The following is a 57,671-nucleotide window of genomic DNA, read 5'->3' as shown; positions in this document are numbered from 1 at the left end:
AACAGGGTCTGCCACCACGACCAGTTTTGCGTTCGGGCTCGCGGCGACGTTGCCGGCGTGAATGCGACCAATGCGGCCGGCACCGAGTACGGCGATTCGAATCATGTGAGTCTCCAGAAATACGTTGTCGGTTAAGGTCGAAAGCTTCAGGCAGAAGTCGCGGTTTTTGCCGAGAACTGCGCGATGGTGGTGTCGTAAGCGCGCTTTGCCATCTCGTCGAGCGGAAATTTCCGGTGCACCTCAGAGATGAGTTCCACGCCGTAGTACGGCAGCGTGCAACCTGCTTGCTCAAGGGCGTCGACGAAGGCCGGGCAGTCACCTGCACCTTCGCCACAAAGCTGGCGATTAAAGGTCGAGTCGTCGAACAACGATCCCTTGACCTGCGCGCCGACGTCATCCATCTCCACGCCCTTGATGAAGCGCGCGGGAATCTGGGCGACTTCGCTATAAGGGCTGCCACCGCGCGCTACGTGCCAGTGGTCAACCATCAGGCCACCATTGGGCTGGTTGGCGCCTTCAGCAACCTTCAGCGCCTCTGCGATGTTCCGTATGGGAGAGAAAGGCATGAACTCGATTGCAACCGTCGCGTCAACCGTCGCCACATCCTGGCAAAGGCTCGCGAATTCGTCGGTCATGCGGGCGAAGTCGGCCGGATTCCTGTCGAAGGGGCTCGCGCCAATTTTCAGATTGCGCATGCCCAGTTCGCCCCCCAGTTCAATGAAACGGCGACGGCAATCGTCCGACTTGGCACGTGCCTCTCCATCGAGGTACCAGTCCATGAGGATTTCGAGCTCGAAGTACTTCATGCCCGTGTCGTCCAGAATCTTCTTGACGCCGGACACCCCGTACTTCCCGATGCTGAACTCGAGGTCATCGAGAATGAGGCCGATGCCGCTCCAGCCGGCACGCGAAGCTGCTTCGCAGCGGTCGCGCAGCGGGAACGGACTGATTTCGTTCGCTGCACACGGATAGACGTCACCAGCGAGCGTCCAGTACGCAGCCAGCAGTTCTTTCTTCGCGCTCATATGTACTACTCCTCTATCTCTCAATGTCATCAGCTTTCGTTTGGCGCGCTTGCGCGCGCCAAACGATTACGGGATTGCCCGCGTGGGCTTCGCGGACGTCGCGAGGGTGAAGTCCCACGACACGGACCAGAACGGGGATGAGAACCCGACGCGCTTACCGGCTTCCGCATCGTCAATCTTGTTGAATTCGGCGATCAGTTCACGCTTGACGCCGAAGACCGCGTCTTCGGGAAGGTACGGACAGTCGGGCGTAAAAATGTGAGTGATGATCGGATCGAAGCCAGGCGCGGTCACGATGAAGTGCAGATGAGCAGCCCGGTTAGGGTGTCGGCCTATTGCGGCGAGGAGCTTGCCGACCGGACCGTCCGAAGGAATCGGATAGTGACGCGGCTTGACGGACTTGAACCAGTAGCGACCTTCAGCATCCGACGTAAAAATGCCGCGAAGATTTGAGTCAGGCTGAATGCCTTTCTGCTGCACGTCGTAGAAGCCGTCGTCGTTGGTCTGCCACACCTCGAGCTTCGCGTCAGGAATCGGGTTTCCCTCGATATCGGCTACCCGACCTTCGACAACCATGGGCTCGCCCTTTCCATCCAGGCAGATGTTCGCGCCGTTCGGATACTCGGGTGCGTTGGCAACGTAGAAGGGACCCAGAATCGTGTTCGGTGTAGCACCGCTCGGACGACGATGATTGATTGCATCAACGAGCATCGAGACGCCCAGGACGTCCGAGAGCAGGATGTATTCTTGCCGCCAGTCCGTGCACATTTGACCCGTCTCGGTCAGGAGGCGAATGGCGGTGAACCACTCTTCATGCGTCGGCTCAATTTCCTTGACCGCAGCATGAAGATGCTTGACCAGAACCGACATCACCTGACGCAGGCGAGCGTCGGCATCTTCGCTCATACGCGCATTAACGACTTCGGCCGAGCGCGCTTCATCGAAATACGGCGACTGGGATGGCGAAACAGAGGGTGCGGCATGTTGCACGGAGCGTCTCCTTCAATATTTTCGTACAGCTTTAAGCGAGTCTATATTCCTTAAAGTCGGCAAAACAGAGCTAAAGAGGGAATCTCTTTCGCGAAAAATGGGAAAGCGGGAGAGGCATGCGGGATTGCCCCGCCCGCAGCGCCGTCACGCGGTCCAGTGCCGCTCGTACTCGTTCTGCTGAAACCGCTCGACGAGTGCATCGATGAACAGGCGAACCTTTGCCGGCATATGGGCCCGGGTCTGGAATGCAATGTTCATCGTAAGCCGGGGCAGATCCCAGTCATCCAGCACCGGAACAAGGCGGCCGGCCTTGAGGTCGTCGTATACGATGTACTTGGGCTGCACGAGAATGCCCATGCCTTCAAGCGCAGCGACCCTGAGTATCTGGCCGTCGTTCGATTCAAGAAGGGGCTTGACCTTGACGAGAACCGACTCACCCGTGCGATGAAAGGCAAGCTCGCGCGGATTGTCTGCGAGCGCGTAGTTCAACACCTTATGCTTGACCAGTTCTGCCGGAAAGCGCGGCAAACCGTTTGCTTCGATATACGAATGAGCTGCGGAGAGTATTCGCCGGGTCGCGGCCAGCCTCCTTACCGTTATGTTGCTGTCCGCCTCAAGGACCTTGGTACGGATTGCGACGTCAATGCCATTCTCGATGATGTCGTGGTAACGATTGCACGCCACAACATCCACCGTGATGTCCGGATAACGCGCCGTAAATTCCGGAAGCATAGGTGCAATGTGCAGCATGCAGAACGAAAGCGATGCAGTGACGCGAAGTACGCCACTCGGTCGCACCGTCGCATCCTTGATGACCGACTCAGCTTCGCTGAGGTCCGCAAGGATGGACTTGCATCGTCGATGGAACTCTGCCCCAGCCTGGGTAAGATAGAGATTGCGCGTCGTCCTGCGCACGAGCTGGACGGCAAGCCGGGTCTCCAGCGAGATCAGGTAGCGGCTTGCCGCGGATATGGAAAGGTCTACAGCCTCCGCAGCCCGGCTGATACTGCCCGTCTCGGCAACCTCAACGAATAACTGTAGTTCCTTGAACTGGTCCATCTTCCTGTACCACCGTACTTTTCCCCCAGGTTCCGTCGCACAGCAGCACAGGTGCGCGATTTTCGGGAACTTCGCCGGCCGCCTGTTTGTCATGGGCTGGTAATAATACGGCACCCGGTCTATCGCTGATGGACAAAAACAAATCAAAAAACCATCAATTTGAACGTCCACCCGGATCCGGTGCGAATTTACGTCATGCGGCTTCGCGAGGCCTGATCGTTCAACGCCTGTATGAATCTGGCGGGCTCCCAATCCTCGTCGAGTGCGCGTTGCATGAGTTCCTGCTGGCTTTCTGGCGCCAATCCGCCGACCGGCGGGTTGCGGTCGAGGTCGGTAGGAAACGGGTATCCCTCAGCACAGGACGCAATTGCCGCGGCGGCTTCGGCGTCACTTATTCGCCCCATTGCCCGGCGCTCGCGCAATACCGGATAAACCGCCTCGCACATTCTTCTACGGTCGAGCACTTCCATCGCCCGGCCATATGCCGACGAGATCTGCAGGAGATTCGCCATGCGCTGAACGTCAGTGGTGCGATTGGCACCCGCCGCATGAAACAACGCGGGATTAAAGAACACGACATCGCCCTTTGAGAGCGGCAACTGGACGAAGTGCTCCTCGAAGTATTCCCGGAAATCTGCACGCCGCCATGCCACGTATCCCTCGGCATACCGCTGTGAATACGGCAGGAGTTTTGTTGGTCCGCTTTCGACCGGCATATCGGTGTGCGCCACCGCCCCTTGCAGGGTAAGAAAGGCGGACATCCTGTGCACGTGCACCGGGTAGCGTTCAGCTTCGCCGACCGTCTGGAAACCGAGGTGGTAGTCGCGATGTACCTTTTGTGCATCGCCGCCGGGGCGAACCACATTGACCTGCGATGTCATCTGGTAACACGGGCCAAGCCAGGCCTCCGACACTGCCCGAAGCATCAGATTCGAGAAATACTCCGCGAATACGGCCGGCGCTCGAAGGCAAAGCTTTTCCTGGGCATTCCAGATGCGATCGTTTGTGTCCGCCGCTGCAAAATGGTCCGCTCCGCTTGAGCCTTGTTCCCGCTCGCTGCGAATGATAGCGGCGAAGACAGCTGTGGCGTCATCGATAGGTCGTATATCAGCGAATGCCTGCTGGAGCAGCAGCACTCCGGCACCATCCCGAAGGACGCACGCCCATTCCGCCTGCAACTGCGCGCGACCGGATGCATCGCGTGCGACGTCATCGAGCTGTTGACAGTCGTACACGGGAATTCCCTGCCTGATCTCCGCCGCATAACGCGTGGGACAGTCGTCGCCCGCGTTCAGCTGAGCCACGAATTCATTCAAGGAGCAATCACGTTCGCTATACCACTGCTGCCCCCTTTTCGCGAGGCATCCTTGACTCTGTTTCATAGGCCCTCCCTTGTGAATCAAGCATAGGCCCCAGAACTGATATGCGGGTATCATAAAAACATCAAAAATACATCAAGGAGATGCAGGCATGGCACACCGCTTTCTTATCAAGGAGATAGCGCTTCAGGCCGGGCTCGGAGTGGCAACGGTCGACCGTGTGCTCAACGAACGCGCCCACGTTCGTGAGCACACGCGCAAGCGCGTCGAGCAAGCCATCAAGGAACTCGAAAAGCAGGAACTGCAGTTGGCGACCATAGGGCGAAAGCTCATGGTCGACGTGGTCGTAGAAGCCCCCGCACGCTTTGCCGACGAGATCAAGGACGCGCTTGAAACAGAACTTCCGGGGATGCACCCGGTAGTCATTCGTCCGCGCTTCCTGATGCGGGAAACGATGACAACGGCCCAGGTAATCGAGACTCTTCAGTCGATTGGACGTCGAGGAAGCCACGGGATTTTCCTGAAGGCGCGCGATGTTCCCGAGATTGCCGAAGCAATAGGCGACCTGCAGCGTCGCGGCATTCCGGTCATCACGATCTTCACCGATATCCCATTGTCGGGACGCGTTGCATACGCGGGGCTGGACAATCGGGTCGCCGGCGCCACCGCCGCATATCTTGTTGCGCAGTGGCTAGGTCCAGGTCCTGGCAACATCCTGATAACGATGAGCGATGAACGGTTCAGGGGCGAGGAGGAACGCGAAATAAGCTTTCGACGCGCGTTGAGAACCCGCTATCCCCAGCTTACGTTGATTGATGCCAGTGGCGGCCACGGCCTTGACACGCCTACCGAAAAGCGAGTCCTCAATGTTCTCGCCACAGATACCAGAATCGCCGCGGTCTACTCGATGGGAGGCGGGAATATCGCCATTCTTCGAGCGCTCGAAGCGCAACAACGGTCTCCGGTGTGTTTTATCGGACACGACCTGGACAGGGACAACGTGCGCCTACTGCGCGAGGGTAAGGTTCAGGCGATTCTGCATCACGAACTACGTCAGGACATGCGCTCAGCATGTCAACACGTCATGCACTTTCATAAGCTCCTGCCAGCGTCCGCCGTATCGCCGTCTTCATCGGTAGTCGTCGTGACACCCGAGAACATTCCGGAGCACATAGCGAGCCGGTTTCGTTGATAGCGATGTTGACGGATCCAGTGTCCGAAACGAGCCGGGATCGGGTTGCGACTGGCCGCCTCTTGTTGGCTCCACAGTCTCGCGGTTGAACCTCACTTGCAAATCGTCTGGCGCGAAGTCAGCCTTGGTCGGGCGGGCACGGTTAGATGAACTGGAAAAAGTGCGCCCGCGCCAAACGTTCGAGATACAAACTGTCCCGAACCCTTCCGCTCCTCCTAGAACTGATGGGCGATACCCGCGATTACGCCAAACTGGCTCTTGCCGTAGTTCGGATTTGTGCTGGACGCGGCGCTGCTTATCGGGTCGTTATTAGTGTTTGCGCCATACAGCCCGCTGTCTAGCCCGAGATTGGATGTCGAACTATTCCGGACGTAACCGAGCTCGGTATACAGGAGCGTTCGCTTCGACAGTGAATAGTTCGTGCCCAGTGTGTATAGCGTCGCGTTGCCATTGCCGTGATTGGCGTTTGCGTGATAGACCGCACCGGTGATCGAAAGCGCTGGCGTGGTCTGCCAGATGGCGCCAATCCATTCGTGATTTACTGCCGTCGGCAGCGATGTGCCTGACGGCAACGTTGTCGGAGTGGCCGTACCAAAGTATCCTGCGTTGGACGCGTTGGGTGCGCTGAGGTGCTGATAGCCAATATACGCAATCACGGGACCGAACGCGTAGGTCGCACCCGTAAGGATGGAGCGCGAGGCCAGGTACACATTGCTGAACTGGCCGTTGGGGTCGCGGACCTCATCATATGTCGCCTGCCAGTAAAGACCGCCGGTCTGATACGACAGCTTGATGCCGTCCGACCTCCCCTGAGCACTACCCAGACCGCTCGATGAGCCCAACTGGCCCGGCGCGCTTCCTGGATTTCCAGAGTTCCATTTCGTCGAATTCGTCAGGTCGTATTGCCCCTGCAGCGTAAATCCGCCGATCATCGGTGACAGATACTCTACTCCGTTGCCGGCCTGCGAGAAGATCCGGCCGCGCACCAGCGTGCCAATCGCATACTTCTTCGTCTGCTGCGGGTCGACGTCGCCCGAATATTGGCTGATTTCGGCCGAGCCCATGTTGCCAAACTTCAGTTGACCCCATGTGTCGTTGTGCAAGCCTACAGTCGCCTGCCCCTCGAAGAAGCTGCCGTTGGCTAGGCTACCGTTCTGTGTGTTGAGTCGAGACTCAAGATGGAAAATAGCCTGTGTACCGCCGCCGATATCTTCGGCGCCTTTGAGACCGAATCGCGACTGGGCCCATCCTCCGCTCTGTGCGCCGAACACGTGCCCCTTCGGCATGCCAGTCTCATATTGAAGCCCGTTGTCTACGATGCCATACAACGTGACGTTGCTTTGCGCACTTGCAGACGCCGTCGCCGTCATTGCGAACAGCCCAAACAGAACCTTCCTCATCACATCTCCTCTATTTATATAGTACTACTATATTAATCACCAAACTGGCGAAGATCCGATAGTGTCGACTTGATATTTACGGCAGCGCGTGATGTTCTGTAATGCAAAAAACTAGGCCGGTGCCTGTCATCGATCGCGCGGAAATCGCGTTTTCTACATCTGTTTAAGAAGGGTCCGTATCGTTGCCGCGTTCATCGCATCCGGAGCTTGGTTCGGAATGCGGAGCGTAAATCACTTGCAGGGAGACGACGCGCTCTTGCGGACTCGGTCAGAGCACCTCGGGCATGCCGACTGCCCGGCGCCTTCGAGTCTGCTTGCTTGTTGCAGGCGCTCGTAGTCCGACGATAGCTGACCAAAACGGCTGCTCACTGCATCCTCTGAGTGCGTTTCATCGAAATACGATGGGATCTCGAAGCAGGGGTTGCTTGCGGCATGACGCGTCTCCGTCGTTGTTCTCGTGTAACTTTGGCCCGAGTGTATATTCGTCAACGATGGAGACACAGAGCCGAATGGGGAATCTCTTTCGCGGAAATCGGGAAAATCGAAGCGCTGCCAAGCGATACAGGTATCTAACCGCAAGTCACGGTCCCTAACGTCGCCAGCCGGCGACCCGGAGACAGGATCAAAATCAGGTGCTGCCCACGCGTATCTCTGCTGCCCGATTCTTCATCGAACGGCTGTCAACAAAGACTTCTTTTTACGCCCGATCCCCGCTGGTCATCTGCAGCGAGATCAAAGGGTTGCCCGCTTGCCTAACGCTCCGAGAAAGCTTCTTTATACGCGCGCGATGGTTGGCAGTGTTAGGGCACCGCAGTGACCACTGGTCACCATAGCGCGTCGAGCGGCATACGCATAGCCGAATTAGGTCCGCGCGAATTACGCCGCAATGCGCAACCAACCTGCGAGGCGGGAAGTCATGTACTGAGAACGGCATCCTGCACAAGCTCAGCGCGTATCCGCGGCAGAACTGCCTCTCTGCCGGCCTGCGCGAACTCGGTCGCATCGAGCGCTGTTCAAGCTGAAGTGGCTTCAGGATCCGGCGTTGCGCCGCCACACGTCTGCCGGACTTAACAAGGGCAAGGCCTGCAACTCGCTGGCGCGAGCGGTCTTAGATTGCCGCTTGACGACAACTGTGGAAGATCGACAAAGCCTGATCCCGCACGTCGCGCCGCCGGCGGCTGGAATCATATCGACCTGATGGGAGACAACGTGTGGCACGCGAACAAACGTGTCGCCAAGCGGCGATTTCCGGCGGTTGCGCACCGCCATCGACAAAGGTGAGACCTTGGCGAAAAAGTCCGTTTATTGACGGCACCCCCGCTCGGGCCCTATCGGGATTGTCGAGATGGACTACCGCGTGGGCGCGATTACTCCACTCTTAGCCGACAGGTCGCGAAGCGGGAGAACCTCGGTCTGGTTGACTGCCGGAAAAGTGCTGCAGACCGCCGAGTCCGCAAGGCTGTCGTTACCGACCCGGGCAAAGCGATGACTGCTCATATCGATGAGGCGCGCGAGGGGATCGGACGTTCGATTTTCGCTGAATGGGACGAACAGGACGTTGAGAACCTGGCGCGGCTCACGCAAGTTTGCTGACGACCTTACAGGTGACGCTTCGAGTGATCCCGCAAAAGTCCAGTGACCGGTCGGCTCAAAATCACCAGGCCTCTGCGCCCGCAAGTTATTTGCGTATCGGCAGGACACCGCGCGAGCGCTATGAGGGTTGCCGGTTACCGCGGCACCGCTCGAGAGCCACGGTCGAACCTCCAATACCGCGTCTTAGCAAGACATGCAGAGCAGGATTAGAATCGGCTTTCTGGCGTATCCCCTATCGGCGCGAGCACATCAACGGGCTTGGCGACTACCTGCAGGATCCGCAGCACTCATTCCCTCGCTGGATCCAGTCATAGATTTCTTTGTTAAATCAGTGACGTAGTTCGAGATGTGGCGGATTTTCCACGAATCCCGGCCATGTCTCTTATTGCCGCCACGCTGTCGAGCGACGCTTTCCGCTTCTCTTCAGCGTTCGCGATGAAGTGGGACAGTTCGCGCTCCGTGCCTGAATCCTTGGCGCCCGGCTTCCATGTCGCGACTCCCTGCCGCCGACGCATGGTCCGAGCAAGTGCGGTAAGACGGCGACAACGCGCTGACCCCGGTCCAATAAGCGCCGGTGGCGCCGACCACGGTTGCCAAGACTCACACATCTGCACCGGGAGATTGAGGCTTCGTCCATAGTGGTGGGATATTCGCCGGCCCTGCGAAACAGCTACCGAAGGCCGCACCGTGTCTCGCATAACCTCGGCGCTGCCGTTCTTCGCGAGTTCGGTTTTCCACGCATGGACTATCCGATAAACTGCGCATCCTGCGCACGGCTCGCCAGATAGACACTGGTTTCCCCGATCCGATGACGGAATCAGTAAAGAAAGTACCATCAAATCTAAGTTTTATACATGGACCCATCGCCTTCCGCACAATTAACCTTGCCGAGCAATGTTCGATACATTTTTCGCCAGTGTCGATATCGAGCACGCAGTAAATACAATCAATCAAAGGGAGCCAGACTGAACAGCGAAACTACTCTAGGCCGTCAGCTTGCCTTGCTGGGACCCGCCTTCGATCCGACAGACAATAACCCGACGGCCCGCCCCGAGCCGACTCTCTCGCCGTAAGATCGCGGCAGATCCGGGCGTATCGGCGCGCTTTCTCATGCCACTTCATGGCATTTCCGTTAGTTGTACGTAGGTCGTATGTTTCTATAAAAGCACCTAAATTCTGGTGCGAATATAAACGGAGATTCCGCATGAAAAGGTTTGTCAGTCTCGCATCCGGTGCAGTCTTGTCCTGCGCGTCCATCGCCCCCGTGTTCGCGCAGTCGTCGGTCACACTCTACGGCGTGCTCGACAATGGCTTCGTCTAGGATCGCACGCAGTGCCACCGAAAACGCAGGCAAATCCTGTACTAGAGGCAATGTACCAGCGCCAGGTCGACGGCCCTAGCCTAATGATGATCTCCACATTACGGCGTGACCCAGTTCAACGAGAACGTCGCCCCTCTTCAGGCCATACTTCTTCGCGGCAATCTCCGGCCGGCGCGGAAAGCTCATCGACACTTTTCATTAGGCCGGCACGAATGTCTCCTGTTTGCGCAACAGCCCTGCGCGTCAGGTTGAACAACAACAATTGAATTGCGACCAAAGCAATGGCGGCGTAGCCAATCGCATTGAAGCCGATGAACTTGACCAGCGTTCCGGCAAGGAATGGAGCGATGGCGGCACCCACCATGAGCATGGCCGGAGTTGCCGCTACTGCCCGCCCGGTAGCATCTAGTCGCGCAAGCAGGCCAAAAGCATAGGTGTGCGTGAACAAAATAGTGAATGCCATCAGCGCACCTGAGGCGGCAAACATCGGATAACTCCAGGTATGCGTCACGATCATGGCGCACACAGCCTGCATGATTGGCCCGATTGAAATAACTGTTGTTGCCTTGATGCGCTTTTCAAGCAAACCAGCCAACGGCGCCGGCACTAGAGCGACGATGCCATAAATTACGAGCGCCAACGTTACCATCTCCCGGCCAAAGCCTCGCGCCATACCGATTCGCTCGTAAAAACTGAGTGTCATCGCTTGGGTCATCGCGAGCAACGCGATTCCGACGATCGAATACCAGACCGCCCAGGAAAGCGGCTGCACTCGCACGGAAGATCGGTGGCGATCCTCCGCGATCTCACGGCTTGGACGCGGGAAAAACAACAGTCCCATCACAGCCGCAAGCCCCATGGTTCCGGCGAAGACAATAAATAAAGTCGCCCCTCCAAACTTAGTTAGAACCTCTGGAGTAGCGCCAAAAAAAACGATGCCGAATATGCCAATAGCCAGTCCCGCCCATGCGAACACCCGATGAGGATTGAGCGCACGCCCGATCGTACCGTGCGTCGAACTCAACGCGGCTCCCACGGCCAAGCCGCCGGCGAAGTGCAACGGTGCCAGCGCGGCCATGGTCGACTGTCCGAAGCACAGCGCGAAGGCCAACGCCGCTGCAGCAAAGCCAATCACCGCAGTCCACTTTGCGTTCACACGGTTAAAGTGGGCCGCAAAAAACATGCTGGACAACGATGCACCAATCAGAAACAGTGTCGGCAGCGTTCCTGCCTGTTGGGGATTGAAGCGATAGTGCGCGACCAGTGTGCCTACCCATAACGGCAACGCAACCAGATCCAACATGCCTGCGCAGTGCGACACCATCAGGGTCACCATTCCGCGAGCACTCTCGATTCTTGGTAAGTCCTGTACCTTCTGCATGGTCATCTCCGGTCAGAACGCATGAATCCAGCGCAGGTTCACGTGAGTGCCGGAGTACGTATTGCGCTCCACCACCGGGAAATAAAGGTTCGCAAACACGAAGTTCTTGCGATCGATCGTCCACTCGGCACCGGGACCCAGCGACAGGTTCGTCGTACGGGCCGCGGCCTGGCTTGCGCCGTTGACACGGTCATCGGTGATCTGGCGGAACCAGAAGCCGTTCAAGCCGACATCGAGGTTCGGCAATATCTTGTAAGACGCCGCAAAGTTGGCCCACACCGCCTGGCCGGCCTGGAAGTTCACCATGCCCGGGACTTGAAACGGATTGTTGATGCCAGGATTGGTATTCTTCATGTTGTATAGATAGTGCATCCGTACCGACACTTCCGTCTTCGACGTCGGCAAAACCGTCACCGACCAGTGCGGGTTCAACGACCAGAAGCCCGAACTCGGATTAACCAGATTGTTCGGATCATAGGCACCGGTCGGCGCGATCACGTCAAACTCGAAACGCTGCACGAAGACCGGACGACCGTTGCTGATTACAGGTGCCATCTGCAAAAACGGGCCGAACGTAATGTCGCCGAAACCCGAACGCGCAGTCAGCGTCGGCGCATAAGGATTGAACTCAGTCGAGTGTGCGTTCAACGACGTCACCGGCAGCAGCGCCGTGAAGCCGAGTGCGCCCCCCAGTATGGGAACCGGCGACGTATAGACGATCTGTGGCACCCACACGAACGCATTGAGCTGCGCATCCTTGAATGCGGGATTCTGTGCGCCGCTGTTCGTGTAAAACTCGGTGTTGTGCTTGTACTGCAAGAGCTGGATTGTCGTCCAGCCTGGTTCCATACTGCCGAACGCATCATTAAACGTCGTCGCGCCGAGATCGATGCCCGCCGGCTGGTATGTCGATGCTTGCCCCAAGCATGACATCGCAGCCAATGTCGCTCCAATAACGACCTGCACGGATCGCTGCATCCTGCTTTGATAACCACGTCTCTCTTTCATTTCGTCTCCTTTATGTAGTAGTACTATTTACGTGATATATATCTGCACCTTAAAACACCTTCGGATATTCCTCATATCGGAAACTTCGGGGCGCGGCGATGGGAGCCATCGTCATGCGCAGCGTCGTCCATCGCGATCCGATCCCAGGTTCCACCTCACCGAATGTCAGGCGGGTGCGCTGAAGACGGTGAGGACTATTCCAATTGCGATCCGGTTGGCTATGAGGGCGGCAGCCTGTTGGAAAAATCTGGATACCTTGCCGATATACCTTCGCTCATTTCGGGTATGACGCAAACGGCAATATGAGACGCGAAAGATGCGTTGAATCTCTATAAATAGTGTGAGTCACCGCTCGTCCAACCGGCAGGTGAAATGCGTCAGGAGGCAACAGGGAATTGTGCTCATCCACCAGCGGCTCGTTGCACATAAGTTCGACGACCAGCTTGTGGCCGGCCTTGAATTCATTCGCGAAGGGGTAGAGCCGCACGACGTATTCGTTGATCACGCCAGGCTCGACAGGCACACTGCGGGTGTGCGGATGATACGGATCGCCGTCGCTGGATCGTTCGTCGAGTTCGCGATGCGAAGCCTTGAGGAAGCCTGTCGTGACAAGTTGGCGCTTGCCGGTCGGCGCTTCGTCCCACACGCGCAGGATCAAATTTGTGTCGTCCTGGTCAATGGCAATGTGGAGATGCGCAGCGCCCACGCCGTGAACCGACGTTGCGGCCGGGAACGGTTCGGTGGACCAGGTCAGCTTCTCGACCTTGTCGACGATGGTCAGCGGTGCCTGATAGAAGCCTTCGGGATGCGCATGATCGACACCCAAGGGCTCGGGCTCGAACGCCAGTTTGCCACGGGTACGCAAGTACAGCGCCTTGTATTTGACTGGCGTGACAGGCCAATGGTCAGCGGCCATCCATTGACGGCTGCCTTCGACATGCACCTTCACCGCCGGCTCGTCCATGATCCCGTTGTCGATGCCCTTTAGCCAGTAGTCGTACCAGCGGAACATCGTGTCATGCTCATCCACCCAGGGACGCGTCTGCATCGGCGGATATGGCCCGATGTCCAGCTTCTTCGGCCCTTTCAGCACAGCGAAGATCTCGATCGTTCCGTCTACGGTCCAGCCGCGCCCCTGATTGATCTGCAAATAGACAGGGATGTCGATGTTTTTAGCTAGATTGATCGGGTTCCGCTCTTCGTACCATTCGCCATCGAGATGATTCATGACGATGTCGAACCAGGACTCGTGGTGAATTGGATAGTTCAGCAGGTGTACGAGGTTGGGCCAGGCGGCCACGTCCGGGTCGGCGAGTCGCTCTGCCACGAGTCGTTTGATTTCCTCCTCGGAGTAGGTCTCCAGCATGCGAGATTTGTGACGATGCGTGAAGGCCCAGCCCGAGTCGCCGCCACGGCCCTCTCGTGCAGCACGTGGCATGAACCACATGACACCGCCGTGATAGGTTGTCTCATAGAAATCAAAATGCCCGCCACTGACGAAAATCGCCTTGAGATGCGGGGGCCGCTCAGCCGCGGCAAAAATCTGCATGGAGCCGAAATACGAGATGCCGATCATGCCCACAACGCCGTTGCACCAGGGTTGCGCAGCGACCCACTCGATGAAATCGTAGGCGTCCTTTCCCAGCGGAACGCCACCGGCGTTGTAGTTCCCGATGTGCTCCCCCTCTGAACCGCCGGAGCCACGTACGTCACCGATCACGTGAACGTAGCCCTCCTTCACCACACGCGCAATGTCACCGGCCTCGATGCATCCGTCCCACAACGGAGAGGGACGTCGCTGGGGAGGAATGGTGAGCGCAAGCGCCTGTAATTCCTTACCGTAAGGGCTTAGCGCGACGAGTGCAGGGCGCGGCATATCGCCTTCGGCATGGTAGGCGTCTGCAGCCAGGTGAATGCCGTCGCGCATCGGCACACGCAGGTCTTTGTGTACAACCATCATGAGCGGTAGCCCTTATGAAAGTATCCGTGCATAGTGGTAAAAAACGGTGAGGGTTCCACTGTTGGGTCGCCGTCGTAGCGCAAGTGCTGCGCGATACAACAAAAGGGCGAACAGGAAGCCTTGGCAACAGCCTTGCCGTCGAGGCCGAATTGTCCGGTGGCGGCACGCACCCTCGCCTCAATGTCGAGGCTTTCCTGGATCTTGGCTGCCGCCTGTTCGCGAGGCAGCATCACGCCCTGTGATTCAGCACCCTGGCTGCGATAGGGATGACCGAGAAACAGGCGGTTTGGCTTGACGTAGTCGCGAAGGTGCAGCAGGCTGGCACGGTATGCATCTGGATCTGCATAACTCGGAAATCCGTTGGCTGCACCGTGGATCTGCACGGCGTCGCCTACGAAGACATCACGCTGACCTTCCACCACATAGGCCACCGAGCCAGCCGTGTGACCCGGCACGGAATGCACCGTGATCGTCACATCCGGCCCAAGCGACAACTGGTCGCCATGACGGACCACCTGGTGCGGCTCCATTTCCCCGGAGATAGCGGCCGCACAGGCCGCCGTCAGCTTGGCCTCTCCTTCCGGGTCGTTGATATAGCGGCCACGGGCGGCCAGATACTCTTCGACATGAGTGCGGCGCGATCGCAGGAACGGCGCATCGGCCTCATGGATGACCACTTTGGCTTTCCGGCCCGTCAGCTCCCATAAGGCATGTGCACCGCCGAGGTGATCGATATGCCCGTGGGTCAGAAGAATCCAGCGCACGTCTTCAATGCGCCGACCTAGTTGCTTCAGGGCTGGTGCAATGCCACCCGCTGGCGATGAGGCGATGCCAGTGTCAACAATCGCCGGTTCGCTTCCGTCGATGAAGAAACTGTAGAGGCCGAATCGCCCCCACTGCGAAAACAATGGGTGGATATCGACAGCACTCATCGCTTTGTATTCCTGATGAAGTCAGCGGTTTCGGCGAACACGCCCTGGAATTCCGGTAGCCAGGAGAAATGTTGGACAAAGCCATGCCCGGCCGATTCGTAGCGGTGAATCGTGGCCGGAATGCCTGCTTGCTGCAGATTTGCACCATACAACTCCCCTTCGTCACGAAGGGGATCGCATTCCGCCGTGACAATGAGTGCCGGCGGCAATCCGGAAAGATCCGGTCTCTTGATGGGCGACACTCGAGGATCAGCAGGGTTCGCACCGCTATCGACGTAGAACGTGTTGAATGGCTTCAACATCGCCGTTTCCAGACCATTGCCGACGGCGTTGGTCTTCATCGACGCGTAGCGCTCGGCATCGAAGTCGAGATCAAGCGACGGGTAGTAGAGCACCTGGTGCGTGATGCATCTCAGTCCCGCATCGACCGCCATCGCGGCGACCGCAGCCGCGAAGTTCCCGCCTGAGCTGTCACCTGCCACTGCCAGGGTTTGACCGTCCCAGCCAATCCAGTTGCCCGGACTGCGGCCATTCTTTTCTATCCACTGAACCACGGCGTAGCAGTCGCTCAGGCCAGCAGGGAAGACGTGTTCGGGAGCCAGCCGGTAACCGACCGAAACAACAACGCATTGCGTGGCACTGGCCAGTGCACGCGCAACATGATCGTGCGTGTTGAGACTGCCAAGAAAGAACGCGCCACCGTGGAAATAGACCAGCACCGGATGGATATCGGCTGCCGTCGGCTTGTAGACGCGCACGGGAACCTCGCCGACAGGCGTCGACAAGGACTGGTCGAATACCGAATGCACGGGCGGCCGTTTTTCCAATGGAGGAACGCGGCTCTCGTCCGCCGCTCGCATGGCCTCCGGGTTGAGCGGTCCTGGCGGCGGAGGCGGTAGGGATGCGATGAACTCAGCGACCACAGGATGCAGTGCCATGGTTTAGCTCCTCGCGGCGATTTCGCCCTGATGCTGGTTGGGAAAGACACTCTGGACTTCGTCTTCGCTCCAGCCTTGGCGCGACAGGCGTTGCAGCTCATCGGTTACCGGTTTGCGGCTGGCCTGATATTGCGCCAGTGCTTCGGGAATCGAATCGGCCTCGCGGAGTTTCTCGACAAGCGCACCGGCATCAAGAACCGCCGAGTTCGCACCTTGGCCCTGATGGTGCAGCATCGCGTGAGACGCATCGCCAATCAGCACCACCGAGTTGGAATGCCAGTCGGGAACCGGGTCGATGTCATATACGGCGCGCAGGTTCACTTTGCTCATGTCGAGCCCCTCTGCGATTGCCACCAGTCGCGCATCGAAGTCTGCCACGACCTTCATCAGCTGTTCCCTGCTGACGGCGGGCGCCGGCGTGGAGTCGGTCGCAAGACAGGTGACATCAAACGAAACCTCATTGCGATGGTGCAGCGGCAACAGGTAAATCTTGGTGCCGTGCCCCACGAACATGCGAAGGTTGCCGTCGGCCACCAGACCGAAGGTGTCTGCCGCCGGGATGACGGCGCGATACGCGTGTTCGCCGGCAAATACCGGGGGCTTCTCGCTGAACAGATGCTTGCGCACTTGCGAGCGGATGCCGTCGGCACCGACGATCAGATCGGCATTTACCTTCACGCCGTTTTCGAAGATTGCCGTGGCGCCGTCGCCGTTGTCGATGATCCGGCTGAGACGGTGGTTCAGCTTCACCATGCCTGCGGGAAGCGTGCTCAGCAACGTCTCGATGAAGTCGCCCCGGTGCACGAAATGCGTGCTGGCACCAAAGACCTGCTTTTCGGGCCACTCCTCCATGGCGATCCGCTGACCGTGAGCGGTCAGAATCTCGAAGTAGTCGCTTGGCGAGGTCACGGCGGCGATACGGTCGAAGATGCCGAGCTTGCGGAACTGGTCCATCGTGGACGGACGTAGTCCAATCCCGGCCCCCACCTCGTTGATCTCTTGCGCCTGCTCATAAACCGTGACCGTTGCGCCCAACTGGCTCAGCGCCAGCGCCGCGGTCGCACCCGCGTAACCGGCGCCGATCACGGCGATATTCAGTTCCTTCAAAGTGCCGGGTGTCATGTTTGTCTCTCTGGTCCACTACTTTTCAATGATGGGAAATAGGCGTCAAGGTCAGAAACTCGGCCGCGTTATGAACAAACAGCTGATCGATGACCGAGTCATCGATACCCTCTGTGTGCAGATCAGGGATGAGTTGCTCGAACAGATAGTTCACCGTGTGGCCTTTCACGCCAGGCCAACCCAACGGCGAGCAATTGGCATCCGCCGATGCGAGGACCTGTTTCGTCAAGCCACTTCTCAGGAACCTCAGAAAGTGGTGGAGACGCTCCTGACGGTGGCGGCCCCAGAATGGCGGATCGGGCAGTTCGAGGTCGTAACCGAAGGTATCGAAGCCAATCCGCGCTCCCGCGTCCAGGAGGGCCTTCTCATTGATCAAACCCTGGCTTACACCATCATCGGCATGCCCGAACAAGACCCGGTGGCAGGGCAGTCCCTCCTCCGCGAAGATGTTCAGTGCCGGCGCGGAGTCGACCGCGAGGTGGGTAAAAATCGGTGCGCCGGTGATTCTGGAAGCCCGTGCTGCGGCGCGATAGATGCGCAGGTCGAGCTCCTTCATCTTGAAGCCGCGACTCACCCCAACCTTGATGATCCCGGCCTTGGCACCGGTGCCGCCAATTCCGACCTCAATTTCATGGACGAACTGGTCGGTCAGATACTCGACGCTCGCCCGCTCGAAGAACGGCAATGCCGTGTCGCCACCGACAAAGCCCGTGCTGGCGACGATGTGCACACTCGTCTTGTCCGACAGAGACTTGTAGTAGTCGATGTCGCGACCGTTGCAGATGCCCGTGGCTTCCACGAAGGTGGCCGCACCCCAGGGTTTTGTGTTCTCGTGAAACTGCCGCAGCTTGGGTACCGTTTCTTCGTAGCGCTGCTCAGGCGTCTTCCACCATTTGCTGTCGAGTTCGCAACCCGGCATGCCATAGCCAATGTGCTCATGGATTGCGACAAACCCAAGCTCCGAAGCCGAAATGGTGCCCAGTACCGTATTCACTCGTTTCATTTGACTTCCCCATTTACGCTCAGCAATTGCGCGGTGTTCGTAATCAGCATTTGTGCAATGTGCGCCCGGGATACCCCCGCTGCCTGGAGCATGGGCACGAACTTCGTCAGCACGTCGCTGTAGGGAATATCGTTACCAGGCTCGCCAAATGCCACCCCCGTGGCACTAGCGGAGAGAAGGATGCGAGCGGCAAAGCCTTCTTCGATCAATCTGTATATCAAACTGACCCGTTCGACATCGCTGAGATAAAGTGGGTCATTCGAGCCGATGTGATCGATGCTCAGCCGGACACCGGCCCGCGCAACTGCCATGGGCCAGCCCTTGACAACGGCGTCACGACGATCCATTCCGCCCATAACAAGGCGTTCCGGCTCCAGCACCTCGTCGATGGCTAGCTGCATTTCCGCCAGAGCGTCGGCGCCGCTACGGATGAATACAGGCACGCCATAAGTCGAGCCGGCGCGCGCAGCGCCTCGCACGAGGTTGCCATCGGTCGGCGTCATGCCACTTTGGGTGACCGCCGTCACCACCATGCCAGCCGGCGCACGACGTTCCTTTCGAGGAACCACCATCCCCTCATTGACTTCTTTGCCGAACAACTCGGCAAACTTGCTTGCTGGCCACGGGGTGGGAGGATTGGTCTGTGGCGTCAGAAAATATCCACCGAGCATGGACTCCGGCCCCTGCCCGGTGGAAGCGACGATATGAACGCCGGTGGCACGTGACAGCGATTCGTACAGGCGCAGGTCGCGCCCTTCGAACATGCCCGTCGCATCGACGATGGTGCCCCCGCCGGCCGCCTTGAACGTGCTCAGCTTGGCCGCCAGGAGGTCAAAGACTTCAGCACGATCCATCTTGATGTCATAGGCGTACTGCGCCCCCGGCAACACATACATCAGCGATTCGCTGACCAGCGTGATCCCAAGCAGCCTTGCGTCGACCGGGCCGAGCACCGTATTGACTAGTGTTGCATTGACACCTTCGTAATTGGGCGGGTCAAGGATCAGGGAAGTGAACGGTGGCAACGGTTCAAGCGCACCTTGGCTGTGTTTAACGCACATGTTCGCCTCCTATAAGCGATGGGGCGCGATGCACGTTATCAGCAGTAAAAACGGTCATCTCACTCAAAACAAACTCTCCAGTCTAATAAACATAATGTTCTTTGAATCTGCCTTCTGTTAGGTTTCCCAAAATAATCTCCTCTTCTTCGGTCGCCCCAGTAGTTAAGGCATCTGATATTTCATTTAGACATACTTAATATTTATGATCATCAGCTTTAAGCTATAAACGGTCACGCGGTCACGCGGTCACGCGGTCACGCGGTCACGCGGTCACGCGGTCACGCGGTCACGCGGCGCAGCTTCGGGATCGGAACGCGATAGTCAAGTGCGACGGCAGTCGCTGTGCCGTCCGGTTGCCGCCAGCGAAGCACTCCCCGCTCGCCGGTGCCTTCCACGATTTCTGCCTCGCCAACAACCGGTGTTGGCCCAATGGCTTTTAGAGAAATACCGAAAGCCTCTGTCCAGAAGTACTGCTGGAATGTGAGTTCCGGAGCATCCAGCCTGAGGAGCGCGGCGGCGGCCACTTTCGCTTGATCGATGGCGCTCGTCCATAGCGGAACACGTGCGACGCGCCCCGCGTGCGGAAATGCGGCGACATCTCCTGCGGCTGCGATGTTTGGGCGAACCAGGCCACGCCGGTCCACCACGAGCGCGCCGCCAGCGAGTAACCCGCTGGCGACGAGCCACTCGACATTGGGGGCGTCGCCGATAGCAGAGACAATCACCTGCGTTTCGATTACCGTGCCGTCGCCAAGCGCCACCACGGGTGAACCGTCGCGCATCACGACCTCCGCGGAGTCAGTCGTGACGATCTTGAGGCCCTGCGCGAGAGCAGCATCGTGGAACCGCGCCGCCAGCAACGCACCAAGATGGTCAGCGAGCGGCAGTCCTTTCGCAACGAGTGTCGTTGCACATCCAGCCCCGATAGCGCCGGATGCGATCTCCATGCCGAGCGGGCCACCGCCAACCACCACGACCGAAGGCCTTGACGCGAGTCGCGCCCGCAGCGCCAACGCGTCGGCGAGTGTGCGAACGGTGTATTCGTCGCTATTACCACCAGGACTCAGGCGTCTGGCACGCGTGCCGGTGGCGATAACCAGCGCGTCATACGGCACCTCGTCGCCATCCGCGAGCCGCACGCGCTGCCGATCGACATCGACGCCAACGGCGGCGATGCCGCGTCGTTCGATTGCCCCGTGCGTCGCTTCCGGCAACAGGTGCGAGGTCAGATCATCCTCGTCGCGCAGCATGGCCTTGGACAGGGCGGGACGGCTGTATGGCGCGACCGGTTCGTCACCGATCACCGTGATTCGGCCATCGAATCCTTCGGCGCGAAGCGTGTCGCAAGCGGTTAAACCCGCGATGCCACTGCCGACCACTACGATATCGCGTGGGGAATCTCGAAGGACACTCATTAAGTCGCCCCATCATCGACGAGTTTGAGCGCCGCTACCGGGCAGACGCGCGCCGCAGCCTGGGCGGTCGCCAGTGTCGCATCGCTGATCTCGTTCACATCGATAGCGGCATAGCCTTCGTCGTCGATGTGAAGAAGCTGCGCGGCCACCTCTTCGCACAGACCGTGACCTTCGCAACGAGGGCGATCAAGAATCAGTTTGATCATATGGCCTCCAACTCCAGCACGGGAACGGTGTCGAACGACAGCGTGACATTGCTCGGCACGCGTGCGACATCGCCGATGCGGAACGATTTGATTTGAGTCGCAAGCGCCTCGATGATTGCTGCACCCTCCATGCGGGCAAGTCCTTGGCCGGCGCAGCCGTGCGGGCCATAGCCAAAGGAGAGGTGGTCGATCGGGTTGCGCGTCACGTCGAAGACTTCCGGATTCTTGTAATGGCGCGGGTCGTGGTTGCCTGCGCCCAGAATAATCGCAATGCGCGAGCCACCCGGAATCTTCACGCCCGCGATTTCCACGTCTTGCGTCGCAACGCGACTCCACACATGGACGGGAGAGTAGTAGCGCAGCACCTCGTTGAACGCCGAGGGAATCAGCGAGAGATCGTCACGAACCTTAGCAAACTCTTCGGGAAAGCGCCCGAATAGCGCGACGGTGTTGCCGATCGCGGCAAGTGTTGTGTCAAGGCCAGCGCCGAGATATTGGTGGATGATGTGGCGCGCGGCGCCTTCAGGAACGATCCCTTTTCTTTCTGCCTCGAAGACACCCCAGCCGACAGAGCCGGGGGTGAGCGCGTCCTGGGTGATCTGCGAGCAGTAGCGGTAGAGTTCGCCCGCGATGGGAAAATTCTCTTCCGTGCGCCGATTCATCGGCCCGACGACTTCCATCGCGGCCTGCCCCCAACGGAGCATATTCGCCCTGGCCTCACCCTGGAAGCCCACGAGGTCGGCGACGACCCCGATGGGAAAGCGCCGGGCGATGTCGTCTATCGCGTCGAAGGACGGTTGCTTAACCAGGCGGGCCACAAGTGCCTGCGCATTGGCCTTGATCTGCTCCCCCAGACCACGCAGCGCCCGTGGTGTGAGGTTCTCGGAAAGCGCGGCGCGCAACTGGGTATGCTCCGGCGGGTCGGACGCAAGCGAAGTTCCCTGCAAAGCCTGGTTTACGCCGTCGTTGAAGCCGATTCCCTGAGCGGAAGAAAATCGCGTCGGGTCGGCCAGCGCGTCCTTGTTCACCTCGTAGCCGGTAAGGGCAAAGAGTTTCGAGTGCGTGAGATAGACGACTTCGCCGAGTTCGCGCAATGCCCGATAAGTTGGGTAGGGATCGACGAGAACATCGTCGGCCCAGAGGTCGATGCCGGATTGGGGGACGGTAGTCACAGGCCATGTTCCGCGTTGTTGATCATGGCCTGAATTATCAATTTCGCTTTACATGATGTAAAGCCAATGGATACCTTGATAGGGTAATCCCTGAGTCACTCTGTGCCGAGCAATTTCCACCACAATTCGGTCAGCACCTCGAGCGCCGGTTCGGTCGTCAGATCGAGATCGCCGCGCATCCAGGAAAGCGCGGTCTGGTCGAGGGCGACATAGGCCAATTCACCACGATAATGCCGCGTGCCCGGCTCGTAGCGGTCGGCCGCATCAAGACCTTCGCGGATGTCTGCCACCACCTCTTCAATCCAGCCGCGAAGCAGCGCACGCATATCAGCATCGACCGCGGAAGCCTCGGTTGCCGCCAGCACATAAGGTTTGATTGTCGGCCAGCGCGCAGCCTGGTCGCGCAGCCAACCACCCAGCTGTTCGCGTGAGCCTTCGCGTACCACCGCCACCAGCAAACTGGCCGTGGAGTTGCCACCGGGTTCGTCACGCCGCTCAAGGATGCCGTTGAGTTGGTGAATCAAGGCACGCATCAATTCGCGGCGCGACTCGAAGTGGGAGTAGAAGGTGACGCGCGTGGTGTTAGCGGCGGCGGCAATGTCATCGACTGTCGTGCCCACGTAGCCGCGCGAAACAAACAGTTCGAGCGCCGTTGAAAGGATGCGCTGCCGGGTCGCTTCCTTCTGGACTTCTCTTTGGTTTTTGGGTTGCGTTGTCATGGCGGCAACGATACCGCCGATCATTGTTGTTCGACAACCCTGCCTTACCGATCACAGGAACATCCAAGAGAATCACCTGTGGGCCGACGTAAGCCCAAATCGGGAAAATGTCGGTTGGGCGACCCCGCACGACCTGCTCAGACTGCATTGAAGGGATACGGTCGAAAAGTCATACTAGCGGACGTTCAAACGGCCCTTGTGCCTCCGGGAGGCGCCTTTGCAAAGGCCTCCCCTTTTAGTCGATGACCGCCCATTCAAGGCTCTCCGTGCCAGCTAGCCACTACAGTCCCTTGAAGGCGCGCTGGTATATGTCGCGCTTTAGCCTGGAGCAAAATGATGCGGCATGCCTATTCGTCGTCACGAAGCGAGCTGGCGCGCGTCGCACGAAACGCTGGGAGACGCCAGCCAAAACGAAGTGAAGCGAGGCGAATGGCCACGCATAGGAAGGTGGCGAACCATGGCGTCCACCACTGCGTCCAGTGCGCGTACGAGAACAGAATCTGCGCGCCCGCACCGGTAAGCGCGGCAGTGGCATAGATCTCGCGATCCAGGATGGCCGGTAGACGCGAAAGCACGACATCGCGCATAACACCGCCACCGACCGCAGTCACGATACCCATCAACACGGCTAGCTCCGCACCGTGCCCAAAGCTCAATGCCTTTTGTGCACCCGCTACTGCGAAGAGACCGAGTCCGATCGCATCGAAGAAAAGGACGGGTTGTCGCAGACGGCGTACCGGCGCATACGCGAAGATTGCGACCGCGGACGCGAGCACCGAAGCCGCAAGGTAGCGCCAGTTCGAAAGCCCTGCCGGTGGAATTGCGCCGATACAGACGTCGCGCACGATTCCGCCACCGCACGCCACCATAAAGGCGATGGACAAGATGCCGAACAGATCGAGCCGCTTTTGGCGAGCAGCGACGGCTCCGCTGATTGCAAATGCGAATGTTCCGATTAGATCGAGGGCAAAAGAGACTGCGTGCGAATTCACGCCGATTCATCTCGCGGTTCGAGCCACGCCAAAGCCGCGCATAGCATCGCCTCCAGCCCCGTACGCAGCGTGGGGTCGAGCACTGGCGCGAACTTCGGCGAATGATTGCTGGGAATTTCGTTGAGCTTTTTTTCGTCCACTGCCTTTCTGAAGGTATCCGGATCGGTCCCACCTATGAACCAGAACGCATACGGCACGCCCCATTCACGCCCGAACACGCTGAAATCCTCGCTTGCCGCTGCCGGCGGGGTTTCGTAGGCGCGCTCGCCAAATTGCGCTTCGAACGCTGCGCGCACGCGATCGCTCCTCTCTGCGTCGTTAATCGTCAGCGGATAACTTGAGAGCGTCGTAAATTCGGGCTCACGCGGCGCGTTGGAGGCTGCGCATTCCGCACAGCAGATGCGACGGATCGCACCCAGCATGTACTCGCGCACGTCTTCGTCGAAGGTGCGCATGTTGAGCTTGAGCGTCGCGTCGTCGGGGATGATGTTTTCTTTCGTGCCTGCCTGCAGCGCGCCGATCGTCAGCACGGCGCTGTCGCGTGGCGAGATTTCGCGCGATACGATCGTCTGCAGACGAAGCGTCGTCGAAGCCGCCATGATGACGGGATCAATTGAGGTCTGCGGCTGCGAGCCGTGCGACCCGCGCCCAAACAGCTTAACCTTCAGACTGTCGCCCGCCGAGAGGATCGTACCGCTCCGATAACCGACCGTACCCGCCTCGCCGACCATGACATGCTGGCCGAGGATCACATCGGGCTTCGGGAAGCGCTCAGCCATACCGTCGTCGATCATGCTGCGGGCACCGCGCGCAACTTCCTCGCCTGGCTGAAACACCGCCATCAGCGTCCCGCGCCAGGCATCCCGATGGACGGCCATCAGGTGCGCCACACCCATCAGCCAGGTCACGTGCATGTCGTGCCCGCACGAGTGCGCGACGCCCACTTCGATGCCATCTTCGTCCTTTGCCCTCACCGTACTCGCGTACGGCAACCCGGTCGCCTCCGCCATCGGCAGCGCATCCATGTCGGCGCGCAGCATCACGGTCGGGCCGCCGCCGTTGCGCAGCATCGCCACGACCCCTGTTTCACCGATGTTGCGCGTCACGTCATAGCCGAGCTTTTCCACATAGTCGGCGGCAATGCTCGCGGTGCGTACCTCCTGCATTGACAGTTCGGGATGTTGGTGCAAATCCTTGTAGATCGCTTCGAGTTCGGGCAAAAGGCCTTCGATTGTGTGCGTCGCCGATTTAATCAATGTCGACATGATCGACCTCCCTGATGGTTCGATTGCGGCGATTGATATCGCTCGCCCAAATTTACGACGCCTTCTGCATGTCGTTATCAATGGGCAGCATCTGGCCCGAGATCGACTTTCCCGAATCCGACGCGAGAAAGACCGCCAATGCCGCGATATCCTTCGGATCGACGAAGCGTTGCAAGGACTGGATTGACATTGCATCGTACCGCTCCTCGTGCACGGAGCGGCCACTTACCTGCGCGCGTCCGGCCAGCACTCTCTCGATACGATCGCCCGCCACGGCGCCCGGGAGGATTGCGTTGACGCGCACGCCGAATTCGCCGAGGTCACGCGAGAGCGTCTTCGTCAACCCGATCAAGCCCCACTTACTGACGGAGTACGCACTCCGATTCGGATAACCAAAACGCCCGGCAACCGATGACATCATGATGATCGATCCTGCCTGCGATCGCTTGAGATGCGCAATGGCGAGACGGCTGACGTTGAAGTTACCGTTCAGGTTGATCTGCATGACAGCTTCCCAGGCGTCAGGATCGTAGTCTTCAACCGACGCCGTCGGGCCAGAAATTCCTGCATTGTTCACCAGCACATCGAGCCCGCCCATCGCCCGGATTGCGTGCGGGACGACGCGTTCGATATCGGCGCGGCTGCCCATGTCACAAACGGCAGTTTCGATGGTCGGAGATTCGGCGGCGAGCGTGGACAATCCATTCGCATCGACGTCGATCACGAAGACTTTCGCACCGCTGTTTGTAAAGCCGCGGACGATTTCTCGCCCGATACCCGAGGCGCCCGCGGTCACGAGAACTTTCTGCTTGTCCATGTTCAACTCCATTGATGGTCGTGTGTCAGCAAGGACACGCGCGACGACGCCGGTCCCACTTCATACTGGCTACCGGGCCGGGTATGGGAGGCCGTGTCATTCGTCCCCTGACAAGGTAACGAAAGTACGGCACCGAAAAGTTTTGCGGGTTCGCGAATGAACGCGCTATTCGTCGAGCGGCAGGAGCGCCATCAGCAGGCGCCGCAATTCGCGGCCTTCTGCCGGTGTCAGCTTCGCGATCAGGATACGCTCCACCTGTTCGACACGCGGCCGCAATGTGGACAATTGCTTCTTGCCCGCAGGTGTGAGGAACAGTACGTAGCTGCGTTTGTCGACGGGATCGTCGGATCGTTCGATCAATTCATTCCGAACCATGCGTGCGACGAGATCGGCGATGGTCGAGCGGTCCACGTCGAGTTCGTCGCCTAGCTGGCGCTGATTGACACCCGGTGTCATATGCAGGATTTCAAGCGCCGCGTATTGGACGCTCGTCAGCTCGGTGGACACCTCGCTCTGCCAAATAGCCAGATGCCGCTGTTGCGCGCGGCGAACCAGACTGCCAGTGAATCTGGAAGGCGCGTCGGGGTGATCGAGTTTGGTCGGCACTGTTCAGCGGTTCTGCGAAATGGAACTGGTTAGGAAAATGGGCCGCAGGAACGCGTTCAGGTCGTCGAAAGCGTCGAGCGGAAGCACATGCGCCACGTACTGATCGGGACGGACGACGACGAGCGCACCCCGTTTGCGGTCTATACCGCGTTGATCGAAGATATCAGCCGACGCGTCGATCGTAAATGCCTTCTCGTAATCGATCAGTCCGTATCGCCCCTTGCGCGGCAACAACGACGCATGCAGATCCTGCAGTCGTACTTCGCGATGTGGCTTTTGCAGCACGGCGCGCAAATCGAAGACGCTGTCCACATCGGCATCGTCCGGCGTGCTGATGCGCACGATGGATTCAGGCGACATGACGAGATGATCGCAAAATGCATCGAGCGCCTTTCCGCTTGCATCCGAGAAAGCATAGAGACGCCAGCGGCCATCGGCGCGCGCCGCGTGACCGAGGTGCATCGCCCTTGCATCGGCGATGCGAACGACGGGCGACGAATGAAAGCGCGTGCCGATCGCGAAGCCGCTCGCCAGCGACTGATACGCCGATTCACCCGTCAGCACGCCCGGCGAATAGCGGGTTGCCACGCCCGCCGTATACCGGCCCGCACGTACGAAATAAGCCTGAAGTTCCGCGGGATCGACACCACCCGCCTCGGGATGAGCGGGGTCTTTCGGCGGAGCGGCCATCATCGCCGACCATTCCTTGTCGAAGTCGATCAGTTCTTGCGCGACGGGCTGCCGTTCATCCGAATACGTGCGCAGCAGGTTCGCGTCGCTGCGTCCCTGAAGGACTGCACCGAGCTTCCAGCCGAGATTGAAACCGTCCTGCATCGATACGTTCATACCCTGACCCGCCTTCGCGCTGTGCGTATGACACGCGTCACCCGCGATGAACACGCGCGGCTCACGCGAGGTTCCGTCGCTCGCGATGGCATCGTCGAAACGCCCGGTCAGACGTTGACCCACTTCATAGACCGAGAACCACGCGACTTCTTTGACATCCAGCGAATACGGATGAAGAATGTTCCGCGCGGTCTGGATAATGCGCTCGACGGTGGTCTGTTTGATGGTGTCGCGATTGCCCGGCGTGACTTCGCCAAGATCGACGTAAAAGCGCACGAGATAGCCGCCTTCCCGCGGGATGATGAGCAGATTGCCCTTGCTGGCCGACTGGATCGCCGACTTGAGGCGAATGTCCGGGAAATTGGTAACGGCGAGCGCATCCATCACGCCCCACGCGTGGTTGGCGGCGTCACCATTCAGCGTCTGCCCGATGGCCGTACGCACGCGGCTTCGGGCGCCGTCGCAACCCACCACATAACGCGCACGCACCGTAACCTCTTCGCCAAGCCGCGCCGCATCCGTTCGGCGCAATGTGACGCACACCGGATATTTGTCGGAGGCGTCGCGCGTCATATCGACGAACTCAAGATCGTAATCCGGTTCGAGCCGATGCGAGGACCGGCGCATCAGATCGAGCAGATACTCCTGCACGCGCGCCTGATTCACGATGACGTGCGGAAACTCCGACAAACCTGATTCGGTATCCTGAACACGTCCGGTACGGCGGATCGCGCCACGATCATCGGCGTCCGGTCTCCAGAAGACAGTCTCGTTGACCCAGTACGCTTCGCGCAACATGCGCTCGGCGAGTCCGAAAGCATTGAACATTTCGACCGTGCGGCAGGCGACGCCATCTGCCTGCCCCATCAACAACGGCCCCGATCGACGTTCGACGATGCGCGTCGTAATCGACTGAAACTGCGACAACTGGGCCGCGAGCACGAGCCCCGCCGGACCGCTGCCCACGATGAGCACATCGACCGCATCCGGCATGTCGACGCGGGGTGCGCCTACGGCGGCCGGTTCGATCATCGGGTCGTCTGTGCGAAAACCGTTGAGATGAAATTGCATGATGTCGTCTCCTGTTTAGCCTCAACTGCATTGGCCACGAATATACTCCGTACACCAACCATTTCCAAGAGTTTCTGTGCGTTCTTACGTTTACCCTGATATCGAAATGCGCTCGACTCAGCCGCAGGCCGCACGGATGAATTCAGGTACGGGGACAGCTTTCAGACGCCCGTCGGCCCAAGGGCGCGGTCTTTGTCAACGCGGTGCGTGGCGGTCTGGTGGACGAAGACGCGCTCTATGAAGCCCTGATCTCGGGACATCTGTTCAGCGCGGGTCTGGACGTATACCGGAGCGAGCCCAACGTCGACAAGCGCTTCGCGGAACTGGACAACGTGTTCCTGACGCCCCATATGGCCAGCGCCACGATCGAGACCCGAGGCCAGATGGGGTTTACGGCGCTAGACAATGTCGCCGCCGTCCTGGATGGGCGGCCCGCCTTGAATCCTGTCTAGCACGGCGCTTTTTTCGGGATCGTGAGACTGCCAACTGACTCTCCCACCCCTCTGTTCACGCCGCTTCGGCCAGCATCGAGTGACGACAGTCCGCCGCGGCGCACCGGCACGCGTACTGCGCCCGGACATGTATTTAACTTGCTTTTGGTGGCTGCCAGCCCAAAACAGGTCCGACATACACCGAGATACCGTAGGCAAATGAATCCTGCTTATAAGGAGCGCCACAATAGAGGACAGCCACGCATTCTTTTGCGAGCATTTTGTAAATGCCATTTTCAGTTCCACAACTGTACAGCAACGCGACACTGAAAAGTTCCTCGCCGTGGGAAGCATCGACGGTCATATAGAGCGCCTCATCGTCGGGCTCGTTGACTTTCACATTCCAACCAGCATCGCGTAAAGGCCGAACCAAATCAGTCATACATTGCTGGGAAAGAAGCCCCTTACGGAGCAGGACGCCATTGTCTGCTGGCAATGGAGGAACCAAGCGCCCATGTTTTCGAAAATGATCCTGTTCGGCGAGCTTCAACTTCATCTGAACATCGCCCCGAAGCAGCGCCTGTTGCCAAAGCAGGGTGCTGTCGTCATTCATGCCAGGGAGAAAAAACGAGACGCTATGAGAGGCATCGTACCAGGATTCGATGGCCGCAAGTGTCGCAAGCGCGACCACCATCCGAGCGAAATTCGCCGGTTGCTGCCATGACGCCGCGGTGCCGTGTGCAAACATGTGCCGATTCAGCCAGGTCACCCCCCGGTATTCGTCGGTATTGCAGAAAAAATGGTTCTTGAGCCACCTCCGAAATGTCTCAAAGGCGAAAACACGCTCGTCCTGCCCGAATAGATAGTCACAAGTCTTATATTCTGGCGGCACCCACATATGGTCAAAATGTAGTTGTGCAGCAGTTTCGATCGCACGGTTCACTGCATGATCAATCTTGTCCGGCGCAGTAGCCTTAGTCCCCAGATCAGAAACAATTCTTGTCAGACTGCCTTCCATCGCCGGGATCAACGCTCCGACACTGGTGGCCCAATAGCCGCTATATGCCCCTAGATAAGCTTCCCGCGCCAACGGCACGATCTCTTTAAGGCTGCGAGCGAGAGGCAAGATCTGTTCGATGCAAACCGCCTGGAAGGCCAACGTATAAAGCGTTGACGTGTGATATTTGAAAAGATCGAGCGCTCGCGCTCTCGTCACATGTTTGACGGAAGCAAGTAGCTTGGAGATTTCACCCATCGGTAGCCATAGCGGCATAAACCACTCGACCTTGTCCCAAAGAGCGGCTTGATCGTCGTGTTGTTTTCGCCGTATTTGCCAGTTTTCATCGCCGGAAACCGGAATGGTCGGGAAGCATGCTTTGCCACCTTCGACGGTCAGGACAATACACGACGTCGTATGGAAAGCGCCGACGTCTGCAAGCTTCGCGACCGGATTGATGAGCCGCTTGTCAGTAGCCCATTTTTCAATGAGTTCCGGTGTCAAGGCGTTCAGCGACGTCTCATTAAGCGCGCGCCGCCAAATTCCACTGAATTTGTCCTCGATATTGGAGAAAGACATTGAACCCATCCAAAGTGCAATCGTCGTTAATTTTGTTCAGCAATTTACCACCGGTTTCTGGACACGGCTGTCGCCGTGCAAGCGACCAAACGAACGTCCGTTCCACCTTGAAAGCGGCCCGGTATGTCGTACCGAGTCGACCGGCCGCAGTCGCTTGGGGTCGTTTGTCGTTGGCAGTAGCCACCCAATTGCAAACATTGAGATTTGAGTGGCGAAAGAGCGTTCGTCACGCCGACCACGTGATGCCTGTTCTCGACCACTATCGCAGCTGCTTAATGCGCTCTTGAAGAGCCAGGGCGGTTGGGATGTTCATAGCTGCAAGTGCAGCAGCTATCTCGACAAGTGCCTGGCGCGCCTGGGGGTGTTGCGACAGGGCCTGCGCATCAGAACTCAATGCCGCAGCCACCAGCGCTACCAATGCGTCGCCCGTACCCTCACGGTACCAGCGACTGGAAGGCTCGCGCTCCTTCAGCATGGCGGCGAGCCAGCGAAGCCCGTCAAGCCGAAGTGGGGCTCCGAATTGTGTCGTCAGGAAGTGGCAGAAACGGGTGACGCATTCTTCGTCGCGAGCCAGGTTCGCAGCGGCCCAGCGTTCGTAGAAATCCTTCATCCGCAGAGCCGCGCCCGGGTGCAACCGGGACAGGGCATCCTCGCTCCCGAAACCAAGCAGGTCGCAAATCAAGCGCAAGCCGTGAAACCATAGGCCAGGTTGAGACCAATCAGCTGCGAGGCCGTATTCCGCGGTCGCCCGCCAGACGCGCTCGAATGCCATGGGGTCGTCACCTTTCCCGAGGCGCAGGAACAAGCCGCGAATGAAGTGCTGCAGCGCGTAGTGTGCGGCAGGACCGTGGGCGAGAACAGGCTCCCAAACCGAGCGATCTCCTCCTGCGGGCGCCGCAATCGACAGAGTTCCGAGCTTCAGAAGGATGTCGTAGCCGAGGTTTTGGCTCGGCAAGTCGTACTCGCCATGCTTCTTCCTGCGTGCCTTGGCGCGCGTGGCGTCGTAATCCCAGATGCGCAGCGCCAAGCGCGTGTCGAGATCGCGATCGCCAGTGCCACTGCCTTCGATGAGCCAGTTAAACAGGACTTCGAGGAAGTGGCCGTCTAGCGAACCACCTCGTTCGCGCTCCGGCTTTCCGCGCCAAGCCTGGTCGCCGGCATTGTAGAGCCGCGTGCGGCGCTGGAAGTCCAAACGCTCTAAGCCCGCGACGACGCGCTTGAAATCGAGCTCATCCGGCGTTGCGTTCGGTCCACAGAGTGGAAAGCGCCGCAGCCGTGCGAGCCATACCCTCCAGGCGCGCTCTGCGTCGTCTCCATCGCCGTGGTGCGGAGCAAGCATGATGAGGCCCGACCAGAAGAGCCCGGCGCGGAGCAGCCGCCACCACGCGGTGCCAAGCTGCTCTCGATTGGCGTAAGCGACGTCGACCACAACGGCGGTCGCTCGCGTGTCGCCGCTCGTCAGAAGGCGCAGGACGGAGGTCTCCCATTCCTGACGGCCATCTCCATCGGAAAGCCACAGTTGCATGACCGCGTAGGAGACGAATTTCAGCTCGTCGTGGAGGCTCCCCATGCGCCGCCCGCGAATCTCTTCTCCTGTTGACGCGATCGCCGTCACACCGGCGCGCACGACTTTGAGTGCGTGCTTCTGCGCTTCGGGGTTTCGAGCGAGCCAAGAGCCGCCCAATGCGACGAGCGTGCCGGCTGCAGCGAAACTGCATTTCGATTTCGCGTCCTGATCTTCGCCCTCCGCTCTAGCGTCACACTCGTGAAGCAAATTGAAGAGGTACGAGGCCTCATCGTCAGTGAGCGGTTGGCCGCCTCGAAGCCTCTGCTCGCACTGGTTCGGCATGAGAAGGTACGTGAGGGTTGACGCGCTGTCGGTCTGCCACGACAACACTTCAAGGCGGAGTTCGTCAGGACACACGAAGCCCTTGGTCTCTGCGCCCGTCGCCGGGTCGGTGACGGTATGATAGTTGGCGCGGTCGAGCTCGGCGAAGAGAAGCTTGAACTCCAACGCCTCCTTCAGGTCTTCAGGCAGCGCCCAGGTCGGCAGCAGCGCTTGAAGACGTCGCGCAACGTCGCCATCGGCCAACAGGAGTTCGACAACGACATTGAGGAAGTTCTGCTGGCGATGAGGCGCTAGGGTCCAATCACGCGCGAAGTCGAATATAGTCTGGCCGCCCTGGAGCCAGCTCCACCCGATGAAGTTGTAGCTAACCTGCTTCACGCGAACGCGGTCCCAATAGAACAGGTTCGGAAACGTCATCAGGGCCGCGAGGGGACCCGTCAGCAACGACGGCCGATACTTGGCGACGTTGATGAGTACACTGACGAGCGCCGCAGAATTTCCCTCCCCGAGTATCCTCTCGATATCAGCGGTGATGTCCTCACCCGCGTCGAGCCGTAGCATAAGCCAGCGCTCCAACGCATCGAGAGCGCAGAACAGATTTCCGTTGTGCATATCATTGGACTGCGGCCAACCGAATACCTGCCACCAGCCAGGGAAAGTCTTCTCTGATCCGTCCGCAAATTGCAGTTTTACCCCGGGAGCCTCCCCGGTTTGACCCTTCATGACCTCGGCCACCCAGCGCTCCGTGCAAAAGTTCACCAGCGCGATGAGCGAAGTGAGCGCCATTTCCGGGACTAGCTGGAAGAAGGGGAAGAACGGGCTCTTCCAGAAGGCCGTCGGGTAAGCGTCCTGGGAATATTCGAGGCCGAGATCCACTTCGAATCGCCCGGACCCGTACTCTCGTTCCGGCTGGTCTTCGATAATGAGGGCGAGCAGGACTTCGGCTGCCAGTTCAGGCTGCGCCTGCATCAGGGACTGGATGCCGTTCTCCTTAATGCAGGCGGTCCGGAAATCCATGTCGACCTTGTCGCGGGCTCCTAGTGGCCAAGGCGGCAATCGCTCGCGGAACGATCCGAGGGAGCGCGGCATCTGCTCCCGTTCTTCGTGCCGCGCCTTGTATTGGGTATCGGTCTTTAGACGCTCGGCGTGCGCCTTCGCCTTCTGTAGCCGAACCTCGGCGATGCGCCGTTTGACGTCAGCGTCGACCTCTCGGCGTCCCGCGAGTTCGAGCGCCCAGTTCCCAACCTCGGTCGGCAGGTCTGCCGCGCCAGCCAGTGGCGCGGTGTCCAGCAACGGCTCACGCATCAGGTACATCACGCCGTGGCCCTTCTCGACCTGCACGGTCCGAGCCATGGCGAGCGCCATCTCCGCCATCTCCAGGCGGAAAGGCATCGGATTGCCGTTGCTCAGCGTGTGAGGCGTCTTCGTCAGCCAAGTCTCGATGACCTTCGCGAGAGCAGATGAAACCAGCCCAGCCAGTCGCTCCCGCTGCGCGATGAGGAAGCGGAGAACGGGCGGCCAACGGCCGAAGACAATCGAGCGGTACTGCGCTTCCATGTACAAGCCGACCGCCGTGCTCAGTACCATTCCGCCGCCGGTCGGCACCGTCGCGATGTGGTGGAAGCGCAGAAGCAGCCGCGTGAAGTGTTTCGCGCCATTGCCGAGCAGGAGGTCGACGCGTTCGGTCAGGAAGCGTTCGGCCTCGGGGTCCAGGCAGAGCGCGTCAAGGAGAATATCGCCAGCTAACTCGTTCTTCGCGGCCTCCGCGAGCCTGAAAGCGACGTCCCAAGCCGTGCCAGTCTCGGCCGGCTGTCGCAGCAGGAACTGGCCCAGCATCCGGAGCGCGTTCGTCCAGAGCGGATTGCCGGCCAGGGCGGCCCACTGCGGCGTGTCAGTCCCAATCTGCTTCAGGAACTGGAAGCGCGCCCAATCCGCCGCGAGATCGTGCTCGAACTCGATGCGGTTGGTCCGCTCGTTCAGGCGCAGCGGAAGCTCGTCGGACCGTTGCGTGAACGTCGTCGTGTCGGTCGGCTCCAAGTCGGTCAGCGCGAAGCTGCGCTCGAACGATGCTTCTCGCTGGGCGAGGCGCATCATCAACGCCTGCACGTCGACGCGGTCCTTCGTCCAATACTTCCAGAGGCGGTCGGCGATAGCGGTGTGAGACGCCAGTCCACCGGCGTTCGCCCCCAGCGCCTCCCCCGCTTTGATGACCCATGCCAATGTCCGCAGGTTCGTCAATGCCGCAATGGTGTCGTCATGTGCGGCCAACCAACCCAAGGTGGGCGAAGGCAGTAGAGCCAGCTTCACAGCATCGCTTTTGAGCGTTTCGACCTCGACGAGATGCGCTTTCCGCCCGCCGAGTATCGTCTCTTCGCCTTCGCTCCAACTCTGCGTCTGCGTGACGATGACGACCCGCCAGGCGCCCTCGATCTCTTCGCCGTCCCTCGGCAGGATAGCCCGAAGCAGTTGGCGGACGACGACGAACTCGCTGGCCTCGATGTGTTCCGCAGAGTCGATGACCAGTACGTTCTGCGGCGTCACCGTGGCGTTTAGCACCAGAGAGAGTTCGTGCGCCAGAGGGAGGGCGCCGCGGCGCGCGGCGCTAAGCGCCGTCTTCAATGCTTCCGGACCGAACCACACCTGGTTCCAGGACGGGTACGCACCGTCCAACACAGACTTGACCAGCGCCGACTTGCCCGAACCCGACTCCCCGAAGACTACCGTGACCAGGTGGTCGGCGATAGTTGCCTGGAGCGACGCCCTCTCCGCTGTCCGCGGGACGACGTAGCCAGACGGTAACTCCGTCTCTATCCGCGTCTTGTGGTCCGCTGTGATGTTGAAGAGTGTCTCCCAATCACGGTCGAAGTCCGGATGATGGCGGAGGCCGAACCGGCCCCGGAGCAAGGACAACAGATCCGGGACGGTGATGGTCCCGCTGCGAAGGCGCACCTCCTTCGCAACGTTAATAAGGCCCTCCCAAAGAGCCTGCGCTTCGTCGTCACGGCCGGACGCGAGCAAGCGACGGCATTGCGTGATGGCCTGTGTCTCGTTCTCGGAGTGCGCGAACTGCAAGTCGGTCGGCAGCACGTACAAGCGGCGAATGAGCTCGACGGTCTCCTCGTCGGACGCGCCGCCGGGCTTCCGAACGCTGTCGAAGATGCCGGACTGCCTGGTGTTGCTGCGGATGCGGCTCATAGCGAGCGAGGAATCCGTGCCGCTGCACGCGTTCTTCACTTCTGTCCACGCCGGAGCGAACGCCTGATGGGTGCCGCGTGTGACCAAACCCAGCCCGTCGGCCGCGCGGTCGAACGGCCCCTCCGGGTCACGCCACTGTTCCCAAGCGCACGTCACGAAGTCAGCGGGGAGGCCGGCTGCGGTCACCTGCAAATTGCCCTTCGCCGAGATCGCAAGCCGCCGCGGCGCGAGGGAGCCTTGGGCCGTCAGCAGCAGGTCGTCGATGCGCCACCCCAAGGTCGAGACTTGGGCTTGGACCTGCGCGACCACGCCGCCGATACCCGGTGCCTGCTCACCTGACAGGGCTCTCACTAACTGCCAGGCGCTTATCAGGTCCTCAAACTCGAAGCCGGCGCCGCTCGTCGACCGCAGCGTCGCGGGCGCGCGTCTCGCGCTGCCGCGGCGAAGCGCTTTTGGCTTCGATGTGTTCTTAGACGAAGCCATTAGCTTCCGAGTGCCTGTAGCTCTGGATTATCGCCATATCTGTCCGCGAGAAGCAGGGGGCGCAGGCTCCTCGCAGCCTTATGATGGGCTTGATACACATTGTACGTCCCCGATTGCTGGTTCAGCACCATTCACTGAATTGCACCGGCAAAGTGTACCGCCGAGGAGGTGCCGAAACCACCGCGCCTGCAGCCAAAACCTGAGGTGTGCACCCGGAACAGACCTTCGGAACGTCTCCAAAGGGTCCGACTCAGTACCATGTTTTGTTTAATCATCCAGTAAACCGTTGCCGCCAGAGCGTTACGGCTATGGAACGCTCAACATATGCTTTATCCAAAAATTGATTTAAGCGAAATCACATTTAAAATCAAAGCTATACGTATAAGATAAAACAATCTCAGCTTTTGTTTTATTTCCGTAAATTGTGGCAGGCTTTTGGTTTATTCAGCGCCTGCCGAACAGCACTGGGCCCCCGATCTAACGTTCAACTTTTGGTTTATTTTCTGTCGACTTTTGCTTCATTTGTCAGAATCCGACTGTTCAGTGAGACCCGCTCACGCCCGAATGGCACCCATCAGCGCGACACGAATCCTGCAGTCACTTTACCTGACTCGCAACCGAGACCCACTGGTCGAACTGCGCCTTGTTCTGCGTCATCCAGTCGGTCGCGAGCTTCGTGACGAGTGCCTGCGAACCGCCGTTCCTGCTGATTGCGTATTCCCACGACGACCACGTGGATGAAGGAAACTTCATCTGCTCGATCAACGAGCGGACCGCCGGATTCGCCGCGATGAACGCGCGATTCGCGACCGCACCCCAGTTCCACGACGCCATCGCCATCCGGCATGGATCGGCGTTGCCCGCGCAGCCCTGCACGCCGTTGACCAGCGACGAACCGGTGTTCGGCACGTTCGGCGGCAGCGCGGCCTCCGGCGTGGGCAGCCAGACAACGTCCTTGCCCGGCACCAGCGCGTTGACCGTCCACGATGGACTCCAGGCATAGAAAAACGCCGGCTTGCCCTGCTTGACGCGCGCGATCGTATCGACCATCAATGCTTCGTATTTGCCGCGTACCGAGTGAACGGTATTCTGCAAACCGAAGTGCTCCAATTGATAGTCCACGACGTCGCCGCAGCTCCAGCCCGGATCGCAACTGATCAATTGCGCCTTGCCGTCGGAGCCGAAGAGCGCGGCCAGCTTCGGATCTTTCAACTGCGCGAGGTTCGTGATCTTGTAGGCATCGGCGGTCCTCTTGTCGATCAGATAGCCGTTGATGCCACCACCGATGATCATCCCGCTGCCGACAACCTGCGCGTCTTTCTGAACGGCCCGGAACGCGAGTTCGCGTTGCGGAAAGTTCACGTCTGTCGCGAGATCCTCGTCACCCTGCGCCGCCGCCTGGAAGAACAGTGTTGTGTTCATCGTCGTCAGTTTCACGCCGTAGCCGAGATTCTTCATTGCCTGCATCACGATCTGCGTCGCGACGTAATTGCCTCCGAAGCTATCGCCTTGCGCGTAGTTGACCGTCTTCCCTTTGCCGGGCATGCTCTGCGCGAATGCGGGCACGCCCGTCGCCATCATCACCGCCAGCGCTACCGCGCCGCATGCTGCTAACGTCTTCATCAAGCCACTCCTGCGTTCAGATACGATTGTCGATATGCTGGATTGGCCCGGCGTCATCTGCCGGTGCCGGTTACTGCGGATACTCTGCAAGGGGCACGGCCGCCGGCACACGGCGGGCGCGATCGAGCGGCTACAGCGCTTCCTTAGGGCTGCGCTCTTCAGGTAGCGCGCCCGCCGTATCGCCGCGGCCGCCGCGAATCAGCCGGGCCATTGCGTCGCGCAGCGCGCCGCCACCCGGCTGCGAGCGCGCGAGCTTTTGCGTGACGCGGTCTAGCATCATCGCGAGGAGCACGATCGCGATGCCGCCGATCGCGGCCTGGCCCACATCCAGACGGCCGAGCCCTTGCAACACCACGAGCCCGAGCCCTTCGGCGCCGATCATCGAGATCACGACCGACATCACCATCGCGGTGAGCACCGTCTGGTTCAGGCCGCCGAGAATGGTCGGTACCGCAAGCGGCAACTGCACTTCCCACAGCAACTGGCGGCGGTCCGCCCCGAACGCGAGGCCGGCTTCGACCAGTTCGTGATCGACCATCCGGATACCGAGATTCGTAAAGCGGATGAGCGGCGGCATGGCTGCGATGACCACGGCGACCTCTCCTGGCACCGTGCCGACACCGAACAGCATCACGACTGGTACGAGATAAACGAAGGTAGGCGTGGTCTGCATGATGTCGAGGATCGGCTGCACGATGCGCCACACGCGTTCGCTACGTGCGCACGCCACGCCGACCGGGATGCCGATCACGGCGCAGAACACGATTGCCGTGACGATTAGCGCGATTGTCGTGATGGCGTCGGACCACACGCCCAGCACGGCGATAACGACAAGCCCGATCAGCGTGAATGCGGCGATTGCCTTGCCGGCGACGCGCCAGACAACCAATGCGCAGACGAGCACGAAGATCGGGAACGGCACCGCATGCAGTGCGTCGATGTTTGCTTCGAGCAGCTTCTGGATCGGCCACTTGATGACGAGGAAGATCGGGCGCAGATTTAGTGCGATCCACTGGATTGCGGTCTGGATCCACTGCGCGACCGGAAGCACCGCAAGGTCGTCGGCTTTAAACATGTTTGACTCCGTTGGCGCCGCCTGCGCCGATGTGTGCGAGGACACGCCCCGCTTCCAGCCGGCCGACGAGCCGGCCTGATTCGTCGAGTATGCCTACGGCGCGTGCATTGCCGAAGTGCGCGGCAACGTCTATCAGGCGCGTATTGGCCGGAACGCAGGCGAACATGGAGTCGAGCGACGGCAGCGCGGCACCGCCGCGCAGCGCATCGAGCTGCTGGTCGCTCACTGTTCCGATCACGCGCGAATCGGCATCGATCACGAATGCCGGCCCGGGTTCGTCGCAGCCAAGGACGGTCCAGCCGTCGCGTTGCACGATCGGCACGAGCGACGTCATTGAAGAACCGGCGCTGAAGAGGCGCGCGCGGTCGACGTCGCGCGTGAACGCGGCGACGTAATCGCTGCCCGGCTCCATGACGATCGATTGCGGCGTGCCCTCGCGAACCAGCTTGCCCTCCGACATGATCGCGATGCGCGTGCCGAGTTTCAGCGCCTCCTGAAAGTCATGCGTGATGAACAGAATCGTCTTGTTCAGCGTACGCTGCAGCCGCAGTAGCTCGTCCTGCATTTCCGAGCGGATCAGCGGATCGAGCGCACTGAACGCCTCGTCCATGATCAGGATATCGGCGTCCGTCGCGAGCGCGCGGGCGAGCCCCACGCGCTGGCGCATCCCGCCGCTCAGTTCGTGTGGCATCTTGCCTGCCCAGTGCGCAAGGCCGACCACTTCCAGCATGTGCTCGGCCCGCTTGCGCCGCGCTGCGGCCGCCATGCCGCGCAACTTCAGGCCGAACTCGACGTTCTCGATGACACGCCGGTTCGGCAGCAACGCGAAATGCTGGAACACCATTGAAATACGGTTGCGCCGCACGCCGCGCAGCGCGGACTCGTCGAGCGTGCAGATATCCGTGTCGTCGAGCAGGATGCGGCCCGCGCTGGGCTCGTTCAGACGGTTCACGCAGCGCGCGAGCGTCGATTTGCCTGAGCCGGACAGCCCCATGATCATGTACATCGCGCCGGCAGGCACCGACAGCGATACGTCGTCGAGGCCGACAGCCTGACCCGTGTCGCGCAAGACGTCGGCCTTGGTCGCGCCGTTGCGGAGCATCTCGAGCGCGCGTTCGGGGCGCTCGGAGAAAACCTTGTACAGGTGCTCGATTTTCAGGCGTTCGGTCATGAGATTCACTCCCTCGGTAGATCGGACCGCCCGGCCCGATCGGACAACACATGTTGCAACGGCGAAAACGCGGTCGGCACCAGAATACGGTTCTCCGCCTGCTCGATCAGTTCCGAGAGCCGCGGAATGAATTCCTGCCAGCGCGGATCCGCAGCGAGCTGCTGACGGCGCACCCGGCGATCCTCGAGATCGGCATAGCCCCACCAGTGCACGACCTGGCTCAGCGCGCCGATTTCCGTTGTGAAGTAACCGAGCAGATTACCGAGAACAGGCTGCTGGAGCGGTAGCCCTTCGTCCTGCACGAGTTTCAGGTAGCGGCTCATGCAGCCGTTGCGAATCCGGTAGATGCGCTCCTCGACGATCATCGCGCGGCCTCCTCGGGTTCGAGCAAAAATTCACGCATCAGCGCGGCGACGGTATCGGGCGCTTCGTTCAGGATCGAGTGCCGCAGGTTCGGCAGGATCGCGAGCCGCGAGTCCGGAATGCACTCGTGCATGTAGCGCGCCATTCGCGGGTTCGAGCCCTGGTCGTCCTCGCCCGTCGCGATCAGCGTCGGTGCCGCGATCTGGTCGATCAGGCCGCCGAAATCGGTGTGCGCGAACAGGCGATAGGCGGCCGCATAGCAGTCCGGATCGTTCTGCGCGTTGCGGCGGCGCAGCTCGGCGACGAAAGCCGGGTGCTTCGCCTGAAAATCCTCGGTCAGCCAGCGCGATAGCGACGCGTCGTAGTGCGAACCCCGCTCTCCCGCCTCGAGCGCCGCGAGCCGGGCGAGCACACGCGCGCGTTCGTCGGCGCTTCGCCCGGCGACTGTCGATAGCAGCACCAGGCGCCGCAGCCGTTGCGGATGGCTGAGTGCGAGCCGCTGCGCGATCAGGCCACCGAGCGAGAAGCCCGCGAGATCGAACCGCCCGAAACCGGCTTGATCGGCGAGCGCCAGCACGTCGCGGACGAAGTCGTCGATCGCATAGCGGCCTTGGACCCGCGATGACCGGCCGTGGCCGCGCAGGTCGAAGGTTAGCACGCGAAAATCAGCGCCGAGCGCGTTGATCGTCTGCTGCCATGCTTCGAGATACGAACCGACGCCGTGGATGCAGACGAGTTCGCGCGGCCCGTCGCCTTGCAGCCGGTAATTCAGCACGACATCGCCGAGCGTCAGCGTACCTTCGACGGCCGAAGGCGGTGCATCCGGGAGAGCGTCGAGCATGGCCTAGACTCCCGCAGCCGCTGCGTTCAGCGCCGTGTCTGAGGCGCGTTCGCCATCGCGGTCAGCGAAATGAGGCATGACTTCGTCGGCGAAGAGGCGCAGCGTTTTCATCTGCAGTTCGAACGGCAAGTTGAAAGACAAGCCGAGACAGAACTGATCGACGCCTTCGTCCTCATAGATCTGAAGCTTGCGGATCACTTCGTCGGGCGTGCCGAACATCAGGTTCTCACGAAGTGCCTTCGGATCGTAGTTCGCCCGGTTGGTTACTGTCTCGTACGGCACGGCTTCGGGGAAGCCGTTGTGCACGGTGCCGATGTTCTGCATCAGGTTCTCGAAATAGCGGCCGTGGTCGACGCTGTGACGCACTGCGGTCTGCCAGTCTTCCGGGCGGTCGTACACGCAGGTGCGGCGTAACATCATGAAGCGCGGGCGCGGCTGCTCCGGGTGATCGGCGAGCGCCTTGCGGAATTTTTCACCGAGCACGGAGACTTCGGACGGCGGCGCGGAAAGCGGTGTGGACAGAATATTGGCGCCGATCCCGACCGCCCAGTCGAAGCTGGCAGGATCGCGAGTGGCGACCCAGATCGGCGGATGCGGCTGCTGCAGCGGTTTAGGCACCGAAGTCGCGAGCGGGAATTTCCAGTAATGACCTTCGTGCGCGTAGTCGCCTTGCCAGAGTTTCCGGACAGCGGGAACCAGCTCCTTCATATACGCGACGCCTTCCTGCTGCGGCATGCCACCCGCCATCCGGTCGAATTCGTACTGGTACGCGCCGCGCGCGATGCCGAATTCGAGGCGGCCATTCGTCAGGTGATCGCACATCGCGGCCTCTCCGGCGAGCCGGATGGGAGACCAGTACGGCGCGACGATAGTCGCCGTGCCGAGCCGGATACGTTCGGTGTGCTGGGCGAGCCACGTGAGAACCGTGAACGGATTCGGTGAGATGGTGCATTCGATCGTGTGATGCTCGGCGGTCCACAGCGTCTCGAAGCCGCCCGCGTCGGCAACGCGCGCAAGCATGAGCAGCTTGTCCCGCACATTGCTCATTGAATCGTCCGGAGAGAAGCGCTCCATGTTGAGTGATACGGCGAATTTCATAAATGCCTCGTGTCGAATGGGGAATCGTCGCGTTTAACGCAAGCGAATGACGAATGGGTCATGCATCGCGCCCGAGTAGTCGAGCACCACGTTCTTGAGCCGGGAGAACTCGCGCATCACCTCGAAGCCGCCGCGCCGGCCATAGCCGCTGTGTTTGAGGCCGCCGTTGGAAGACATGTAGGCCGCCGAGCGATAAGTGTTGATCCAGACGGTGCCGGCGTCGATATCGCGCGCAAAACGCATTGCGCGATCGATGTCGCGTGTCCAGATGCCGGATGCGAGGCCGTATTCGGTGTCGTTCGCGAGCTGCATCAGTTCCTGTTCGTTCGAGAACGGCACGACGCCGACCACCGGGCCGAAGATCTCTTCGCGCATGAAGCGCATCTGGTTGGTCGCCCGGGTCATCACCGTCGGTTCGAAATACCAGCCGTTGCCGAGCGCCGAATCCGCCGGAGCGCGCCCGCCCGCTGCGATCGTCGCGCCTTCCTCGACGCCCGAGGCGACATAGCGCTGAACCTTGTCGAGTTGCGAGGCGAGTGCGAGCGGGCCAATGTCGGTGTCGTCGTGCATCGGATGGCCGACGCGCACGCGCCTCGTGCGCTCGACAAGCGCCTCGACGAATTCGTCATAGATGGATGCCTCGACGAAGCAGCGCGAACCGGCCACGCAGGTCTGGCCGGCCGCGGCGAAGACGCCCGACACGACGCCGTTCACCGTGCGTTCGATCTCCACGTCGCCGAAGATCACATGCGGAGACTTGCCGCCCAGTTCCATCTGGCAGGGCACGAGATTCTGCGCGGCGTTGCCGGCGATCTTGCGGCCCGTAACCGTGCTGCCGGTGAACACGTATTTAGCGACGCCGGGATGGCGCGTCAGCGCGTCGCCAGTCGTCGCGCCGTCGCCCGTCACGACGTTGAACACGCCGGGGGGAATGCCGGCCTCAATCGCGAGTTCGGCGAGTGCGAGGGTCGACGCGGTTGCATGTTCGGACGGCTTCGCGACGATCGTGTTGCCGATCGCGAGACACGGTGCGAGCGTGCCTGTCAGCATCATCAGCGGCGAATTCCACGGAATGATCATGCCGACCACGCCGATCGGCTCGCGCAGGTTGAAGTTCAGCGTATCGAGCTTGTTGACGGGAATCGTGTCACCCTGCATCTTGTCGGCCATGCCCGCGAAATACAGATAGGAATCGGGAATGGCGCGCATCTGTACGCGCATTTCCTTCAGCAGCTTGCCGTTGTCGCGGCATTCGATCATCGCGAGTTCGTCGGCGTGGGCGAGCACCAGCTCACCGAGCTTGCGCACGAGCTTGCCGCGCTCGGTCTGGGTCATTCGCCGCCATGCCGGGTTCTTCAGCGCGGTCTGCGCGGAGCGGACGGCGGCATCCACGTCCGCTGCATCTGACTGGGCGAATTCGTACCAAGGTTGCGCGGTGGTCGGGTCGAAGCTCGGCGCGTATTGGCGGCTGTGCGGCTCGACGAATTGGCCGTCGATGAAATTGCCGGTTCGCGAGCCTTGCAGCGTTGCAACTGTCGTTTTCATGGTTTCCTCTGGAGTTCTGTCGAGATTCACGACTGCACGTGCTGGGCCCAGGGCTGCGCCGCGCCTACCGTCGCAACGCGGCCGCCGTCGGGAGAGCCCATGTAGATCGAGTAACTGCCGCCGCCCGCCGTCTCGCGGACAAAGCGGCGCAACATCGCGCGCATTTCGACCGACTCGATCCTGTCGTATGGAAGACTGTCCGGCGAGAAAAAGCGGAAACCGGGCGGCAAGGTGAGCTCGCCGCGCGCTTCGGCGAGACGCGCGCGGTAGATCAGATAGCCGGAGTCGTGGCCGTCGACATCGAACACCGAATACAGGAACGTCTCGTCGGACACGAGCGAGAGCTCGCCGCCGCCCGCCACGGGCAAACGGCCGTTAACGGGCCGGCGCGGCGCCGTGGGCAGCACCCAGCCGCCCTTCCCGTCGGCAACCAGCAGCACATCGCCCTGCGCCTCGATCAGATAGCCGACGATCATGTCGGTCGACGAGAGCCAGCCTGGGGGCAGCGGATCCTTGACCTGCGCATAGCGCCCGCGGCAAAAGCCGAGCGGCGCGGACGGGCTGGTGCCGAACGCCTGAACGCGCCCGATGAGGATCATGTGATCGCCCGCCTCGACGCGATCATGCATCGAGCAATCGAACCATGTCAGGCAGTCGGTCAGCACGGGTGCGCCGGTGTGGACTACGTCGTGATTGACCGCCGCGAACTTGTCGGTCGCCTTGGAGGCGAACAGATTCGATACATCGGTCTGCGCGTCGCTCAGCAGGTTCACCGCGAACTTGCCGGCGCCGGCGAAAGTGGGATAACTGGATGCGCCCTTGCCCACGCAGACGAGGAGGAGCGGCGGGTCCAGCGACACCGACGCGAACGAGTTGGCCGTCATGCCGCGCGGGTGGCCTTCGGCATCGACCGTCGTGATGACGGTCACGCCTGTGACGAAAGTACCGAAAGCGCGACGCAGCGCGATCGGATCGATGGTGGTTCGGTTATCCGGTACTGCCGCTTGCATGGCCATTCACCTCGAACATCGTTGTGTTGAGTTGAATGTATGTGGCGGAAATTGTGGTGGCTTCCATCGGATCGTAGGAGGGAGCGCCGCGCTTCATCTTCTTTTCACCGGACGCGCAACGGCTAAAGCGCGTTGTGCGCTGCGGCGCCGACGGAGTGCCCGGCATCAAGCAGATTGTGAAGCTGAAGAGCAAGTTCGACCGCGAAGCGCCGTTCCGGCGTCTCGACGTCGATCCCGAAAAGATCGGAGATCCGCGCCAACCGGTAACGCAGCGTGGTGACATGAAGGCCCATCGCGTCCGCGCATGCCTGGCTGCGGCAACCGTGGCGGATATAGGTCGCAAGCGTCTCGATATACGATGCGCGATGCTGCGCATCGTATTCGACGATGTGGCCGATCGTGCCGCTGATAAACGCGCGCACGTCCGACGAATCGGCGGCGCCGATCAGCATCGGCAACGGTCCGAGGTCAGGCACGCTCAGCGCGCCGCTCTTGCCGAACGCCCGCGCTACGCGAATCATCCGCCAGCAGCGGTCCCATTCGTTTGCAAGGGCTTCGAGTCCCACGAACAGATCGCCCGCGACGAGCGTTGGTTCGCCGCCGAGCAAGGTCGTCAGTGCGGCGCACAATTGGCGGGCGAACGCCGTAACGGTTGCGGCCGTGCGGGTCGGTACGTCGGGCAGCAGGCACACGAGGCCGCTGCCAATGGTGATCGGATGAATGAGCAGCTTGTGCTGGGCGGCGAGCATGCTCGCCGCGCGGTGGCATTCCGCGGACCGGTCGAAGGCCCGGTCGTCGCGGCGCGAGTAGTCGATGACGAGCAGCCGGGTGGGCGCGGCGAGCGAGAGGCCGAGCCGGCGCGCACGCTCGATCACGTCCCGCTCGTCGCGCCAGCGGCGCTCGACGATCTCGAGAAACAATTCGGTCAGCGTACGTGTTTCCGACCGGAAGCGGATCACGCTGCGCATCAGCTGCACGCTCATCGCAAACTTGGCGTTCTCGATCGCTATCGTGTGCAGGTCGCCCGGCTCGCGCTCATCGAAACTCAGGAGTGCGCCGACGGTGTCGCCGTCGACCGACAACGGTTCGACGTCAGCATGCAGCGGCAGGCCGGACGGCAGGTCGAAGCGCACGCGCCGAAGCGCGTGCCGCTCGATCGCACCCAGCGCTGTAGAACGGATCTGCCGGCCCGCTTCGCCGTCGAGTAACGTGCGCCACGCCGCGCTGTCGAGCGTGGCGCGGGGCGAGCGCGATGCGAGCAGTTCACCCCCGCAGAAATCGATCACGAGTACGGGCGAATCGAGCAGATCGGCCAGCATCTCGGTCAGCGTGCTCATGGATCCGCCCGCGAGCACTTCCTGCAACATTGCGCCCTGCACGTCGACTACGCGGCGTAGATGTTCGGCGGCCGCCTGCTGCGCGCGTTGCCGGTACGCCCGCTCGATTGCGATTGCGCCCAGATGCACGACGAGCTCCATGAATGCGAGATGTTCCGCCGGCACGTCCACGATTTTGCGCGCCGACACGACGAGCACCATTGGCCGCCCCTCGACGTCGCGGCTCGCCATGGGCAGCACGAGCACGGTGCGATAGCCACGCTCGGCCGCTTCGCGGCGATAGCCGAGAAACTCGGTCGTTTCGAGTGCGTTGCGAATGTAGACCGCCTCGTTGCGCTGCAACGCGACGAGGGCGGGACTCGTGGCGAGTTCCCAGCGGTCCGCGAGCGGCTTTTTGAGTAGCGTCGTGTCGCGCCTCGCGATCACGAGCGCGTCGCCGCGCGAGATGTCGACACTCATGATGGAGCCGAGATCCCAGGAGCCGTGGCGACACGCCAGCTCGATCAGGCTGTGCAGCAGCGTATCGACTTCGGCGTCCGTATTGATCCGGCTGGCGACGTCGCGCAGCGACGACATGAGCGACAACGTGTTCGGCATCGACGGTCCCCTCTTGAATGTGACTGACTATACGACTTATCACAGTGTCAAAAAAGTGATGCATCCACCGGAACAGAGGAAGACGCCCAAATTCGCGCTACTTAGCATGCAAGCCATCGTCATGTCATCCGATGGAGAACGCAGATGGACACGGAAGTACGCAAGATTTCGACTTTTGTCGAGGAAATGTATATCGAAGGCGGGAAGCGCGCGGAACAGCCGATCACCACGGTAGTGGTCGCCGCGGTGCTGCGGAATCCATGGGCGGGTCAGGGTTTTTGCGCGGATCTGCGTCCTGAGATCCTGCGACTCGCACCCGTGCTCGGCGCGGAACTGACACGCCGGCTCGTCGCGGTAATGCCCGCGGAGCGGGTCGAGGCTTACGGCAAAGCCGCCGCCGTCGGCGTGAACGGCGAAATCGAGCACGCGTCCGCGCTGATCCACACGCTGCGCTTTGGCAATATGTTCCGCGAGGCGGTGAACGGCACTGCGTTTCTCAGCTTCACGAACACGCGCGTCGGTCCCGGCGCGATGCTTTCGCTGCCGATGATTCACAAATCCGCCACCGGCCAGCGCTCGCACTTCCTGACGGCGACTTTCCAGATCACCGACGCGCCGGGTCCCGATGAGGTGCTGATCGCGATTGGCGCGGCCGACGGCGGCCGTGCGCATCCGCGGATCGGCGACCGCTTCGTCGACATGGCGGAGATGGAAGGCGAAAAGGCAAACGTCTGAGCACTGCGGCGCCCGTCCACGCCGGCCGGGCGCCGCGTTCTCCCTTGGTCGAATCACCTCGCTCTCACGGCGCGCGTTCGCGCACGCCGCCGGGAGCTCCTTTACCCAACGCAAACCCACACGCCATGACTGAGATCATCACGCTGATCACGGGTCTGCCCGACGAGCAGGAAGCCGGCTATCTTGCCGCGCTCGCCGCAGCCATGCCGGCCGAGACGATCGTGGCGCTACGCAAAGCGAGCGCGGACGAGCTTGCACGCAGCACGATTGCAATCGTCGCTCGTCCGGATCCTGCCGCGCTGGCCGTGTTGCCGCGGCTCGCATGGATCCAGAGCCTGTGGGCGGGCGTCGAGCAACTGGTCGCAAGCCTGCCTCCAGACGGGACACCCGTCGTCCGTCTCGTCGACCCGGAACTGTCGCGGACGATGGCCGAAGCAGTGCTTGCATGGACCTACTACCTGCAACGCGACATGCCGGCATACCGGCTACAGCAGCAGGCGCGCGTCTGGACACAACAGATCTACAGGAAGCCTGCGGACACGACAGTCGGCATCGTCGGGCTTGGCACGCTCGGCGGGCGGGCGGCCAACCGCCTGATCGACGCGGGCTTTCGCGTCAGCGGCTGGAGCCGCACGCCGAAGACCCTGGCTGGCGTGTGTGCCCGTCACGGCACGGACGGCCTCGTCCGGATGCTCGGAGAGAGCGACATCGTCGTCTGCCTCGTGCCGCTGACGGCCGACACGCGAAGACTCGTAGATCGCCAGGCGTTCGCCGCAATGAAACGCGGTGCCGCGCTCATCAATTTTTCGCGCGGCCCGGTAGTGGCAGCACAGGATCTCCTGCAGGCGCTGGATGACGGGCAACTGTCCCATGCAGTGCTCGACGTGTTCGACATCGAGCCGTTGCCGGGCGATTCGCCGTTCTGGCAGCATCCGGCCGTGACCGTATTGCCGCATATCTCCGCACCGACCGACATCCATACAGCCGCGTCGGTGATCGCCACGAACGTCGCCACGTATCGCGCGACGGGACGCATCCCGGACAGCATCGACTTCTCGCGCGGTTACTGAACGACACCGCGCACGCTCTCGCTTTATCCTGCGCTCGCCGCGATTCGGCCTTTAAAGATGGCCGATGGAGCCGGTCGCGCCAGCGCATTGCTCACCGGTTTTAACTCACGCCACACGACTAGGGGAAATCATGAGGAAAGCATCGAGATTGGCAGCGGCAGTAGCAGTTCTGGGCGGCACAGCCGCAGCGGCGCATGCGCAAAGCAGCGTGACGCTGTACGGCGTCATCGACGAAGGGCTCAACTTCACGAGTAACGCGCACGATCATGGCACCTTTCAAATGAAAAGCGGCGATACGCTGGGCAGCCGTTGGGGCCTTCAGGGCTCCGAAGACCTCGGCGCCGGCTATCGCGCGATTTTCCGTCTCGAGAACGGTTTTGACGTGAACAACGGCGCGCTCAAGCAGGGCGGCCGCGAGTTCGGGCGGCAGGCTTACGTCGGGCTGCAGTCGGACCGGCTCGGCTCGCTGACGCTCGGCCGCCAGTACGATCCGACGATCGATCTGTGGAGCGGGATGACGGGCGCGGGCGGGGTCAGCGGCGATGTTGCGTCGCATCCGTTCGACAACGACAACGCGGACTTCGACTTCCGTGTGAACAACTCGGTGAAGTACGCGAGCCCGACCATCGGCGGACTGAAGGCCGAGGCGATGTACGGCTTTAGCAACGACACGAACTTCGCGAACAACCGTTTGTACAGTGTGGCCGTGCAATACAGGATGGCCGGCCTCACTGCGGCGGTCGGCTACCTGAAGACCAACGCGGCGGGGTCGGCGAACGGCGCGGTCGCGACTGACGCGGCGTTTTCGGGCGCCTCGGAACAGAACATCGTAGCGGCGGTGTCGTATGCGTTCTCGCGCGCAAAGGTCGGCTTTTCGTATTCACACGTCGATGTCTATGATCCGACCGCCAACGCATATATTGCGTCGACCGCTACGCAACCACCGGGCGGCCGCTGGCAGTCATGGAAGTTCGACAACTTCGAGGTCAACGGTAAGTACTCTTTGACGCCGGCGCTCTGGCTGTTCGGCGCCTATACGTTCACCGATGCACATCTGCATTCAAACATCGGCGAGTTCGAGCCGAAGTGGCACCAGCTCTCGGTGATGCTCAACTACGACCTCAGCAAGCGCACAGCGCTGTATATGCAGGGTGCGTACCAGCACGTCGTTAGCGCGCATACCGGCACGGCGTTCGACTTCGCGACGACCCCCGCATCGGCGGGCGCTTCTTCGGGTGAGAACCAGACGCTCGTGCGACTCGGGATAATCCATCGTTTCTGAGGAATCCTGCCGGTTGTCCGGTATTTCCGTTCGGCGGCGGGTGCAAGCCCGCCTCCGAACGGGGTTCTGAACCTTCGGGCAGCCACGGCCCCGTCATCGGCCGACGATTCGCGGTCACGAATCGGCAACGGCTGGCAGACTTACCTCGACAATCGATAGCCGTGCCGCCAACGCGCGCCCGGCGAGCGCTGTTGCGCATGCGCCGCTACAGGCGTGGCGCTTCCCTATATACCGCAGTAACGCCCGCCGAAACTGCAACGGGGGTCATCTTCTGCCGTTTCCAATCCCTCATCCAAGATCATCTATTCCAGCGACTGCGCGCCTCGTGCCGCAAACTGTGCTTCGATCTCTCCTGGCAACCCATGCCGGTAGTAACGCGAACAGTCGGTCCGCAGACTACGATCGATCGGCAATCAAAATCCCGAAGAATGTTCTGTTTTTCAGCACGGCGGTGTTTTTCGGCAATCCGGCCACGCTGATGCTCGGACAGGACGCCACGCCGCAAGCCATTGCCGATCTGAGCCATCAGATGGGTTTCGATCGACCGGTGGTCGTGCAGTACCTCACCTGGGTCGGTCACGCGTTGACGGGCGACCTGGGGCGCTCCTACACCACGCATCAGACGGTGTCGGAAATGATGATCCGCTCGCTGCCCGTGACAGTCGAACTGGCCGTGCTGTCGATCCTGCTCGCGACCGTCGTTTCAGTGGGGCTGAACAGCCTTACCTGGGGCCAGCGCGCAATGCGAACGCACGGCGTCGCAATACGAGGTATGGGAACAGACATCCGGGGCGAGCGAGCGCGATCCCTTCGAGCGCGAGTGGCAGGCGTACCTGCGCAGACTCGAACCAGTCAGGACTTCGTACCGCGATTGACGCGCTGATCGCGCGATACCGCACAGCGAGTTCTAGTGCCGTCTTACCGGTCGCTGCCGTGCGCCGGTGCAGACCGGCTTGCCCGCACCGGCAAGCTGTTCGCCATGCGGCCGCCCGTCGCTTCACGCCAGATTCACCCCTCAAAGCGCCGTGACGCTGCATCCCCATTCGCCCACGCACAAGCTTTTGTACGCAGTCACCCAAGTGTATCTATTCTGTCGCTCGTACGATCTGTCATCGGTCGCGTTCCACCGATCGCACACTCTTATGGAGCTTAGGAAAGCATGCTGCACGAACTGCCGGCCATCGAGAAAAATGTTCACTGGGGATATTTTGACGCGGCGCTAGCGCCCGCACTGATCGTGGAGAGCGGCGACTTCGTTCGCGCGGAAGCGGTCACGCATCACGCAGGCGACGCCCCCGAGCTCATGATGGATGACAGGGTGCGCGCGCTCTACGACACGATTCCCGAAGCCGATCGCCAACCCGGCGTGCATCTGATGACCGGACCGATCTTCGTGAAAGACGCGAAGCCCGGCGATCTGCTCGAAGTGCGCTATCTGCAAATGATTCCGCGCTTCAACTACGGCTCGAATCTCGCCGCACATTGGGGTCATCTGTTCACAGACTTCGAGAAGGAACGCGTGACGATTTACGAGCTCGATCAGGCATCGAACACGGCTCACGCGCTATATGCGTATGACTATCCCGGCAAATACCTCGTGCCGGGCAAGCGTTCGGAGATCCGCGATTGCTGCCGCGAACTCGCACTCGAAGGCATTCGCGTACCGGTGCGCCCTCATCTGGGCACGGCAGGCCTCGCGCCTGACGTGGCGGGCCGCGTGAGCACCGTGCCGCCGGGCGCGCACGGCGGCAATATCGATAACTGGCGCATCGGCGCGGGTTCCACCATGTACTACCCGGTCGCCGTGGACGGCGGGTTGTTCTCGATCGGCGACCCGCATGTATCGCAAGGCGATGGCGAAATCAGCGGCACCGCGATCGAGGCCTCGCTCAATGTGATGTTCCAGATCGTACTGCGGCGCGACTTTACATTTCCCTCGCCGCTACTGGAAACGCCGGACTACTGGATCGTGCACGGCTTCGACGAAGACCTCGACGTCGCGACCAAAAACGCTTCACGCGACATGTTGCTGCTGCTTACCGGGCAGCAAGGCCTCTCGCGCGACGACGCCTATTCTTTAATGAGCGTCGCCGCGGACTTCTCCGTGACGCAGGTGGTCGACGGCCGCCAAGGCATTCACTGCAAGATTCCCCGCAGCATCTTTCCTCCGAAGAAAAAGCCTCGCGCGTGAGCCGTGCGTGCGCGCTACGGCCGCGCGTAGCCGCCGCGCTATGGGGCTGCGCCACAAATGTGCGGGAATGCACCGTGATAGCGCACCGCCATAGCGCGGCGTGGTAGCGCTAACGGTATTGTTACCGATGGCACGGACATTGCCTTTCAATCCGTCGACTGACGTCCGTCAGGGTCCGGGAGCCAGGGTTGGACTTACAGCGTTTCACCGCCGAGTCGTACGCCGAAGTAGATCGCCTGCGCGCATGGAACGAGGCGCTCGACCGGCTTGGCCTGCGCTGCGGCGCGCCCCAGACGGCCGCGCGCCACTCGCATGGAACCATCAAATCGCGCAAATCGAGCAACGGCTTCGAGTTGATCGCGTTGGCAGCGTTCGCGCAAACCATCGAGCTCAAGGTGGACGGCGCGGACAGCCTCGTGATCATGCTGCATCTCGACGGCGGCGTAACGCTCGTCGCCGACGGTGTACGCACGCGGGTCGCGACCGGCGACATTGTTTATGCTTCCTCGCGCGAGGAAGCGCTCCTGTCGTTCGCCTCCGACTTCCGTGCGTTCGTGATCCGCGTGCCCCGCGCCGCCATCAACGCGCGCCTTCTTACGCCGTTCTCACTGCGCGCCGGACGTTTGCCCGGAGACGCCGGCATCGGTCACGTGTTCTCCGGCTTTCTGCGCTCGATTGCCGAAAGCGTGGAGACGTTGTCGCTCGACGATCTGCGTCCCCTCGAACTCGCGCTCGCGGAGTTCCTGGTCGCCAGCCTCGTCGGTCACGACAAGGAAGGCAGCTTTAGCGGACTCACGCCATCTCAGGCCGCGCTCTTTTCGCGCGTATGTCGAACCATCGAAGGCAATCTCGCTGATCCCGAGCTCGGGTTGACGTCGATAGCCAAAGACGAGCGCGTCTCGCCGCGTTATCTGCAGAAGCTGTTCGAAGCGGTCGGACAGAATTTCTCGACCTATCTGCGCTCACGCAGACTGGAGCGCTGCCGCGCGGATCTGGTCAATCCCCTGTATGAAAAGCTGTCGATTGCGGATGTCTGCTTCCGCTGGGGCTTCAACGATCCCGCGTATTTCAGCCGGGCATTTCGCGAGCAATATGGCGCGTCGCCGCGCACTTTCCGGCATGAGGCGAGCCTTGAACTGGCGCGCCATCTCGTGCGGCGAATCTCGCGCGGTCTGCCTGTCAATGCCGGCAGTCTGCTCGTGCATGCGCAACTCGCCGGGCAAGCTGCCGTTCATGAAATTGCCGACGAAACCGACACAGCAGAACCGCCTGAAGCGCCTTCCCCACCGCCACCGCCCCGCGACTCAGGCAAGCCGCGTCACCACCTGTTGCGCGCGACGGCCAACACGATTCACTGGGGTTACTTCAGTCACGATCTCAAGCCCGTGCTCGAACTGAACAGCGGCGACACGGTGACGATCGAAACACTCACGCAACACGCGTCGGATGACTGGGAGCGCATGGTGCAGGGCGATCCCGGCGCCGAAAGCGTGTTCCACTGGACCGCCGGGCGCAAGAACGTCAACCGCCGCGGCGCGGGTCCGATGGACGCGTCCATTTACGGACGTGGCGCGGGAGAAGGCTTCGGCGTGCATATCTGCACCGGGCCGATTGCCGTGCGCGGCGCGGAACCCGGCGACGTGCTGGAGGTGCGAATCCTCGACATTCACCCGCGCCGCTGCGCCAATCCGAAATTCGCCGGCCGTGCGTTCGGCAGCAATGCCGCTGCCTGGTGGGGCTTCCACTATCGCGAGTTATTGACCGAGCCGAAACCGCGCGAGGTCGTCACCATCTATGAACTCGACGCCGACGCCACGGCGGGCGAAACCGCCTGCGCGCGCGCCGTCTATAACTTCCGCTGGACACCTCAGCGCGATCCCTTTGGCGTAATGCATCCGACGATCGACTATCCCGGCGTGCCGGTCGATCATTCGACGGTAGTCGAGAATCACGACATCCTGAAGAATGTTCAGATTCCGGTACGTCCGCACTTCGGCGTGATCACCGTCGCGCCGCAGCAGGATGGTCTGATCGATTCGATTCCGCCGTCCACCTTCGGCGGAAATCTCGACAACTGGCGTGTCACGCGCGGAGCGAGCGTGTTCTTGCCAGTCGGGGTGCCCGGCGCTCTGCTCTCCGTGGGCGACCCGCATGCGTCGCAAGGGGACTCGGAACTGTGCGGCACCGCGATCGAGTGTTCGCTCACCGGCGACTTCCAGCTGGTGCTTCACAAGAAAGAGACGCTCGGCACGCAGGTATTCTCGGACCTCACGTATCCGCTGGTCGAAACCGCCGACGAATGGGTTCTTCACGGCTTCAGCTATCCGAACTATCTGGCCGAGTTCGGCACCAGTGCGCAAAGCGCCGTGTACGAAAAATCCACTCTCGATCTCGCGATGCGCGACGCGTTCATCAAAACACGGCGCTTCCTGATGACGACCAAGGGCCTTTCCGAAGACGAGGCGATCTCGCTGATCTCGGTTGCAGTCGACTTCGGCGTGACACAGGTGGTGGACGGCAACTGGGGCGTGCACGCAATCATCCGGAAGTCGCTCTTCACCGCGTGAAATAGCGCGTGGTGGCCTCCAATACGCGTGCGTACAAGAGTTTGTTCGCAGCAAGCCCGATGCTGCGATTTTGGCTTCCCTACCATGAGTTCTGACGTGAACACAGGCGTACGCGCCGTTCGACAGGACTCACTGGACCATGCATTCTCCCGCACATCGCGCGCTGCCCGGCCACGGGCGCTTTCAATATTCGCCGATCAACGGCCGCCCGGTTTACCGCTGGCCTGACGGATCCCGGCTGGCGGTCTATATCGGCTTCAACATCGAGCACTTTGCGTTCGGCGAGGGACTGGGGCCGACTATCGGTCCGGTGATGCCCGAGCCCGATGTGCTGAATCACGCGTGGCGTGAATACGCATTGAGGGTGGGCGCATGGCGCTGTCTGGATCTCTTCGATGACCTCGCGCTGCCGGCCGCGGCCATCATCAACACGGCGCTCTACGACCATTGCCCTGAGCTGGTCGCCGCGTTCGCGCAGCGTGGCGATGAACTCGTCGCGCACGGCCACACGAATTCGGAACGACAAGGAACGCTGACTGAAGACGACGAACGCGCGCTGATCGTGGCGTGTCGCGAGCGGATCGCGGCGGAGAGCGCGCAGCAGCCGGCGGGCTGGTTATCGCCGTGGCTCTCGGAGAGTCATGTCACCAGCGATCTGGTGGCCGAAGCGGGTTACCAGTACACGCTCAACTGGTGTCACGACGATCAGCCCACGCGTCTGCTTACGCGCAACGGTCAGCCGCTGTGGTCGATTCCGTATCAGGAGGAAGTCAACGACATCCCGATGATCCTTGCGCGCCAGATGGACGCGAAGTCGTTCGCCGATCTGGTGATCGACCACTTCGACGAAATGCTGCGGCAATCCGCGCGAGAACCTCTGGTGATGGGCATTGCATTGCATGCGTACCTGATGGGACAGCCGCATCGTTTGTGTCACTTGCGGCGGGCACTCGAACACATTGCCCGCGCGCGCGACGAAGGCCGGATCTGCATCACTACACCGGGTTCTATTGCGAGCCACATGGATTTTCTCGGCCATTAGTTCACTTCGTTCTCATTTCGCAATACCGCCTCTATCGCTCGTATTCCGTTTTCAACCTCAATAGGATTCGCCATGTTCATGTCAAAGGCAATCAAGCTGCTGTTATGCGCCGTCACCGGCCTTCTCCTCGCACAAGGCGCGTCCGCGCAATCGTGCGAACCGTCCAAGGTGGCCCAGAAATATCCGTCGCTTGCGGGCAAGACCATCAAGATCGGCGTGGACCCCGAGTCGCCGCCGTACGCGTTTCGTGACAGCAAGGATTTCAACAAGATCATCGGCGCCGATGCCGACATGGCTCGCGCCGTGTTCGACTGCGCGGGCGTGAAAACGGAGTTCTTCACTGCCGGCTGGCCTGGGCTGCTGCCCGCACTGCGCGCCGGACAGATCGACGTAATGTGGGACTTGCTGTACTACACACCGGAACGCGCGAAGGAAACGACCTTCGTCACGTATATGCAGGCCGGCACCGGCGGTCTGGTGGCGGCCGGCAACCCCAAGAAGATCGATGACATCTCGAAGCTCTGCGGCCTCACGGTCACGGCAGGCATCGGCACCGTCGAGCTGACGATGGCGCAAGCGCAAGCCGCCAAATGCAAAGCCGAAGGCAAACCCGATGTGACCATCATGACGTCCGCCGATATCGCGTCGGGCGCGCGCCTCGTCGCCAGTCATCGCGCCGACGTCATGATGTACGACCTGGCGCTCGTCGACGGTCTCGCGAAACAGAACCCGCAGCTCTACACCCGCGGCTTCATGGTGACGAGCGGCATGAAGATCGGCGTGGGCGTGAAGAAAGGCAACGCCGACATGATCGCCGCCGTGTCCGATGGACTCAGGATCATGCAGGCCAATCAGACGCAGAAGAAAACCTTTCAGCAGTACGGCGTGGATCCGTCGCTGGAAATGCCGGCCACACTGCTTACTCAATAAAGGCTGCCTGCGCGGCACACCGTGTCGTGTGCCGGCAGCGTCATGAATCAGGTTCTGAAATGAAGGCATTGCGTATCAAACACAACGTCGTCGGCGCGCTCGGCATGGTCGCCATGTTCGTCTTTCAGCCGGCAATGGCCGCCGGTCTGGATGGCGTTCAGGTGCTCGACGGTTTCAGGGAACTCGTGGGTTACGTCGGCTCGCCGTTCCTGCTCGGCGGCGCGTGGATCGCGGTGAAGATCACGCTGATCGCAATGTCGATCGGGCTGGTGCTCGGGCTCGGTCTTGCGCTGATGCGGCTATCGCGATTCAAGACCTTGAATTCGGCGGCGTGGGGTTATATCTGGTTCGTGCGCGGCACACCGCAACTGCTGCAACTCGTGTTCATCTTCGACGCATTGCCGCTGATCGGTTTGCGCTTCGATGAAGTCACGACCGCGATTATCGGCTTTGCATTGAACGAGGCGGCGTTCAGCGCTGAACTGTTTCGTGCCGGTATCCTCTCGGTGAACCGTTCGCAATCCATCGCGGCCGCCGCACTCGGCATGGGACCGTTGCTCACGTTACGCCGCATTATCCTGCCCCAATCCATGCGCGCGGTGATCCCCGGTCTCGCCAACGACACCATCGGCATGTTGAAGCTCACGTCGATCGCCTCGGTGATCTTCGTCAACGAGCTCACGTTTCGCTCGCAACAGGTCGTCGGCCAGAACTTCAAGTTCTTCACCGTGTTCGGCGCGGCGGCGGTGATCTATCTGTTCCTGACGAGCGGAATCTCGTTGCTTCAGGTATGGCTCGAACGCATGTTCGATCACGAGCGCGACCGGAAACTCACGTTCTCGTGGTTCGGACTGCGCGCTTCGACGCCCGATGCGAAACCGCTCGACGCACCGGTGGTTTTGCCGGCCGCCGTCCAGGAACCGGAGACGAACGATCACGCATGGATCGGTACGCTGCTGCCCGCCGAAAGCCGCACGCCGCGGCAGCGCGATGAACCGTTTGTCGCATGCAGGAACGTCTGGAAATCGTATGGCAAGCGCGAGATTTTGCGCGGCGTCGACCTGTCGATCGCGCATGGCGAAGTGGTAGTGATCCTCGGTCCGAGCGGTTCCGGTAAAAGCACGCTGCTCAAGCTCATCAACCATCTCGAACCGCTCGACTGGGGAACGATCAAGGTCGATTCACAGTATGTGGGTTATCGGGAGGTGCCGGGAGGCGGCGGCACGGTGCGGCCTCTGCACAACCTC

General features: G+C 60.8%; 44 protein-coding genes and 2 pseudogenes (2 of these 46 only partly in view). 12 read left to right on the top strand and 34 right to left on the bottom strand.

From position 1 onward, the window contains the following. From iolG to NE850_RS09555, 5 genes are all read right to left on the bottom strand, one after another. Positions 1-105, bottom strand: partial view of an inositol 2-dehydrogenase gene (gene iolG, locus NE850_RS09575; RefSeq protein WP_200652989.1) — the start only. The gene continues 888 nt to the left of window position 1, outside the view; the window shows 105 of its 993 coding nt (coding positions 1-105); it begins with the start codon at positions 103-105; its stop codon lies beyond the left edge, outside the window. 41 nt (positions 106-146) lie between these two features. Continuing rightward, positions 147-1,025, bottom strand: a complete 879-nt coding sequence (locus NE850_RS09570) for a TIM barrel protein (RefSeq protein WP_310698693.1) — start codon at positions 1,023-1,025, stop codon at positions 147-149. Between the two features lie 66 nt (positions 1,026-1,091). Further along, positions 1,092-1,931 carry an intradiol ring-cleavage dioxygenase gene (locus NE850_RS09565; protein WP_405044816.1) on the bottom strand — a complete coding sequence of 280 codons (840 nt, stop codon included), beginning with the start codon at positions 1,929-1,931 and terminating at the stop codon, positions 1,092-1,094. 228 nt (positions 1,932-2,159) lie between these two features. Then, entirely contained in the window at positions 2,160-3,074 is a 915-nt protein-coding gene (locus tag NE850_RS09560) for a LysR family transcriptional regulator (RefSeq protein WP_310698691.1), read from the bottom strand. A gap of 188 nt (positions 3,075-3,262) precedes the next feature. Beyond that, positions 3,263-4,456, bottom strand: a complete 1,194-nt coding sequence (locus NE850_RS09555; protein ID WP_310698690.1) for a phytanoyl-CoA dioxygenase family protein — start codon at positions 4,454-4,456, stop codon at positions 3,263-3,265. An 88-nt stretch (positions 4,457-4,544) separates the two neighbouring features. On the opposite strand from NE850_RS09555, the gene NE850_RS09550 reads away from it, so the two are divergent. After that, on the top strand, positions 4,545-5,585 hold the full coding sequence (locus NE850_RS09550) for a LacI family DNA-binding transcriptional regulator (protein ID WP_310698689.1): 1,041 nt from the start codon (positions 4,545-4,547) through the stop codon (positions 5,583-5,585). A 215-nt stretch (positions 5,586-5,800) separates the two neighbouring features. Here the strand turns inward: NE850_RS09550 and NE850_RS09545 are convergent, their stop codons facing one another. Continuing rightward, the gene (locus tag NE850_RS09545; protein ID WP_310698688.1) at positions 5,801-6,985 is read right to left on the bottom strand and encodes a porin; all 1,185 of its coding nucleotides are present in this window, start codon (positions 6,983-6,985) and stop codon (positions 5,801-5,803) included. 920 nt (positions 6,986-7,905) lie between these two features. Here NE850_RS09545 and NE850_RS39440 point away from each other — a divergent pair. Beyond that, positions 7,906-8,266, top strand: a pseudogene (locus tag NE850_RS39440) (Tn3 family transposase); the annotation flags it as partial. Between the two features lie 1,748 nt (positions 8,267-10,014). Here the strand turns inward: NE850_RS39440 and NE850_RS09530 are convergent. The 17 genes from NE850_RS09530 to NE850_RS09450 form a co-directional block, all read right to left on the bottom strand. Next, complete coding sequence (locus NE850_RS09530; protein ID WP_310698686.1) at positions 10,015-11,280, bottom strand: MFS transporter; 1,266 nt, start codon at positions 11,278-11,280, stop codon at positions 10,015-10,017. A 12-nt stretch (positions 11,281-11,292) separates the two neighbouring features. Then, positions 11,293-12,288 carry a transporter gene (locus NE850_RS09525; RefSeq protein WP_310698685.1) on the bottom strand — a complete coding sequence of 332 codons (996 nt, stop codon included), beginning with the start codon at positions 12,286-12,288 and terminating at the stop codon, positions 11,293-11,295. 274 nt (positions 12,289-12,562) lie between these two features. Further along, positions 12,563-14,248 carry a CocE/NonD family hydrolase gene (locus tag NE850_RS09520; RefSeq protein WP_310698684.1) on the bottom strand — a complete coding sequence of 562 codons (1,686 nt, stop codon included), beginning with the start codon at positions 14,246-14,248 and terminating at the stop codon, positions 12,563-12,565. Then, the gene (locus tag NE850_RS09515) at positions 14,245-15,180 is read right to left on the bottom strand and encodes an MBL fold metallo-hydrolase (protein ID WP_310698683.1); all 936 of its coding nucleotides are present in this window, start codon (positions 15,178-15,180) and stop codon (positions 14,245-14,247) included. The genes NE850_RS09520 and NE850_RS09515 overlap by 4 nt, the downstream gene beginning before the upstream one ends. Continuing rightward, positions 15,177-16,118, bottom strand: a complete 942-nt coding sequence (locus tag NE850_RS09510) for an alpha/beta hydrolase (RefSeq protein WP_310698682.1) — start codon at positions 16,116-16,118, stop codon at positions 15,177-15,179. Before NE850_RS09510 ends, NE850_RS09515 begins: the two co-directional genes overlap by 4 nt. A 3-nt stretch (positions 16,119-16,121) precedes the next feature. Then, a complete protein-coding gene (locus NE850_RS09505) occupies positions 16,122-17,225 on the bottom strand; it encodes an NAD(P)/FAD-dependent oxidoreductase (RefSeq protein WP_310698681.1) in 1,104 nt (367 codons plus the stop codon). Positions 17,226-17,265: 40 nt separating this feature from the next. Continuing rightward, positions 17,266-18,243, bottom strand: a complete 978-nt coding sequence (locus tag NE850_RS09500; RefSeq protein ID WP_310698680.1) for a phosphotriesterase — start codon at positions 18,241-18,243, stop codon at positions 17,266-17,268. Next, positions 18,240-19,304, bottom strand: a complete 1,065-nt coding sequence (locus NE850_RS09495; protein ID WP_310698679.1) for a phosphotriesterase — start codon at positions 19,302-19,304, stop codon at positions 18,240-18,242. The genes NE850_RS09500 and NE850_RS09495 overlap by 4 nt, the downstream gene beginning before the upstream one ends. A gap of 278 nt (positions 19,305-19,582) precedes the next feature. Further along, positions 19,583-20,683: an FAD-dependent oxidoreductase gene (locus NE850_RS09490; protein ID WP_310698678.1), complete on the bottom strand. Its 1,101-nt coding sequence runs from the start codon at positions 20,681-20,683 to the stop codon at positions 19,583-19,585. A gap of 35 nt (positions 20,684-20,718) precedes the next feature. Beyond that, the gene (locus NE850_RS09485; RefSeq protein WP_310698677.1) at positions 20,719-20,925 is read right to left on the bottom strand and encodes a ferredoxin; all 207 of its coding nucleotides are present in this window, start codon (positions 20,923-20,925) and stop codon (positions 20,719-20,721) included. Further along, positions 20,922-22,097, bottom strand: a complete 1,176-nt coding sequence (locus NE850_RS09480; RefSeq protein ID WP_310698676.1) for a cytochrome P450 — start codon at positions 22,095-22,097, stop codon at positions 20,922-20,924. The genes NE850_RS09485 and NE850_RS09480 overlap by 4 nt, the downstream gene beginning before the upstream one ends. 95 nt (positions 22,098-22,192) lie before the next feature. Next, a complete protein-coding gene (locus tag NE850_RS09475) occupies positions 22,193-22,840 on the bottom strand; it encodes a TetR/AcrR family transcriptional regulator (RefSeq protein ID WP_310698675.1) in 648 nt (215 codons plus the stop codon). Between the two features lie 323 nt (positions 22,841-23,163). Continuing rightward, entirely contained in the window at positions 23,164-23,808 is a 645-nt protein-coding gene (locus NE850_RS09470; protein WP_310698674.1) for a trimeric intracellular cation channel family protein, read from the bottom strand. Then, positions 23,805-25,073 (bottom strand): M20 family metallopeptidase, encoded by a 1,269-nt coding sequence (locus NE850_RS09465; RefSeq protein ID WP_310698673.1) that lies wholly within the window; start codon positions 25,071-25,073, stop codon positions 23,805-23,807. Before NE850_RS09465 ends, NE850_RS09470 begins: the two co-directional genes overlap by 4 nt. Positions 25,074-25,125: 52 nt before the next feature. Beyond that, complete coding sequence (locus NE850_RS09460; protein WP_310698672.1) at positions 25,126-25,890, bottom strand: SDR family oxidoreductase; 765 nt, start codon at positions 25,888-25,890, stop codon at positions 25,126-25,128. 165 nt (positions 25,891-26,055) lie between these two features. After that, complete coding sequence (locus tag NE850_RS09455; RefSeq protein ID WP_310698671.1) at positions 26,056-26,496, bottom strand: MarR family transcriptional regulator; 441 nt, start codon at positions 26,494-26,496, stop codon at positions 26,056-26,058. 3 nt (positions 26,497-26,499) lie between these two features. Next, on the bottom strand, positions 26,500-28,413 hold the full coding sequence (locus NE850_RS09450) for an FAD-binding monooxygenase (protein WP_310698670.1): 1,914 nt from the start codon (positions 28,411-28,413) through the stop codon (positions 26,500-26,502). Between the two features lie 182 nt (positions 28,414-28,595). Here NE850_RS09450 and NE850_RS09445 point away from each other — a divergent pair. Then, a pseudogene (locus NE850_RS09445) lies at positions 28,596-28,865 on the top strand (NAD(P)-dependent oxidoreductase); the annotation flags it as partial. Between the two features lie 133 nt (positions 28,866-28,998). Here NE850_RS09445 and NE850_RS09440 read toward each other — a convergent pair. The 11 genes from NE850_RS09440 to NE850_RS09390 form a co-directional block, all read right to left on the bottom strand. Continuing rightward, positions 28,999-30,420, bottom strand: a complete 1,422-nt coding sequence (locus NE850_RS09440) for a hypothetical protein (protein ID WP_310698669.1) — start codon at positions 30,418-30,420, stop codon at positions 28,999-29,001. Between the two features lie 259 nt (positions 30,421-30,679). Then, positions 30,680-35,947, bottom strand: a complete 5,268-nt coding sequence (locus tag NE850_RS09435; RefSeq protein ID WP_310698668.1) for a hypothetical protein — start codon at positions 35,945-35,947, stop codon at positions 30,680-30,682. A 597-nt stretch (positions 35,948-36,544) separates the two neighbouring features. Continuing rightward, positions 36,545-37,570, bottom strand: a complete 1,026-nt coding sequence (gene proX / locus NE850_RS09430; RefSeq protein WP_310698667.1) for a glycine betaine/L-proline ABC transporter substrate-binding protein ProX — start codon at positions 37,568-37,570, stop codon at positions 36,545-36,547. A 130-nt stretch (positions 37,571-37,700) separates the two neighbouring features. Beyond that, positions 37,701-38,645, bottom strand: a complete 945-nt coding sequence (locus tag NE850_RS09425) for a proline/glycine betaine ABC transporter permease (RefSeq protein ID WP_007178104.1) — start codon at positions 38,643-38,645, stop codon at positions 37,701-37,703. Further along, the gene (locus NE850_RS09420) at positions 38,638-39,816 is read right to left on the bottom strand and encodes a glycine betaine/L-proline ABC transporter ATP-binding protein (protein ID WP_007178105.1); all 1,179 of its coding nucleotides are present in this window, start codon (positions 39,814-39,816) and stop codon (positions 38,638-38,640) included. Before NE850_RS09420 ends, NE850_RS09425 begins: the two co-directional genes overlap by 8 nt. Positions 39,817-39,821: 5 nt before the next feature. After that, a complete protein-coding gene (locus tag NE850_RS09415; protein WP_007178106.1) occupies positions 39,822-40,181 on the bottom strand; it encodes an NIPSNAP family protein in 360 nt (119 codons plus the stop codon). Further along, on the bottom strand, positions 40,178-41,020 hold the full coding sequence (locus NE850_RS09410; protein WP_007178107.1) for an alpha/beta fold hydrolase: 843 nt from the start codon (positions 41,018-41,020) through the stop codon (positions 40,178-40,180). Before NE850_RS09410 ends, NE850_RS09415 begins: the two co-directional genes overlap by 4 nt. A 3-nt stretch (positions 41,021-41,023) precedes the next feature. Next, entirely contained in the window at positions 41,024-42,118 is a 1,095-nt protein-coding gene (locus NE850_RS09405) for an LLM class flavin-dependent oxidoreductase (protein WP_007178108.1), read from the bottom strand. Between the two features lie 33 nt (positions 42,119-42,151). Beyond that, positions 42,152-43,663, bottom strand: coding sequence for an aldehyde dehydrogenase (locus tag NE850_RS09400; RefSeq protein WP_007178109.1), 1,512 nt, complete (start codon positions 43,661-43,663; stop codon positions 42,152-42,154). 26 nt (positions 43,664-43,689) lie between these two features. Then, positions 43,690-44,673 carry a flavin reductase family protein gene (locus tag NE850_RS09395; protein WP_007178110.1) on the bottom strand — a complete coding sequence of 328 codons (984 nt, stop codon included), beginning with the start codon at positions 44,671-44,673 and terminating at the stop codon, positions 43,690-43,692. Positions 44,674-44,795: 122 nt separating this feature from the next. Beyond that, positions 44,796-46,607: a helix-turn-helix domain-containing protein gene (locus tag NE850_RS09390; RefSeq protein ID WP_007178111.1), complete on the bottom strand. Its 1,812-nt coding sequence runs from the start codon at positions 46,605-46,607 to the stop codon at positions 44,796-44,798. Between the two features lie 144 nt (positions 46,608-46,751). On the opposite strand from NE850_RS09390, the gene NE850_RS09385 reads away from it, so the two are divergent. From NE850_RS09385 to NE850_RS09345, 9 genes are all read left to right on the top strand, one after another. Beyond that, positions 46,752-47,342 carry an amino acid synthesis family protein gene (locus tag NE850_RS09385; RefSeq protein WP_165189144.1) on the top strand — a complete coding sequence of 197 codons (591 nt, stop codon included), beginning with the start codon at positions 46,752-46,754 and terminating at the stop codon, positions 47,340-47,342. A 125-nt stretch (positions 47,343-47,467) separates the two neighbouring features. Next, positions 47,468-48,412, top strand: a complete 945-nt coding sequence (locus NE850_RS09380; protein ID WP_007178113.1) for a glyoxylate/hydroxypyruvate reductase A — start codon at positions 47,468-47,470, stop codon at positions 48,410-48,412. Positions 48,413-48,542: 130 nt separating this feature from the next. Beyond that, complete coding sequence (locus NE850_RS09375) at positions 48,543-49,694, top strand: porin (protein WP_007178114.1); 1,152 nt, start codon at positions 48,543-48,545, stop codon at positions 49,692-49,694. A gap of 451 nt (positions 49,695-50,145) precedes the next feature. Beyond that, positions 50,146-50,577 (top strand): ABC transporter permease, encoded by a 432-nt coding sequence (locus tag NE850_RS09370; RefSeq protein WP_035516774.1) that lies wholly within the window; start codon positions 50,146-50,148, stop codon positions 50,575-50,577. Between the two features lie 276 nt (positions 50,578-50,853). Beyond that, positions 50,854-51,885, top strand: coding sequence for an acetamidase/formamidase family protein (locus tag NE850_RS09365; RefSeq protein ID WP_165189147.1), 1,032 nt, complete (start codon positions 50,854-50,856; stop codon positions 51,883-51,885). A 188-nt stretch (positions 51,886-52,073) separates the two neighbouring features. Next, on the top strand, positions 52,074-54,452 hold the full coding sequence (locus NE850_RS09360; protein WP_310698666.1) for an acetamidase/formamidase family protein: 2,379 nt from the start codon (positions 52,074-52,076) through the stop codon (positions 54,450-54,452). A 139-nt stretch (positions 54,453-54,591) separates the two neighbouring features. Next, positions 54,592-55,494, top strand: coding sequence for a polysaccharide deacetylase family protein (locus NE850_RS09355; protein ID WP_007178118.1), 903 nt, complete (start codon positions 54,592-54,594; stop codon positions 55,492-55,494). Positions 55,495-55,566: 72 nt separating this feature from the next. After that, positions 55,567-56,424, top strand: coding sequence for an ABC transporter substrate-binding protein (locus NE850_RS09350; RefSeq protein WP_007178119.1), 858 nt, complete (start codon positions 55,567-55,569; stop codon positions 56,422-56,424). A gap of 59 nt (positions 56,425-56,483) precedes the next feature. Beyond that, on the top strand, positions 56,484-57,671 hold the 5' portion of the coding sequence (locus tag NE850_RS09345; RefSeq protein WP_310698665.1) for an amino acid ABC transporter permease/ATP-binding protein. The gene runs 516 nt beyond the window's last position; only the first 1,188 of its 1,704 coding nucleotides appear in the window; the start codon lies at positions 56,484-56,486; its stop codon lies beyond the right edge, outside the window.

Source organism: Paraburkholderia sp. USG1 (assembly GCF_031570135.1).
In the GTDB taxonomy this organism is placed as follows: Bacteria; Pseudomonadota; Gammaproteobacteria; order Burkholderiales; family Burkholderiaceae; genus Paraburkholderia; species Paraburkholderia dioscoreae.
Note: the sequence above shows the minus strand (reverse complement) of the source record. Positions and strands in the feature narration are given on the sequence as shown.

Coding starts and splice junctions, on each gene's coding strand:
- NE850_RS09570 (WP_310698693.1), bottom strand. CDS start 1,025: ATGAGCGCGAAGAAAGAACTGCTGGCTGCGTACTGGACGCTCGCTGGT.
- NE850_RS09565 (WP_405044816.1), bottom strand. CDS start 1,931: ATGAGCGAAGATGCCGACGCTCGCCTGCGTCAGGTGATGTCGGTTCTG.
- NE850_RS09560 (WP_310698691.1), bottom strand. CDS start 3,074: ATGGACCAGTTCAAGGAACTACAGTTATTCGTTGAGGTTGCCGAGACG.
- NE850_RS09555 (WP_310698690.1), bottom strand. CDS start 4,456: ATGAAACAGAGTCAAGGATGCCTCGCGAAAAGGGGGCAGCAGTGGTAT.
- NE850_RS09550 (WP_310698689.1), top strand. CDS start 4,545: ATGGCACACCGCTTTCTTATCAAGGAGATAGCGCTTCAGGCCGGGCTC.
- NE850_RS09545 (WP_310698688.1), bottom strand. CDS start 6,985: ATGAGGAAGGTTCTGTTTGGGCTGTTCGCAATGACGGCGACGGCGTCT.
- NE850_RS09530 (WP_310698686.1), bottom strand. CDS start 11,280: ATGCAGAAGGTACAGGACTTACCAAGAATCGAGAGTGCTCGCGGAATG.
- NE850_RS09525 (WP_310698685.1), bottom strand. CDS start 12,288: ATGAAAGAGAGACGTGGTTATCAAAGCAGGATGCAGCGATCCGTGCAG.
- NE850_RS09520 (WP_310698684.1), bottom strand. CDS start 14,248: ATGATGGTTGTACACAAAGACCTGCGTGTGCCGATGCGCGACGGCATT.
- NE850_RS09515 (WP_310698683.1), bottom strand. CDS start 15,180: ATGAGTGCTGTCGATATCCACCCATTGTTTTCGCAGTGGGGGCGATTC.
- NE850_RS09510 (WP_310698682.1), bottom strand. CDS start 16,118: ATGGCACTGCATCCTGTGGTCGCTGAGTTCATCGCATCCCTACCGCCT.
- NE850_RS09500 (WP_310698680.1), bottom strand. CDS start 18,243: ATGAAACGAGTGAATACGGTACTGGGCACCATTTCGGCTTCGGAGCTT.
- NE850_RS09495 (WP_310698679.1), bottom strand. CDS start 19,304: ATGTGCGTTAAACACAGCCAAGGTGCGCTTGAACCGTTGCCACCGTTC.
- NE850_RS09485 (WP_310698677.1), bottom strand. CDS start 20,925: ATGATCAAACTGATTCTTGATCGCCCTCGTTGCGAAGGTCACGGTCTG.
- NE850_RS09475 (WP_310698675.1), bottom strand. CDS start 22,840: ATGATCGGCGGTATCGTTGCCGCCATGACAACGCAACCCAAAAACCAA.
- NE850_RS09465 (WP_310698673.1), bottom strand. CDS start 25,073: ATGTCGACATTGATTAAATCGGCGACGCACACAATCGAAGGCCTTTTG.
- NE850_RS09460 (WP_310698672.1), bottom strand. CDS start 25,890: ATGGACAAGCAGAAAGTTCTCGTGACCGCGGGCGCCTCGGGTATCGGG.
- NE850_RS09450 (WP_310698670.1), bottom strand. CDS start 28,413: ATGCAATTTCATCTCAACGGTTTTCGCACAGACGACCCGATGATCGAA.
- NE850_RS09440 (WP_310698669.1), bottom strand. CDS start 30,420: ATGTCTTTCTCCAATATCGAGGACAAATTCAGTGGAATTTGGCGGCGC.
- NE850_RS09435 (WP_310698668.1), bottom strand. CDS start 35,947: ATGGCTTCGTCTAAGAACACATCGAAGCCAAAAGCGCTTCGCCGCGGC.
- proX (WP_310698667.1), bottom strand. CDS start 37,570: ATGAAGACGTTAGCAGCATGCGGCGCGGTAGCGCTGGCGGTGATGATG.
- NE850_RS09425 (WP_007178104.1), bottom strand. CDS start 38,645: ATGTTTAAAGCCGACGACCTTGCGGTGCTTCCGGTCGCGCAGTGGATC.
- NE850_RS09420 (WP_007178105.1), bottom strand. CDS start 39,816: ATGACCGAACGCCTGAAAATCGAGCACCTGTACAAGGTTTTCTCCGAG.
- NE850_RS09415 (WP_007178106.1), bottom strand. CDS start 40,181: ATGATCGTCGAGGAGCGCATCTACCGGATTCGCAACGGCTGCATGAGC.
- NE850_RS09410 (WP_007178107.1), bottom strand. CDS start 41,020: ATGCTCGACGCTCTCCCGGATGCACCGCCTTCGGCCGTCGAAGGTACG.
- NE850_RS09405 (WP_007178108.1), bottom strand. CDS start 42,118: ATGAAATTCGCCGTATCACTCAACATGGAGCGCTTCTCTCCGGACGAT.
- NE850_RS09400 (WP_007178109.1), bottom strand. CDS start 43,663: ATGAAAACGACAGTTGCAACGCTGCAAGGCTCGCGAACCGGCAATTTC.
- NE850_RS09395 (WP_007178110.1), bottom strand. CDS start 44,673: ATGCAAGCGGCAGTACCGGATAACCGAACCACCATCGATCCGATCGCG.
- NE850_RS09390 (WP_007178111.1), bottom strand. CDS start 46,607: ATGCCGAACACGTTGTCGCTCATGTCGTCGCTGCGCGACGTCGCCAGC.
- NE850_RS09385 (WP_165189144.1), top strand. CDS start 46,752: ATGGACACGGAAGTACGCAAGATTTCGACTTTTGTCGAGGAAATGTAT.
- NE850_RS09380 (WP_007178113.1), top strand. CDS start 47,468: ATGACTGAGATCATCACGCTGATCACGGGTCTGCCCGACGAGCAGGAA.
- NE850_RS09375 (WP_007178114.1), top strand. CDS start 48,543: ATGAGGAAAGCATCGAGATTGGCAGCGGCAGTAGCAGTTCTGGGCGGC.
- NE850_RS09365 (WP_165189147.1), top strand. CDS start 50,854: ATGCTGCACGAACTGCCGGCCATCGAGAAAAATGTTCACTGGGGATAT.
- NE850_RS09355 (WP_007178118.1), top strand. CDS start 54,592: ATGCATTCTCCCGCACATCGCGCGCTGCCCGGCCACGGGCGCTTTCAA.
- NE850_RS09350 (WP_007178119.1), top strand. CDS start 55,567: ATGTTCATGTCAAAGGCAATCAAGCTGCTGTTATGCGCCGTCACCGGC.